Below are 57550 nucleotides of genomic sequence, written 5' to 3' on the forward strand. Positions count from 1 at the left end.
TGCACGGGGTCTCCTTCGAGATCGCCGAGGGAGAGGCACTCGCGCTCGTGGGCGAATCGGGATCGGGCAAGTCCACCACCGCGCACGCCCTGCTCGGCCTGCTGCCCGAGGGCGGGAGGGTCGACGGCGGCACGGTGCGCCTCGGCGAGCTCGACATCTCGGGCTGGACGGATCGCGCACTGCGCGGCATCCGGGGTCCGGAGATCGGACTCGTGCCGCAGGACCCGGTGACCTCGCTCGATCCGGTGCGCCCGATCGGCGCCCAGGTCGAAGAGGTGCTGAAGCTGCACGGCCACCGCGATCGTCGCTCGCGGCGCGCGCGGGTGATCGAGCTCCTCGACCGGGTCGGTATCGATGATCCGGACCTCCGAGCTCGGCAGTACCCGCACGAGCTCTCGGGCGGTATGCGCCAGCGTGTGCTGATCGCCTCGGCCATCGCGCTGCGGCCACGGCTGCTGATCGCCGACGAGCCCACGAGTGCTTTGGACGCGACCGTGCAGCGCAAGGTGCTCGATCTGCTCGACGAGCTGCGTCGAGAGGAAGGCACGAGCATCCTGCTGGTCACCCACGACCTCGGCGTCGCGGCCGATCGCGCCCAACGGCTCGTCGTGCTGAAGGACGGCCGCATCGTCGAGCAGGGAGCGAGCGCCCAGGTGCTCGCGGCACCCTCGGACGGATACACGAAGCAGCTCCTCGCCGATGCCCCGGCGTTCACGACGGGGTTCCGCCGCCCCGAGGTTCCGCCCTTCCTGCGGGATGCCGCAGCGGTCGCGGCCGAGAACCCGTTCGCGATCACCGCGAGCGGTCTCGTCAAGGAGTTCAGGGTCGCGGGGCGTGAGCGATTCCGGGCCGTCGACGACGTGTCGTTCCGGGTGCGCCGGGGCACGACGCACGCGCTGGTCGGCGAGTCCGGATCGGGCAAGACGACCACCGCGCGCCTCATCACGCGCTTCCATGAGCCGGATGCCGGGGCCATCGAGATCGACGGTGAAGACGTGACCGGTCTGTCGGGCCAGCGTTTGCGCGCGCTGCGCCGGCGCATCCAGCTCGTGTACCAGAACCCCTTCGCATCGCTGGATCCGCGGCAGCAGGTCGTCGACATCATCGCCGAGCCGCTGCAGAACTTCGGGGTGGGCTCCCGCTCCGACCGCAGGGATCGAGCGCTCGCCCTGATCGACAGGGTGTCGCTGCCGAGCGACCTCGCGCAGCGCACACCGCGTGAGCTCTCGGGTGGGCAGCGACAGCGGGTCGCGATCGCCAGGGCCCTCGCGATCGACCCCGAGATCGTCGTGCTCGACGAGGCGGTGTCGGCCCTCGACGTCACGGTGCAGGCGCGCATCCTCGAACTGCTCACCTCGCTGCAGGCCGAACTCGGTCTCACCTACCTCTTCATCTCGCACGACCTCGCCGTGGTGCGCAGGATCAGTCACACCGTCTCGGTGATGCGCCGCGGGCGGATCGTCGAGGAAGGCGTCACCGAGGACCTCTTCCACGACCCCCAGCACGACTACACCCGGGAGCTGCTCGCGGCCGTCCCCGGACGAACGGAGCAGCCCGCATGACCGCACCCACGATCGCCTTCTTCACCCGGCTGCTCGACGACGCGTCGCCCGCCGAGCGCTACGCGCTGGCCACCGAGCAGATCCGGCACGCCGAACGGCACGGCGTCGGTCGCGCCTGGGTCGCACAGCACCACTTCCGCGCCGCGGAGGGCGGCCTGCCCTCGCCGCTCGTCTATCTCGCCAACGTGGCCGCGCAGACCTCGCGCATCCGTCTCGGCACCGGGGTCGTCACGCTGCCGCTCGAAGATGCGGTGCGTGTCGCGGAAGATGCGGTGGTCGCCGACCTGCTCTCGGGCGGACGCATCGACCTGGGGCTCGGCAGCGGCGGAACCCCCTCGTCCTTCGTGCCGTTCGGTGAGGACGTGCGCGAGAAGGCGCCGACCTACGACCGCAAGCTGCGACTGCTGCTCGACGCGCTCGCGGGGCGGGACATCGGCGCCGACAACACCCTCTATCCGGATGCCGGCACTCTCGGCGACCGCATCTGGCAGGCGACCTTCTCGGCCCCCGGCGGCCATCGCGCCGGCATCCACGGGCATGGCCTCCTGCTCTCGCGCACTCAGCCGCGGTCGACGGACGCGCTGCACGCCCCGCTCTCGGCGCTGCAGGATCCGATCATCGACGCGTACCTCGAGGCTCTCCCCGACGGCGTCGCCCCGCGTGTCACCGCCTCGCGCACCGTGTTCGTCGCGGATGACCGCGCGGAGGCCCTGCGCTTCGCTGAGGTCGGGCTGCGTCGTGCCGCCGAGGGGTTCCGCCGACAGGGCCAGACGATCCCCGGCGACACCCTCGATGAGCTGATCGTGGCCCTCGACACCCACCTCGGCACCCCGGAGGAGGTCGCCGAGTCCCTCGCCGCAGACGCCACCCTCGACAGGGCGACCGAGGTCGCGTTCCAGGTGCACTCGGTCGACGCCCCGCACGAGCACGTGCTGCGCTCGATCGAGCTCTTCGCAGAGCACGTCGCCCCCGCTCTCGGCTACACCCTCACCGACACCATCAAGGAGAAGGCATGACCACCGACATCGTCGATCAGATCGTAGGGGTGACGCCGGAGCTCGATGCGCTGCGGCGCCGTCGCCCCGTCACCAGGGAGCAGCTGCAGGCGAGCTTCGACGCGCTCTTCGCGCCGGTGTCGACGGAGGAGGTGTCGCAGGCCGAGCGCGAGCTGATCGCCGCGTTCGCGACGCGCCTCGCCGGCGACGCGGATGCGACGGCCGAGTTCTACGCAGACCGGGCCCTGGCTGTGGACCCGCAGCGCGCCACCGTCGTGATCGCCGAGGCCACGAACGCTGCGGTGACCGGGCCCTTCGGCTCGTACACCGAAGCGGGACTGCAGGGCGAGAACACCGAGGGCGAGCGCTACGCGCCGTCGCCCGAGATCGCAGAGGCGCTCGGCGGGCGGGTCGCCGCCGCCCTCGCGCACACGCACCTGCTCGTGTTCCGGCCGCGCGAATCCGCGGCCGTCGACATCCAGCGGCTGGTGGATGCGGGATGGTCGGCCGACGGCATCGTCACCCTCTCGCAGCTCGTCTCGTTCCTCGCGTTCCAGCAGCGCGTCATCACGGGCCTGAGGGTTCTCTCCGCCGCCGGCATCGCCGCGGCATCCGACTCCGAGGAGGAGGCAGCATGACCGAGCTTCTGCGCGATGACGCACCGCACCCCGAGGCGTTCACGCGAGCCGAGGTGGGGTGGACCCCGCATCTGCCGCCGCTCGCGGAGGAGGAGCTCACCGAGCGCCACTACGACGGTCTGGCCGACGCCTCTCGGGCGAAGAACGACTACTTCCGGCTGCTGGCGCGCGACCCCGAGGTGCTCAAGGCGCGCACGCTCGTCGACAAGGACATCTTCTACAACGCCAAGGAGGGTCTTCCCCGGGCCGAGCGCGAGCTCTCGGCGACCGCGGCTTCGCGTCGCAACGGCTGCGTGTTCTGCGCCTCGGTGCACTCGCGCTTCGCGGCGCACCACAGCAAGCGGGTCGACGACGTCGATCTCCTGCTGGATCAGGGAGTCGACGCCGACCTCGGGGAGCGGTGGAACGCGGTTGTCGCGGCCTCCGTCGCCCTGACCGACACGCCCAGCACCTTCGGCGCCGACGAGACCGCCCGGCTGCGGGCGGCGGGACTCGATGACCTCGAGATCGCCGACGTGATCCACGGCGCCGCGTTCTTCAATTGGGCGAACCGTCTGATGCTGTCGATCGGGAGGCCGGTCGCGCCCGCCTGATCGGTCGAGAGATCAGCACCGGCCCACCTCTGACGTGTCACCGTCGGGGGTGGGCTGGTGTCCCTTTGCGAGAGTATCGGCATACTTCTTGCTGTCTCCATATGACGACGTATCGCTTGCTAACGTCGACGCATGGCAGTCGCGGGCGGAGCATTCTACGAAGTCGATACCGACGTGCTGCGTGCGATGGCGTCGAAGGCGCGTCGCATCGTCGGCGAGCTGGGCTCGTCCGATGCCGCGAAGCCTGCTGACGCCGGTCACGAGTGGGTCGTCGCAGCCGCGACGCGTTTCAGCAGCGCATGGTCCGACGGGCTCTGTGTCCGTGTGGCCGACACCGAAGACTTCGCAGACAGGTTGAGCACGACCGCTCGGATCTTCGACGAAGGCACCGATGCGGCGAAGGTCGAAGTCGACGCGATGATCTGGGACGACTGATGGAGCTGGGGCAGACCCAGTCGGCGGCGGACCTCGTCCCGGGCTCGGTGTCCGAGGTCAGGGCGACCGCGGAAGCGTGGAAGGCTCGTGGCGCTGAAGCGACCCGTGTACGCGATGACCTCGCCACGCTGGATGACGACGGCACGTGGAGAGGCGCTGCCTACGACGCCTACCTCGACCGGTTCGAGCGGCAGCTGCTGCAGTGGAAGCATGCGGGCGAGTCGCTCCGCGCGGGTGCGAGCGCACTGTTCACGTGGGCCGACGCGTTGCAGTGGGCGCAGGACGAAGCCGACCGTGCGATCACTCTCTGGAACGAGGCAGAGCAACAGGCTGCTGCGGCGCTGGCCGCCCACCGTGCACACGTGCGGGAGTTGCGCGTCGGGCAAGGGCTCCGGCACCCCGAGGCCGACGTGCCCTTCGTCGATCCGTCAGGTCCTGCACACGATGAAGCGCGGGAGGTCCTGTTCAACGCCCGGGCGACTCTCGAGGTCTATGCGCGCGACTGCGCGATCCGGTTGGACGATGCCGCGGATGCGGCGCGGATTCCGCTGACCGACGCGGAGGCCGCGACACGAACACAGCACGCGCCGACCGAGGTGATCGTCAACCTCGCTGTCGTCCAGCCGTTCCGAGCCGCGATGGACATGCTCGCGATCTCGGCGCAGACGCTCTGGGAACACCCCGACATCATCCTCGAACTCCTGGGCGGCGCTGCAACCTTCCTCGGCGGCGCGGCGCTGGCAGCCGGAGGCGGCGCCATCACCGTCACCGGAGCCGGTGCGCTGGCAGGTTCGCCCGCACTGGTCGTCGCCGGAGTCGGAGTGGCCGGTGCAGGCGCGACGATGATGGGCGACGCCGCCTGCCGATGGCTCACCGAGAGCCACGGGGCTGGTGACCGCGTTCACGGCCTCAACCGCGGAGATCGGCGCGATTACGAGGGAAAGTTCGCTGCCGGTGAGAATCCCCCGCCTTGGGTCGACAAAGAGAAGATCGGGCTCGAGCAATATGAGAGGCGGGAGCAGTCTGATGTGATCCGTTCGAAGGTGAAAGTCGACTATGAGGGTTCGCCGCAGAATGGACGGTCGTACGACGGCCTGGTGAAGAATGATGATGGCCCCAACACGTATACGGGCATTGAAGTGAAATCCGGGAACGCCATCGACGGCTACAACAGACCGGGCAGCACCCAACGACAGTTCGATGAAGCCGTCGACGGAGGGACACCGGCCCGCGGAAAGCTGGACGGGGAAGAGATCCTTGTCACACGAGTGGAAATAGAGATTGTGCCGTGACCAATCGCAGAACTCACGCCCAACAGTTCACCAGTGGCCAGATGGGGTGGATCACGGAGAATCGACGCCCCGCGTCCGAACACCTGCGACTTATGCTCCGCCTCCTGGGTACCGAGAACGAGCACACGTACGTCATCTGGCGAGGCGCGGACTCACGCAGCATCGTTGGGTTTCGTGAGCGGGCGACGGACTCTTTCATGCAGGCCGCAGGCTCCGCGGACGCTATGACCGTCGAGGTGCGGCTTCCCGGCCCCGACGGTGAGTCGCACCTGTACACGGTCGGACGGCCCGAGCCCGCAGACGGCAGGACCACCCTCATCCCCATCAGCGACGACCGAGCGGTGCGCGTGTTCTCGAACGAGATCTTCACCGCCGACGAAGCCGCGGTGATCTTCTACACGTATTACCTCACCGATGCCGTCTCGCAGCCGTACGTGCTTCGCGAGCTGGATCTCTCGAACGAACTCTCGGAGGAACGATGAAGGTCGCTGTTCGTCACGACGCCGTGGCACAGACCGTCGCCGAGCTCGCGCTCACCGTGAAAGCCATCGAGCACGAACTCGACGCCTTCGATTCCGAGGCGACGCTACTGAAATCGACCTGGGACGGGGAAGCGCAACGGGCCTATGACCGTGCCCAGCGGGAGTGGTCGAACGCGCTCGAGAGCATGAGAGCGTTGCTGGCCGAAGCCACGCGCCGACTGATCGCCGCGAACTCCCTCTCCATGGCGACGGCGTCCACGGCTGCCCGCGTCTGGTCCTGAGCGGCCTACGGGATCAGCACGATCTTGCCCGAGGCGGCTCCGGACTCCATGAGCTCATGAGCGCGTGCCGCCTCGCTCAGCGGCAGTTCGGGGCCGAGCTCGATCGTGAAGTCGCCCGCCGCCAGCAGGTCGACGGTCGCGCCGAGGGCCTCCGCGCGCCACGAGAGCTCCTGCTCAGTGAGCGGCACGGGTGAACCGCCCGAGAACGCCCGGATGCCGAACGACGCGGCATCGGGGCCGCGGACGATCGTCGCGATGCGGTCGCGGTCGGCGACGAGCTCGAGCGACACCTCGATGGCCTCATCGGTCCCCGCGCAGTCGAGCGCGACCGTCACCCCGACCGGTGCGGCCTCGCGTACGCGCTCCAGCAGCCCGTCTCCGTATGCGACCGGGATCGCACCGAGGTCACGCAGCTGATCGTGTCTGGCCGGGCTGGCGGTCGCGATGACGGTGGCGCCCCAGGCGACGGCGAACTGCACGGCTGCCTGGCCGACCGAGCCCGAACCGCCGTGCACGAGCAGCACGTCGCCGTCCGTGACTCCGAGCGAGCGGAGCGCCTGATAGGCGGTGCCGGCGGGGATGCCGATGCCGGCACCCTCCGCTGCGGTGACGGAATCGGGCAGCGCGACGAGCTTATCGGCCGGTACGGCGAGCATGCTCGAGTAGGTGCCGACCGTGTCGCGGATCGCGACGCGGTCGCCCACCGCGAATCCGTCGACGTCGTCGCCGAGCGATTCGATGACCCCGGCGCCGTCGAACCCGACGGCACGCGGCTCGGTGATCGGCGGTGAGGGGCGCTTCGCGCTGCGGAGCTTGGCGTCGATCGGGTTGGCACCCGCCGCCTCGATGCGCACTACGGCCTCGCCGCTGAGCGCGATCGGATCGGGGATCTCGATCAGGTGCAGCACATCAGGAGAACCGAACTCTGTGTAGACGATCGCGCGAGCCATGGATTCAGGCTACCCCCGAGACGACAGCACCTTCATGATCCGCTGCGGAGAGACGGGCTGCGCGGTGCCGAGACGCTGCGCGAACACGCTCACCCGGTACTCCTCGAGCAGCCAGCGGGTCTCGACCAGGGCCGGCGGCGCGTCGGCGGGCAGCGGGATCGCGCCCCCGGCATCCTCGAAGGCCTTCGCCATGCGCTCGAACTCGCTCATGCGGGTGCGGTCCTTGCCGGGCTCGTTCGCGAGCGTCTTCAGCCGCTCGAGCATCCCGTCCAGGTATCGCGGGAAGTGCGTGAGGCGCTCGACGCCCGCCGCCGAGATGAACCCGGGGTGCAGGAGTCCCGAGAGCTGCGTGCGGATGTCGTTCAGCGGCCCGAGCAGTGCGAGGGAGTTCTGCGAACGGATGCCGCGCTCGACATCGCGGGTCTTCGTGAGGATGCGAGCGACGAGCGACACGCAGGCGAAGAGGTCGTCGACGAGCGACGCCGACACCGCGTCGCGCACGCGCACGAACTCGGCCTCGGTGCGCACGAGGCCGCCCGGCGCCAGCCGATCGATCGTGCTCTGGACGACCGCGGCCCGGCAGTCCTCGATGAGCGCGGCGGCCGACTGGTAGGGCGACGCGGCGAGTGCGAGCTTCTCCTGGCTGGTGAGGTGCTGCTGCACGTACGACGAGGGCGAGGGCACACCGAGCAGCACGAGGCGCAGCACGCCCGCCCGCGTCGCGGTGGCGGCGGCATCCGCCGTGGACTCGACGCGCACCGAGACGGTCTTCCCCTGGTCGACGATCGCCGGGTACCCGCGCACCACTCCGCCGGCCACGCGGGTGTCGAGCACCTCGGGCAGTTCGCCGAACGTCCAGGCGGTGAGGCCGTCCTTCTCGATCGAGGTGGCGGCGGCAGCGGGCTGCGGTCCCTTCGAGGGGCCGGGGCGGCGGGGCGGGGTCGCGATCGACCGGGCCACGCTGCTGCGCGCACGGTCGGCGAGCTCGGCCTGCAGCGCACCGAGGTCGCGGTTCGATCCCGCGACGCGCCCGCGCTCGTCGACGGCGCGGAAGTTCATCCGCAGGTGCGCGGGCACGCGATCGTCTTCGAAGTCGGCAGCCGAGACGAGCTGATTCGCGAGCGGCTGGATGAGGCGTGCCAGCGCCTCTTTGAGCGTGCGATGAGGAAGGCCGCCGTGCGACTCGGGGCCGTCTCCGGCGAGCTCGGCACCGAACTTGTCGGCCCAATCGGCCGCAGGCACCACGTGCCGTCGGATCGCCTTGGGCAGTGCGCGGAGCAGGCCGGTGACGAGTTCGGCGCGCAGCCCCGGCACCTGCCAGTCGAAGCCCCTGTCCTCGATCTGTGCGAGCAGAGGCAACGGGATCACGACGCTCACGCCGTCGTCGGCCGCCCCCGGCTCGAAACGGTACGCGAGCCCGAGCACCTGGTCGCCCTGCGTCCACCGGGTGGGGAACTCGCTCTGATCGGCCCTGCTCTCGTCGTCGAGCAGGTCGGCTTCGCGCATCACGAGCAGCTTCGGGGTCGCGGCCAGCGCGTCGCGCCACCATTTCTCGAACGAGCGCACGTCGAAGACGTCGGTCGGGATCCGCTCGTCGTAGAAGCGGAACACCGCTTCGTCGCCGGCCAGGATGTCGCGACGCCTCTCACGTTCCTCGAGCTTCTCGAGGCGCTTGCGCAGTTCGGCGTTGCTGCGCCAGAAAGCGCTGACCCGCTTGTCGATGCGCGTCGGATCCCATTCGCCCTCGACGAGGGCGTGTCGCACGAACATCTCACGCGACGCCGCCCGGTCGATGCGCGCGAACTGCACACGGCGACGGGGGATGATCTCGACCCCGAACAGCGTCACCTTCTCGTACGCGACCGCCGCGCCGGCATCCTTCGACCAGTGCGGCTCGGTGACCTGGCGCTTCGCGAGATCGCCCGCGAGCGCCTCCGCCCAGGCGGGGTCGATGGCGGCGACCGTGCGGGCGTAGGTGCGTGAGGTCTCGACGATCTCGGCGGCCATGACCGCCTGCGGGGCCTTCTTGCGCAGGGCGGATCCGGGGAAGATCGAGAAGCGGATGCCGCGGGCGCCACGGTATTCCGCCATCTTCTTCTTCTTCGGATCGAGGCCCTTGCCGGTGTTGCGCTCGTCGAGGATGCCGATCTGCGACAGGAGTCCGGCGAGCAGAGCCCGATGGATCGCATCCGGATCCGCGGTCCCGCCGCGCGAGGAGTCCTTCTCCCGCACGAGCGACCGCAGCTGACGGTGCACGTCGAACCATTCACGCACCCGGACGTAGTTGAGATGCTCCGAACGGCACAGGCGACGGAAGGCGCTCGAACCGAGCTCGCGCTGCTGCTCCCGGAGGTGGTTCCACAGGTTCAGGATCGACAGGAAGTCGCTCGTCGGGTCGGTGAAGCGCGCATGCATGCGGTCGGCTTCGTCGCGCACGCTCTGCGGCGCCTCCTGCGACGGCCGCTCGCGCACGTCCTGGATCGACATTCCGGCGACGATCGCGAGCACGTCACGGGTGACGTCGGCGCCGCCGGGGCGTCCGGCCTCGATCAGCATGCGGGCGAAGCGGGGGTCGATCGGGATTCGGGAGATGTCTCGACCGATGCGGGTGAGTCGAGGTGCGTCTCCGCCGCCGGTGACGGCGCCCAGCTCGGTGAGCAGGTCGACGGCGGCCTTGACTCCCCGGGAGTCGGGCGGGGTGAGGAACGGGAAGGCGGTGATGTCGCCGAAGCCGAGCGACAGCATCTGCAGGATCACCGAGGCGAGCGAGGTGCGCAGGATCTCGGGTTCGGTGAACTCCGCGCGCTTGTCGAAGTCCTCCTCGCTGTACAGGCGGATCGCGATGCCGTCGCTCGTGCGTCCGGCGCGGCCCGAACGCTGGTTCGCGGAGGCCTGCGAGATCGCCTCGATCGGCAGCCGCTGCACCTTCGAACGGTTGCTGTATCGCGAGATGCGCGCGGTGCCGGTGTCGATCACGTAGCGGATGCCGGGAACGGTGAGGCTGGTCTCGGCGACGTTCGTGGCGAGCACGACCCGACGCCGCACACCGGCGACGCGGCTCTTCTCGAACACCCGGTGCTGCTCCGCCGCCGACAGCCGGCCGTACAGCGGCAGCACCTCGGTGGGGGAGCGGTCCTTCGCGTACGCGCCGCGCACGGCATCCGCGGCATCCCTGATCTCGGCTTCGCCCGGCAGGAACACCAGCACGTCGCCCGGCTCCTCGCGGTCGAGTTCACGGAGGGCCGCGACGATGGCGGTCACCTCGTCGGACTCCTCGGTCTCCTCCGTCTGCTCGCGGTAGCGGATCTCGACGGGGAAGGTGCGGCCGGACACCTCGATCACCGGCGCGGGCACACCCTCGGGCGTCGCGAAGTGTCGGGCGAAGCTCTCGGGATCGATCGTCGCCGACGTGATGATCACCTTGAGGTCAGGTCGTTCGGGAAGGATCCGCACGAGGTATCCCAGCAGGAAGTCGACGTTGAGCGAGCGCTCGTGCGCCTCATCGATGATGATCGTGTCGTAGCGGCGCAGCAGCCGGTCGCGGTGGATCTCATTGAGCAGGATGCCGTCGGTCATCAGCGCGATGCGCGTGTCGTCGGACACCTTGTCGGTGAAGCGCACCTTGTATCCGACGAGGCCGCCGAGCTCGACCTGCAGCTCCTCGGCGACGCGCTCGGCGATCGTGCGGGCGGCGAGTCGTCGGGGCTGCGTGTGCGCGATGCGCTCGCGCCCGAGATCGAGGCAGATCTTCGGCAGCTGCGTCGTCTTCCCCGAGCCCGTCGCTCCCGCCACGATGACGACCTGGTTGTCGCGGATGGCGTCGGCGATCTCCTCCCGCGCAGCGCTGACCGGCAGCTCGGGAGGATAGAAGATCACGGGGAAGGCATAGAACTCCCATCGTACGATTCATCCGTGAGCACTGTGTCGAAGCCTCCTCCCGCATCGCGGTGGTTCCACGAGTTCGGACGGGCTCCGCGCATCCTCGGACTCGACGTCGCCCGAGGGCTGGCGATCCTCGGCATGGCCGGAGCGCACATCGGCGAGACCGAGGCGTTCGATCCCTTCGACCTGTCGACCTGGACCGACCTGGTGCACGGGCGATCGTCGATCCTGTTCGCCGTGCTCGCCGGCATCTCGATCGCCCTGATGACCGGCCGCAGCGTGCTGCCCGATCCCGAGCGGATGCCGAGCCTCCGCCTGCAGCTGATCGGTCGCGGAGCGGTCATCTTCCTGATCGGTCTGGCGCTGGAGATGCTGAACACGCCGATCGCGGTGATCCTCACGCTCTACGGACTGCTCTACGTCGCCGTCATCCCGTTCCTCCGGTGGCAGCCGTGGAAGCTGCTGATCGCCGCAGGCATCCTGGCACTCGCGGCACCGGCGCTGCTCGCGTTGCTCGCCGCACTCACCCTGAACCCCACCGGCGCGGGCGTCAGCCTCGTCCTCTACGGCTCGTATCCGATCACCGCGTGGCTCGCGTTCGTCTTCGCCGGCATGGCGCTCGGGCGCCTGCGTGTCGAGAAGCTCGAGACCGCGGCGATCACGCTGGGCGCGGGCGTCGGACTCATGGTCGGCGGCTACGGACTGGGCCTCGTCGGAGGAGTCACCCGCCTCGGCTCCGGCTCCGGCTCGGCGATCTTCGGCGGCGAGCCCGCCGCGGGGTGGAGCACCTACTCCGACGCGCTGGCCGCAGCGGATCCGGGAGGGGCCGTCGTCCGGGCGATCTTCGCCGTCGAACCGCACTCCGGCGGAACGGCCGAGATCCTCGGCTCGGGCGGGTTCGCGCTGTCGGTCATCGCGCTGTGCGTGCTGCTCAGCGGGCCGTTGCGTGCGGTGCTCCTTCCGCTCGCGGCGTTGGGGTCGATGCCCCTGTCGGCCTACAGCGTGCACGTCGTCTCGGTCGCGCTCGTGGCGGGACCAGGAGGCTTCTTCTCGAGCAATGCCTTCTGGTTGGCGACGGCCGTCGCGCTGCTTCTCGCGACCACGCTGTGGTCGATCCTGTTCGGGAGGGGCCCGCTCGAGAGGCTGGTCGGCTGGGTCGCCTCGAGGATGGCGGCGGTTCCTCCTGGTCGACCTGTCATCACAGGTCGTAGGGTGGATTCATGACGATTCCTGCACTCGAACTGAACGACGGCCATTCCATCCCGCAGCTCGGCTACGGGGTGTTCAAGGTTCCGGCCGACGAGACCGAGCGCGCCGTGAGCGAGGCGCTCGAGATCGGCTACCGCCACATCGACACGGCCGCCATCTACGGCAACGAAGAGGGCGTCGGGGCGGCGATCGCCTCTTCCGGCATCCCGCGCGACGAGCTGTTCATCACGACCAAGCTCTGGAACGACCGCCACCACGACGACGAGCCGCGTGCGGCGATCGGCGAGAGCCTCGAGAAGCTCGGGCTGGATGCCGTCGACCTCTACCTCGTGCACTGGCCCACTCCGGCGAAGGACGACTACGTGCACGCCTTCGCTCGGCTCATCGAGCTGCGCGAGGCAGGACTGACACGCAGCATCGGCGTCTCGAACTTCCTCGTTCCGCACCTCGAGCGCGTGGTGGCCGAGACCGGCGTGACGCCGGCGGTCAACCAGATCGAGCTGCACCCGGCCTACCAGCAGCGCGACGTCGTCGACTGGGCGACCGAGCACGGCATCCGCATCGAGTCGTGGGGCCCGCTCGGCCAGGGCAAGTACGACCTGTTCGGCACGCCGGCGGTGGCCGAGGCGGCGGCGGCGCACGGCGTCACCCCCGCGCAGGCGGTGCTGCGCTGGCACCTGCAGCGCGGATTCATCGTCTTCCCGAAGTCGGTGCGCGCCGAGCGCCTGCGCGAGAACCTCGACGTGTTCGGGTTCGAGCTCACCGACGCCGAGGTCGCGGCGATCGACGCCCTCGACCCGCTCGACGGCTCTGGTCGGGTCGGATCGCACCCCGACGACGTGAACTGACACGCTCCGTGTCGACAGATGACGCCCCGTGTCGCTTCCCGCGACACGGGGCGTCGTCGTGAGTAGCGTCGTCCGCATGACAGCTCCCTACCGCGTCGTCGCCGTCTCCGGATCTCTGCACGAGCCCAGCAAGACCACGGCGCTCATCCGTGCGATCGCCGGGGCGATCGCCGAGCGGGCCGAGGTCGAGATCGAGGTCATCGAGCTCACCGACATCGGCCCGTCGCTCGCAGGAGCGCTGCGTCGCGACCAGCTTCCGGCGCGCGTCGAGGAGAAGCTGGTGGCGATCGAGGCGGCAGACCTGCTGATCGTGGGCAGCCCCGTCTACCGCGCATCCTTCACCGGCCTCTTCAAGCACCTGTTCGACTTCGTGGGTCAGTACGAGCTCGTCGGCAAGCCGGTGCTGCTCGCGGCGACCGGCGGCGGGGAACGCCACGCGCTCATCATCGAGCACCAGCTGCGGCCGCTGTTCGCGTTCTTCCAGGCGCTGACGCTGCCCCTGGGTGTCTACGCCAGCGACACCGACTTCGACGGCTACGTGATCGCCTCCGACGTGCTCCACGCGCGCATCGCCCTCGCGGCCGAGCGTGCGCTGCCGCTCGTCGGCTATGCGGCATCCCGGCCGGCGGAGCTGCTCGTCTCCTGACCGTCTCGTCAGACGCCGATCGGCGTAGCGTGGACGTATGACGAACCGGCTCGCCGACACGCTCAGCCCGTACCTCCGCGCCCACGCCGACAATCCTGTCGACTGGTATCCCTGGGGCCCGGAGGCCTTCGCCGAGGCGCAGCGCCGCGATGTGCCGCTGCTGATCTCGATCGGGTATTCGACCTGCCACTGGTGTCATGTGATGGCCAGGGAGTCGTTTGCCGACCCCGACACGGCCGCGCTGATCAATCGCGACTTCGTCGCGGTGAAGGTCGACCGCGAGGAGCATCCCGACGTCGACGGCGCCTACATGGCGGCTGCCTCGGCGTTCACGCAGAATCTCGGTTGGCCCCTCACCGTCTTCACGACGCCGCGGGGCCGCACGTTCTACGCCGGAACCTACTGGCCGCCCGAGGCGCGACAGCCGATGCCCGCGTTCCGTGACGTGCTCGCCGCGGTGCAGGAGGCGTGGACCCAGCGCCGTGCCCAGGCCGAGGAGTCTGCGGATGCCGTCACGGACGCCCTCGCCCGCGCAGGCGCCTCGACCCCCTCCGATCTTCCGGACGCCGATGCTCTCGCCGGCGCGGCGCGGACGATCGCGGCTCGGGAGGATCGCCGCTTCGGCGGTTACGGCGATGCGCCGAAGTTCCCGGTCGCGACGACCCTGAGGATGCTGCAGACACCGCTCGTGCGCAGAGAGGCCCCGGATGCCGCCGAGTCGGCCGACCGGGCGCTCGCCGCGATGGCCGCCTCCGATCTGCGCGATGCCGATGGGGGTTCTTCCGCTACGCGACCCGACGCGACTGGAGCGTGCCGCACTACGAGCGGATGCTGACCGACAACGCGCAGCTGCTCGACGTGGCGCTCGACGCGGGTGACGACGCGACCGCACGCGGCATCGCCGACTTCCTCCTGGGCACGCTGCGCAGGGCGGGCGGCGGGTTCGGCGCGGCTCAGGACTCGGAGTCGTGGATCGACGGCGAACGCAGCGAGGGCGGCTACTACCTGCGACCGCCCTCCGAGAGGACCGGTCTCGAGCTCCCTGCCGTCGACGGCAAGGTCATCACGGGATGGAACGGTCTGGCCATCACCGGTCTCGCCCGCGCGGGAGCTTCTCTGGCGGAAGGGTCCTGGGTGCGGGCCGCGGCCGAGGCTGCCGAGTACGTGCTGCGAGTCAACAGGGATGCGACCGGGGCTCTCGTGCGGGCCTCGCTCGACGGGGTCGCCTCGGGTGCGGTCGCCACCGCGGCCGATGTCGCTCTCCTGGCCGACGGGCTGTTCGCGCTCGCCGCGGCCACGGGCGAGGCGGCGTGGGCGGTGGAGGCACGCACACTGCTCGACGCGGCGATCGAGGGCTTCGAGGGCGACCCGCTGCTCGCCGAGCACGGCATCGCCGCAGCGCCCGATCAGACCGACGGCGATCTGCCGTCGGATGCGGCGGCCGTGGCTGCGGCATCCCTCACCGCCTGGCGTCTCGGCGCGGGGATCGGTATCGCGAGGCAGCCGCGGAACGCGTGCGCGAGCATGCCGCGCCCGCCATCGCACAGCCGTTCGCGCACGGCAGCCTGCTGCGCGTGGCAGCGGGTCTCGTCGATGCGCCGAGGCAGCTCGTCGTCGTCACCGAGACGCCCGAGGGCGCACTCGCCTCGGCAGCCCGCAGGGCCGACGCGGACGTCGTCGCGATCGTCACCCCGGAGCAGGCCCAGGCATTCGCGGATGCCGGCTTCGAGCTGTTCGACGGCAAGGGCGACGCGATGGAGCAGGCGTTCGACTGCCGCTCGTTCGTGTGCCGGCTCCCGGTGAGCGACCCCGCAGACCTCCCCTCGCGCGGTGAGCTCAGCTGCGATCCTGGAGGGCGGGCGGAGCCGCGTAGGCTGAGCAGTCTGCTCATCGCACGCAGGAGGCACGCGCATGACCGAGGTTCCCACCACGACGACCACGACCAAAGGTCTGCACCCCGGGCTGACCCGTCGGCAGATCTCGATGATGGGACTCGGCGGGGCGATCGGCGCCGGGCTGTTCGTCGGGTCGGGACAGGCGATCAGCATCGCCGGTCCTGCCGTGCTCATCTCGTACCTCGTCGCCGGCGGCATCGTCGTGCTGATCATGGCGATGCTCGCCGAGATGGTCGCCGCCCGCCCGAGCTCAGGAGCCTTCAGCTCATACGCGCAGAAGGCGATGGGTCGCAGCGCCGGCAGCGCGGTCGGGTGGCTCTACTGGATCCAGCTCGTCGTCGTGATCGCCGCCGAGGCCACCGGCGCCGCCGGGATCATCGCGGCCTGGATCCCCGGCATCCCGGCCTGGGTGTGGGTGCTCGTCTTCGTCGTCGCCCTGACCGCGGTCAACCTCTTCGGGGTGCGCAATTACGGCACGTTCGAGTTCTGGTTCGCGGCGATCAAGGTCGCGGCGATCATCGTGTTCCTCGTGGTCGGCGTGTGCGCGATCCTGGGCTTCATCCCCGGCGTGCCCGCGACCGGCATCGGCAATCTCGTCGACAACGGCGGCTTCGCTCCGAACGGCCTCACGGGCATCGCGGCGGCGCTCCTCATCGTGGTCTTCGCGTTCGGCGGCACCGAGGTCGTCGCGATCGCGGCGGCGGAGTCCGACGACCCCGCACGCAACATCCGCCGGATCGTGCGCGAGGTCCTCGTGCGCATCCTGATCTTCTACGTCGGCTCGATCTTCGTGATCGTGTCGGTGCTCCCGTGGAACGATCCCGCCGTCAAGGACGGTCCCTTCTCCGCAGTGCTCGACACTCTGCAGCTGCCGGGCGTCGGCCTCGTGATGGACCTCATCGTGGTGATCGCGCTGCTGTCGGCGATGAACGCGAACATCTACGGCGCGTCGCGAATGGCCTACTCGCTCGGTGAGCGCGGGCTCGCACCGCTCGCGGCGACGCGCACGACGTCGACGGGCGTGCCGGTCGTGGCCGTGCTCGCCTCCGTCGCGTTCGGCTTCATCACGGTCGGGCTGAACTGGGCGTTCCCCGATGTGGTGCTGCCGGCGCTGCTCAACGTGGTCGGATCGACGCTGCTCATCATCTGGACGGCGACGGCGGTCTCGCAGATCATCCTCCGCCGCCGTGCCGATCGTGAGGGCGCGGCGATGCCGATGCGCATGTGGGGCTTCCCCTGGCTGTCGTGGCTGTGCCTGGCGCTGCTCGCCGGAGTGATCGCGCTCACCATGATCGACGAGGCTGCGCGTGTGCAGCTGCTTCTCACGATCGGCCTCACTGCGGTGCTGCTGGTCGTCGCCCGCCTGACACGCGGTGTCTCTCGCCCGGGGTGGCCGGCGAGCGCGACGGAGTGGTCGAGGGCTGACCGCGCGCACGTGCTGCCGCTGGTCGGGTCAGATCCAGCCGGGCAGCCAGTTGTGCAGGAGCCAGAACTGGTAGGGCACGCTCATGCCGGTCCACACCGGGTAGAAGAACGCGGAGACCAGCACCACGACGGCGAGGAAGACGATCACGGTGCGCTCGCCCGACTGCCGGCGGTGCAGCGGATCCTCCCGGCGTCCCGCGATCTGACGGAGAACGACCGCGAGTGCGAGCACGAGGAACGGCGCCATCGCGACCGTGTAGAACTGGAAGATCGTCCGCTCAGGGAACAGCAGCCAGGGCACGTACGTCGCCGCGAGCCCGACCAGGGGGAACGTGAGGGCTGGACCGACGGGGCGACGTTCGGCCCACCCGCGCACGAGGCGGTAGAGCAGGTAGAGAGCCGCGGCGACACCGGCGTACCAGATCAGCGGGTTGGGGATCGTCGAGATCACCGCGATGCAGTGATCGACGCCGCAGGGCCCGGGGTCGCTGCCCACCCAGACGGCTGTGGGGCGCAGCAGCAGAGGCCACTCCCACGCGGGGCTCGCGTACGGGTGGCCCTTGCTGAGACCGACGTGGAAGTTCAGGATCGCCTCGTGGTAGTTCCACAGCGCGATCAGCGGATTCGGATCGCTCTGCCGGGCATAGCCGCCGGCGGTGACGAGCCACCCCGTCCAGCTGGCGAGGTAGGTGGCGAGCGCCGGCAGCACGAGCAGCACGAAGGAGACCGGTCCCTGACGGAAGGCCGCCGCGGTGGGCCAGAGCACGACGCCCGCGCGGCGTCGTGCCAGGGCATCCGTCACCACGACGTACAGGCCGAAGGCCGCGAGCGCGTAGAGCCCCGACCACTTCACGGCGCAGGCGGCGCCGAGCGCGACACCTGCGGCGATCAGCCACGGACGCCGCCAGAGCACAGGACCCCACATCGGCGCGGGGGAGTCGGGGTCGGTATCGGGGTCTGCGCGTTCCAGCACGGGGATCACCCGGTCGCGGTCGATCAGGATGAAGAGCGCGCCGAGCATGAGGAAGAACGTCAGAGGGCCGTCGAGCAGGGCCGTGCGACTCATCACGATGCTGAGGCCATCGATCGCCAGCAGGGTGCCGGCGACCGTCGCCACCACGATCGAGCCGGTCAGGCGGCGGGCGACCAGATAGACGAGCAGCACGGTGGCGGCGCCCAGCAGTGCCGTCGCGATGCGCCAGCCCACCGTGTTGTCGGGTCCTCCGATGGCCATCCCCAGGGCGATCAGCCATTTGCCCAGGGGCGGATGCACGACGAACGACCCGGCATCCGACAGCGGCAGCTGCTGCAGTGTGATGAACGCCTCGTTCGCATCCTTGCCCCAGGTGCCTTCGTATCCGAGAGTCCACAGCGACCAGGCGTCCTTGACGTAGTAGGTCTCGTCGAAGGCGAGCTGGTGCGGATGGCCGAGGTTGACCAGGCGCAGCACGGCGGCCAGGGCCGTCACCACGAGCGGCGCGAACCAGCGCACCATGCGCCCCCAGTCGGGGTCCTGCAGCACACGGTCGCGCAGTCGCTCGTAGCGCGTCAGTCGCTGCTCGGGCGGAGGCAGCAGAGGCAGGGGCGCGGTCACCGCACCAGCCTAGACACTCCGCCGCTGGGCGCCGCCTAAGCTGGGCGGGTGATCATCCTCGCCGCAACACCGATCGGAAACCTCGGGGATGTCTCGCGTCGCCTCGTCGAGGTGCTGGAGAACGCCGAGGTCGTCGTCGCGGAGGACACGCGCACCACGCAGCGGCTCATGCAGGCTCTGCAGATCTCGAACCGCCCCCGGCTGATCGCACTCCATGATCACAACGAGAAGCAGAGAGCGGCGGAACTCGCCGCACTCGCGGTCGAGACGGATGTCGTCGTCGTGAGCGACGCGGGGATGCCGGCCATCAGCGACCCCGGGTACGGGCTCGTCGCCGAGGCGGTCGCTCAGGGAGTGACGGTGACGGCGATCCCGGGGCCGAGCGCAGTGCTGATGGCGCTCTCCATCTCGGGACTGCCGACCGACCGCTTCACGTTCGAGGGGTTCCTGCCGCGCAAGCCTGGGGATCGGCGCTCGACGCTGCGGGCGCTCGCCGCAGAGCCACGCACCATGGTCTTCTTCGAATCTCCCGCCCGCCTGGCGTCGTCGCTCGCCGATATGGGCGCAGCCTTCGGCGACGACCGCCGCATCGCCGTCTGCCGCGAGCTGACCAAGTTCTACGAAGAGGTGCGCCGCGGCACCTCCGCCGAGCTCGTCGAGTGGGCGACGGCGGGCGTCAAGGGCGAGATCGTCGTGGTGGTCGAGGGTGCAGCGCCTCGTGAGGCGTCGGCGGAAGACGCTCTCGCGCAGGTGCAGCGACTCGTGGCATCCGGCGTGCGTCTCAAGGAGGCCTGCGCCGAGGTCGCCGCGGCGACGGGCCTGTCGTCGCGCGACCTGTATCAGGCAGCGCTCGCCGCGCGCAGCTGATGGAAGGCACCTCGGACGCGGGCGTCGCCGCTGCCTACGACGAGCGGGCCGCGGAGTACGTGAAACTCGCCGGTGCGATCGAGCAGATGGATGCCCGGGATGCTTCGGTCATCGAGGCCTGGCGTGACACGGCCTCCGGCCTGCTGCTGGATGCTGGCTGCGGGCCCGGGCACTGGACCCAGCTCCTGAGTCTCGGCGAACGCGTGGCGCAGGGGATCGACCTGTCGGAGGAGTTCATCGCGACGGCGAGGAAACGGCATCCGGGCATCTCCTTCGACGTCGGCTCGTTCCGCGACCTGCCGTTCGCGGCGGGGTCGGTCGGAGGCATCCTCGCCTGGTACTCACTGATCCACACCTCGCCGGCTGACATCCCCGGGATCCTCGAAGAGTTCGCCCGCGTGCTGGCTCCCGGAGGCGGCATCCTGATCGGCTTCTTCGACGGCGAGCCGCGCGAGCCGTTCGCGCATGCCGTCGCGCCGGCATACTTCTGGTCTGCCGAGGCGCTCGCCGGGCTTCTCGCCGACGCGGGCTTCGAGGTCGTGACGAGTGACACCCGGGGCCGCGAACACGGCGAGATCAGCGCCCGCCCTCACGGCTCACTCGAAGCACGCAGGCGGTGACTCGCTCGCCGGGTAGCCTGGTGCACACGCAAGCGGAGGAGGACCGAGCGTGAGCAAGAGGGCGACCGTCTACGACGTCGCAGACCGCGCCGGAGTGTCGATCGCGACGGTCTCCCGCGTGCTGCGGCAGCCGGATGCCGTGCGCCCCGCCACGCGGGAGCGCGTGCTCGACTCCGTCTCGGCGCTCGGCTACGTGCCCAGCGGCAGCGCGCGCGGTCTGGCCGAGCGCCGCACCGGCGTGCTCGGGCTGTACTTCCCCGGTTTCGATGCCTCGGAGGACGCGCCCGTCCTCGACGTGCTGGCCGATGACCAGGGCGAGGCGCCGCCGTTCACGGTCGAGCAGGCGTCCGCCGACGCGGGCGCACCGCATCCGACCATGCTGTTCCTCGACGAGGTGCTGCGGGGAGCGGAGCTCGAAGCCTGGAAGCAGGGTTTCGTGCTCATGATCGGCGTCGGCCGTGACGATCCGACGCGCGAGACCGTGCGGGACATCGCCGGACGCGTCGACGGGCTGATGGTGCTGGCGCAGAGCGTGCCCGACGACGTGCTCGCCCGGCTCGCTCAGCGGATCCCCGTGGTGGTGCTCTCGGGGCCGGCGCGCGGCGACAGCTACGACCACGTGACCGTCAGCAACGCCGAGGCGATGTCGGAGCTGACCAGACTGGTGCTCGCCCAAGCCGATCAGGGGACGCTCGCTTTTCTCGCCGGCCCCGAGGACTCGCCCGACGGCGCCCAGCGCTGGGAGGGTTTCGCCGCGGCGGTCGCCGAGGCGGGCATCGCGACGGATGCCGTGACGGTGCTGCGCGGCGACTTCACCCGCGCATCCGGGCGGCGGGCGGCCGAACAGCTGATCGCCGACGGCGTCCCCGCCGCACTCATCGCCGCGAACGACCAGATGGCCCTCGGGGCGATCGACGCATTCCGATCGGCCGGCATCCGCGTGCCCCACGATGTCCGGGTCACGGGCTTCGACGGCATCGAGGCGGCGGCGCTGTCGCGTCCCGCCCTCACCACTATCCGCCAGCCGATGATCGATCTCGGGCGGGCCGCCGTGCAGCTGCTCTCGCGACGTCTCGAGAACCCGGACGGCGAGCCGATGACGGTGCGCCTGCCCGTGCAGATCCTCGTCCGCGAGAGCTCCCAGCGCCCCGAGTGAACGGCTGGCGGCGTTCAGGTGCGGTCGTGCAGGGTGATGCGGTAGCCATCGGGGTCGGCGAAAGTGAACGTGCGACCGAACGGGCCGTCGATCGGCTCGGACACGATCGCGCGGCCGTCGGCGAGGAGGGCGTCATGGATCGCCTGGACATCCGTGGCGTGCAGCCAGACCGCCGTGCCGATCCCGGGCTGGTCGACGGAGTTGAGGTCGGTTCCCGGGGCGAGGTCGCGCAGCGCGAAGGCGATCGGCGTCGTCTCGAAGACCACGGCGTGAGGCGGACCCGCCGGCGATCTGACGAGTCCGAGATAGCGCTCGTAGAACGCCTGTGAGGCGTCGAGGTCGCGCACCTGCAGGGAGATGAAGTCGGGTCCGGTGACGGGCATGATCGTGCTCTTTCCTTGTCGTGTCAGTTATCTGACATGTCCGAATCTATGTCAGAATACTGACATGAGTCAAGACCGAGCCGGCATCGACCTCGACACCTCGCTGGGCTACCTGCTGAAGGAGGCGTCGAGCGCTCTCCGCATCGCGATGGAGCAGGTGCTGAAGCCCCTCGGCATGACGATCACCCACTACTCGTGTCTCGAACTCCTCGCTCAGCGACCTGGGCTCTCGAACTCGGAACTCGCCCGAGGTGCGTTCGTCACGCGTCAGTCGATGAACGTGCTCCTCCAGTCTCTCGAGCGTGACGGATTCGTCTCGCGGGCCGACGAGGCTCCGGTCGGCAAGGCGCTGCCGACCAGCCTGACGCCGAAGGGGCGGAAGAGCCTCGCCGCGGCGACGGCCGCCGTCCGCTCGGTCGAGGTCAGGATGCTGACCGGGATGACCCCGGCAGAGCAGTCCGCCGCGCTCCGCGCTCTGCGCAGCATGATCGACTCGCTGCGCCGCGCCCCCCACTGAGACGGGATCTGACACCGCTCCCACGCCGGTCGTCGCAGGGGAGTGGGGGCTCTCGGAGTCATGCGAGGGGGTTGCAGCGGTCAAATGTATGCGCTTACAATTGCTGATGCGGCTTCGGCCGCGGGGTGCCCCGAACCGTGGGACCCCCTTCATGACACAGACGACATGAGGTGGCAGTGTGGCGAAGACGCACATGCTCCGGCGCTGGCGGAGAGCCGCGATCGTGGGACTGGCGGCAGCGGCCGTCGTGCTCAGCGGTTGCAGCATCCAGATCAGTTCGCAGCCCGATCCATCGATCGGCGACGACACGATGCTCATCAACGCGGACAAGGGGAACCCGTTCTTCACGCGGAACTTCAACCCGTATCTCACCAACACGCGCACCGCGTCGCGGTGGATCTATGAGCCCCTGATCCTGGTGAACCCGCTCGACGGAACCGAGAACCCGTGGCTCGCGAGCGAATGGTCGCAGCCCGATGCCCGGACGGTCGTGATGACGATCCGCGATGACGTCGAGTGGAGCGACGGCGAGAAGCTGACGCCCGACGACGTGGCGTTCACGTTCCAGCTGCTGAAGGACAACCCCTCCCTCGACATCAAGGGCGCCTGGCAGCACCTCGAGACCGTCGAGGTCGACGGCGACGACGTCATCATGCACCTGCAGACCGATGACGCGCCCTCGCTGCCGATCCTCGGCCAGACCATGATCGTGCCGGAGCACCTCTGGTCGGACGTGAAGGACCCGGGCACGTACCGCAATGAGAACCCGGTCGGCACCGGCCCGTTCGTGCTGGGCAACTACAACGACCAGCAGTACTCGATGGACAAGAACCCCGACTACTGGCAGGCCGGCAAGATCGAGATCGAGCACATCATCCTGCCGTCGACGAACTCGCAGCTCGACACCGTCACCCGCGGCTACGACTGGGCGTACTCGTTCATCTCCGACGTCGAGGGCACGTGGGGTGCGGCCAGTGAGAACAACGACTGGTGGTTCCCGCCGGGAGGCGTGATCGCGCTGATGCCGAACCTCGAGGTCGCGCCGTTCGACGACGTGAACGTGCGCCGCGGCATCGCCCTCTCGCTCGACCGCGAGGAGATCGCCGAGACCGCCTCCGAGGGGTACATGGAGCCCGCAGGGCAGACCGGCCTCGTGCTCCCGAACCAGGAGGAGTTCCTCGACCCCGGCATCCCCGATCAGGGCATGATCACCCAGGACACGGATGCCGCACTCGCCGCGTTCGCCGAGGCGGGATACACGCTCGACGGCGACCGGCTCGTGGGGGCCGACGGAAAGCAGCTCGAGTTCGCGTTGACCACGGCCAACGGCTTCTCCGACTGGACCCGCGCGGCGCAGACCGTGCAGAGCCAACTCGCCGACGTCGGCGTCAAGGTGACGCTCAAGCTCCCGCAGCCGGCCGGATACCAGAGCGCCATCAGCAACGGCGACTTCGAGATGGCGATCGGCGGTATGGGCAACGGCGACGTCTACCAGGCGTACAACAACCTGCTCTCGAGCGAGTTCTACGTGCCCTCCGGGTCCGGCGAACCCACCGCCAACAACTTCGAGCGGTACCGCTCGGACGAAGCCGACGCGCTGCTCAAGGAGTACCGCGAGACCGTCGACCCCGCGCGCCAGACAGAGATCGTGAAGGAGCTGCAGGCCATCGTCTACGAGGAGATGCCGGTCATCGGCCTCTACTACGGCGGCATCTGGGGCCTGTTCAACGACTCCAAGTTCACCGGCTGGCCCTCAGAGGATGACCCGTACATGATTCCGCAGAACTACGACTCGGCGCCGCTGGGCATCTTCACCCGGCTCGAGCGCGTGAAGGAGGATGACCGATGAAGTACGTCTTCCAGAAGATCGGCCTGTTCGTGCTCACGCTGTGGGCCGCCATCACGCTGAACTTCTTCCTTCCGCGCCTCATGCCCGGCTCGCCGGCCGACGCCGCGATCGCGAAGCTGTCGCAGAACGGTCCGGTGTCGGATGCGACGCGGGCCGCGATCGAGGCCCAGCTCGGCGTGCCGACCGGGTCCATCTGGGACCAGTACGTGGCCTACCTCGGCCAGGTGGCACGACTCGACTTCGGCGTCTCGTACACGTTCTATCCGCAGACCGTGTCGAGCATGGTCTCGACCGCGCTGCCGTACACGATCGGCCTCGTCGGCATCGTCACGATCCTCGCGTTCGTGATCGGCACCCTGATCGGCACCGCCGCCGCCTGGCGCCGCGGCACGTGGCTGGACTCGCTGCCGACGCTGACCGGCTCCTTCCTCAGCACCTTCCCCTACTTCTGGACAGCGCTGCTGCTGCTGTTCTTCTTCGGGTACGTGCTGCACTGGTTCCCCACCACCGGCGCGTATTCGGCGACGACCACGCCGGGCTTCACCTGGGACTTCTTCATCGATCTCGTGCAGCATGCGATCCTCCCGGCGGTCACGATCCTGTTGACCTCTCTCGGCGGATGGATCATCGGCATGCGCAACGCGATGATCAACACCCTGGGTGACGACTACGTGACGTTCGCCGAGGCGAACGGCCTGCACGGTCGCACCATCGCCCTCCGCTATGCCGCACGAAACGCGATCCTGCCGAACCTCACCGGCTTCGGGCTCACGCTCGGCGGCGTGGTCGGCGGATCGATCCTCGTGGAGCAGGTGTTCGGCTATCCCGGCATCGGATACCTCCTCTTCAACGCCGTGATCGGGCAGGACTACCCGCTCATGCAGGCGCTCTTCCTGATGATCACCGTCAGTGTGCTCGTCGCCAACTTCCTCGTCGACATCCTGTACGGCGTGCTGGATCCAAGGACCCGCCGATGACCTCCACCATGAATGTCAAGGTTCCCTCCGACCGGATCGCGGCTCCCAGCCCGTGGCGCTCGTTCGCCCGGATGGTGGGCACCCTCTGGTCCAACGGCAAGGCCCGTCTGGGCCTCATCATCCTCGGTCTGTTCGTGCTGGTGGCGGTGTTCGCTCCGCTGCTCGCCCCGTACGGACCGAAGGAGAACACCTTCGAGCGCAACGCCGACGCGTCGGCCGCGCACTGGCTCGGCACCACCGCCGCCGGCGAAGACGTCCTGAGTCAGCTGATCTACGGCTCGCAGATCAGCCTCCTGGTCGGCATGGCCGCCGGCATCCTCTCGACGATCGTCGCAGTGCTGATCGGGCTCAGCTGGGGCTACATGCGCGGTTTCCTGGGCGAGGTGGTCGGCTTCATCGTCAACCTCTTCCTGGTGATCCCCGGTCTGCCGCTGATGATCGTGATCGCCGCGTACCTGCAGAACGGCGGCATCCTGATGATCATCGCGGTGATCGTCGTCACCGGCTGGGCCTGGGGTGCGCGCGTGCTGCGCAGCCAGACGCAGTCGCTGCGAGGCAACGACTTCGTCACCTCGGCGCAGTTCTCGGGTGACAGCAGGGCGCGCATCGTGTTCCGCGAGATCCTGCCGAACATGACCTCGATCATCGCGGGCACGCTCTTCGGAGCGGCGACCGCGGCGATCCTCGCAGAGGCGGGCCTCGAGTTCCTCGGGCTCGGCGACTCGAGCATCGTCAGCTGGGGCACCATGCTCTACTGGGCGCAGAACTCCAACTCGCTGCTCACCGGGCAGTGGCTGCTGCTGTTCGCCCCTGGTCTCTGCATCGCCCTGCTCGCCCTGAGCCTGACACTGATCAACTTCGGCGTGGATGGGATCTCCAATCCGCGCCTGCGAGAGGGAAGGGCCGATGAGCGCCATGGAAGCGAACATCTCCACGGATGACGTGCTGCTCGATGTCCAGGGCCTGTCGGTCGAGTACGCCTCGCCCGGCACCACGCCGGTCACCGCTGTCGAGGACGTCTCGTTCACGCTGCGTCGCGGCGAGTTCGTCGGTCTCGTGGGCGAGTCCGGCTCGGGCAAGTCGACGCTCGGCTTCGCGCTGACACGGCTCCAGAAGCCGCCGGCTCGCATCAGCGGCGGGCGCATCCTGTTCGACGGGCGCGACATCCGCGAGCTCGACGCCGAGGAGCTGCGCCGTCAGCGCCAGGGCGGGTTCGCGATGGTGCTGCAGTCGGGCATGAACGCGCTGAACCCGGTGCGCACGATCGGCAACCACTTCCGCGACATCTTCGCCGCGCACGGACACGTGGCCCGCGACGATCGGGATGCGAGGGCGCGCGAGCTGATCGGCAAGGTCGGTCTCGACCCCGCAGTGCTGGCCAGATACCCGAGCGAGCTCTCGGGCGGCATGCGGCAGCGCACCTCGATCGCGCTGGCACTGTCGCTCGAGCCGCAGCTGATGGTGTTCGATGAGCCGACCACGGCGCTCGACGTGCTCGTGCAGCACGCCGTCATGGACACCATCAAGGATCTCCAGCGCACCGAGCATTTCACCGCGATCCTCATCAGCCACGACCTGGGCATCGTGCTCGAGGCGACCGATCGGGTGATGGTCATGCATGAGGGTCGGATCGTCGAAGACGCGCCGAGCCTCGACATCCTGCAGCGTCCTCAGGACGAGTACACGCGGATGCTGCTGAGCCACTACGCCGATCCTCGGGCCGAGTCGATCTCGATCCCCGGGTTCGTCGACCTCGGCACGCGCCGTCGCGAGGGGCGCTCACGCACCGACCTGACCGAGACCCTGCCCACCGTGTCGCAGCGCGACACGCGCCGGGCGGACGCCGCGATCGTGGTCGAGGGCGTGTCGAAGCGGTATCCGGCTCCGCGTCGGGGCGAGCAGCCCGTCACCGCGGTCGACGATGTGTCGTTCCGACTCGAACCCGGCGAGGCCCTGGCACTCGTCGGCGCCTCCGGCTCGGGCAAGTCGACGATCGCGAAGCTGATCACCGGTGTCGAGAAGCCGACCGAGGGCACGGTGCGCTTCGGCGATGTCGACGTCGCGGCCCTGCGCCGTGCGGGCCTGCGCGACCTGCGCAAGGACGTGCAGATGGTGTTCCAGGATCCGTATGCCGCGCTCAACCCGCTGCACACGGTGGAGTACGCGCTGAGCCGACCGATCCGCAACTACACGCCGTTGCGCGGTGACGAGGCGAGAGCCCGCGTGCTCGAGCTCCTCGAGACCGTGGGCCTGACACCTGTCGAGCAGTTCGCGGCCAAGCTGCCGCATCAGCTCTCAGGCGGTCAGCGTCAGCGCGTGGTCATCGCCCGGGCGCTCGCGAGCGATCCGCAGGTGCTGATCGCCGACGAGCCGGTGTCGATGCTCGACGTGTCGCTGCGTGCCGGAGTGCTCGCGCTGCTCGAAGACCTGCGCGAGAGGTGGGGCATCAGCATGCTCTACATCACGCATGACCTGCTCAGCGCGCGGCTCGTCACCGAGAACATCCTCGTGCTCAACGGCGGTCGCGTCGTCGAGCGCGGTGAGACCTCTCAGGTCCTCCAGCATCCGGAGGACCCGTACACGGTGCAGCTGCTCGACGCCGTGCCCAACCCATCCCGAATCTCGAAATAGAGAGGAGCACTCGTGCTCACATTCCCTGACGGCTTTCTCTGGGGCGCTGCGACCGCAGCCCATCAGGTGGAGGGGAACAACACGACCAGCAACTGGTGGGCCATGGAGCATGCTCCGGGCTCGACGATGGTGGAGCCCTCGGGCGATGCCGCCGACCACTTCCACCGGTACCCGGAGGACATGCGGCTGCTGGCGGATGCCGGTCTGAACTCGTACCGCTTCTCGATGGAGTGGGCGCGCATCGAGCCCGAGCGCGGCTTCGTGTCTCGGGCGATGCTGGATCACTACCGCCGCATGATCGACACGGCCCGGGAGAACGGTCTGGACCCGACGGTGACGCTGATGCACTTCACGGTGCCGCAGTGGTTCCAGAAGGACGGCTTCTGGCGTGCGGACGACGCGGTCGACCTGTTCTCCCGCTACGTCGAGACCGTGCTGCCGATCCTCGAGGGCGTGACCTACGTCTGCACGATCAACGAGCCGAACATCGCGGCGATGCTCGCCGGGGGAGAGGACGCCTCGAACCTCGTCGCCTTCGGACTGCCGAACCCCGACCTCGCCGTCGCGGACACGCTGCTCGACGCGCACCACCGGGCCTCCGAGATCCTGCATTCCGTCTCGGGCGTGCAGGCCGGATGGACGATCGCGACGCAGGCCTTCCACTCCACCGGTGAGCCGGGGGCGGACGAGATGCTGGCCGAGTACGGCGACCCCCGCGACCACTGGTACCTCGACCAGTCGGCTGGTGACGACTTCGTCGGCGTGCAGGCCTACACCCGCACCTTCATCGGCCCCGAGGGTCCGCGTCCGGTCGCCGACGACGTCGAGACCACGCTCACCGGCTGGGAGTTCTTCCCCGAGGCACTCGAGATGGGCGTGCGCAGCGCGTGGGAGCGCAGCGGCGGCGTGCCGGTGCTCGTCACGGAGAACGGCATCGCGACCGGCGACGACACGCGGCGCATCGCCTATACCCAGGGCGCTCTCGAGGGACTCCACCGTGCCATCTCCGACGGCATCGAGGTCAAGGCCTACCAGCACTGGAGCGCACTCGACAACTACGAGTGGGCGAGCGGATTCCGCCCGACCTTCGGCCTGATCGGCTTCGATCACGAGACGTTCGAGCGTTCGCCGAAGCCCTCGCTCGCCTGGCTCGGAGAGGTCGCACGTCGCAACGGGCTCTGAGCCGCACGACCCCGGGGCCCAGCCCCGGGGTTACGCTCTGATCATGACCCACGCAGTCCGCGCGAGGCGCGGAGACAGGCTTCGATCGGCGGCCGCCGGCTTGAGCGCGGCCGCCGTCGCGGTCGGCCTGGCAGAGCTGGTCGCAGCGATCGTCGAGCCGAGCGCGAGCCCCTTCGCCGTGATCGGCAGCGGTCTCATCGATCTCGCCCCCAGCTGGGCGAAGGATGCGGCGATCGCACTGTTCGGCACCGGCGACAAGGTGGCGCTGATCACCGGGATAGCGGTGGTGCTCGTCGGGGTCGCCGCGCTCGCCGGCATCCTGGAATCCCGCCGCGCGGGCGTGGGATCCGCGATCCTCGCCGCTCTCGGCGTGCTGGCGCTGGTGGCCGCGATGATCCGTCCGGGCGCGGGCCCCTTCGCCTGGCTCCCCGGTCTCGTCGCCGGCGCGACCGCGGTCGTCGCGCTGCGGCTGCTCATGCGCAAGGTGCATCCGATCCCCTATCTCCGCGCCGAGCATGAGGAACGCCGCCAGTTCCTGCTGTGGACCGCCGGCGTAGCCGCGACCGGCGTCGTGGCGCTCGTCATCGGCGGCGCAGCCCGCGGCGCGACGAGGTCGATCGAGGCGATCCGCTCGACGTTGCGGCTGCCGAAGGCTGCCGCTCCCGCGCCGGTGGTGCTGGCCGGTGCAGAGCTCGACATCCCCGGCCTGGCTCCTGTCGTGACCCCCAACGCCGACTTCTACCGCATCGACACCGCACTGATCGTGCCGCGCATCGACCCGGCCGACTGGTCGCTGCGCATCCACGGGATGGTCGATCGCGAGATCGTGATCACGTGGGACGAGCTGGTCGCGCTGCCGATGCAGGAGTCGCACGTCACCCTCGCCTGCGTGTCGAACCAGGTCGGCGGGGACCTGATCGGCAACGCCCTCTGGCTCGGGCATCCGGTGCGCGATCTGCTCGCGAGAGCGGGAGTCGATCCCGACGCCGACATGGTGCTGTCGACCTCATCCGACGGGTTCACGGCCTCGACGCCGATCGAGGCGCTCACCGACGAGCGCGATGCCCTGCTCGCGGTCGGCATGAACGGCGATGCGCTGCCTCTCGAACACGGCTTCCCGGTGCGCATGGTGGTGCCGGGCCTCTACGGCTATGTGTCGGCGACCAAATGGGTGACGGACCTCGAGGTCACCCGGTTCGACCGCACGACCGCCTACTGGACCGACCGCGGATGGTCGGAGCGCGGACCGGTGAAGCTGCAGTCGCGCATCGACGTGCCCCGGCGGGGGACCAGGATCGAGGCCGGCGACGCCGTCATCGCGGGCATGGCGTGGCAGCAGCACGTGGGCGTCGAGGGTGTGGAGGTGCGGATCGACGACGGTGAGTGGCGTCGCGCCGAGCTCGGCGCCGCGATCTCCGACGACACCTGGGTGCAGTGGCGTCTCGACTGGGCGGCCGAGAGTGGAGCGCACACGATCGAGTGTCGCGCGATCAGCGCCGACGGGGAGACGCAGACCTCGGATCCGGCCGATGTCGTGCCCGACGGCGCCCAGGGGTGGCACCGCATCGAGGTGTCTGTCGCCTGAGCGTAACGACCCCCTGCATCCCACCTAGAATTGTCCCCATGCCCGCAGGCGAATCGTTCTACATCACCACGCCCATCTACTACCCCTCCGATGTGCCCCACATCGGTCACGGGTACACCTCGGTGGCGGTCGACGCGCTCGCGCGCTGGCACCGGCAGGGCGGCGATGACACCTGGATGCTGACGGGCACCGACGAGCACGGCCAGAAGATGCTCCGTGCCGCGGCCGCGAACAACGTCACTCCGCAGGAGTGGGTCGACAAGCTCGTCACCGAGGCGTGGTTCCCCCTGCTCGAGACGCTCGATGTCGCGAACGACGACTTCATCCGCACGACGCAGGAGCGCCACGAGACCAACGTGCAGACGTTCTTCCAGCGTCTCTACGACCGTGGCTACATCTATGCGGGCGAGTACGAGGCGCTGTACTGCGTGGGCTGTGAGGAGTTCAAACCCGAGTCCGAGATCGTCGACGGCACCGGTCCGTTCGAGGGCCTCAAGGTCTGCGCCATCCACTCGAAGCCGCTCGAGCTGCTGCAGGAGAAGAACTACTTCTTCAAGCTGAGCGAGTTCCAGGACCGTCTGCTCGAGCTCTACAAGACCCAGCCCGACTTCGTGCGCCCCGATTCGGCGCGCAACGAGGTCGTCTCCTTCGTCAGTCAGGGTCTCAAGGACCTCTCGATCTCGCGCTCGACGTTCGACTGGGGCATCCCGCTGCCGTGGGACGAGTCGCACGTCATCTACGTGTGGGTCGATGCGCTGCTCAACTACGCCACCGCCGTCGGCTACGGCTCAGATCAGGAGACCTTCGACCGCCGCTGGCCCGCCTATCACGTGGTCGGAAAAGACATCCTGCGCTTCCACGCGGTGATCTGGCCGGCTCTGCTGATGGCCGCAGGGCTCGATGTGCCCAAGGGCGTGTTCGCGCACGGCTGGCTGCTCGTCGGCGGCGAGAAGATGTCGAAGTCGAAGCTCACCGGCATCGCGCCGACCGAGATCACCGACGTCTTCGGATCCGACGCCTACCGCTACTACTTCCTCTCGGCGATCGCGTTCGGCCAGGACGGCTCGTTCTCGTGGGAGGACCTCTCGGCCCGCTACCAGGCGGAGCTCGCCAACGGCTTCGGCAACCTCGCCTCGCGCACCACGGCGATGATCGAGAAGTACTTCGAGGGCATCGTGCCGCCGCCCGCCGACTACACCGAGAAGGATCTCGAGATCCAGAGGATCGTCGCGGATGCCGCCTCGAATGCAGATGCCGCGATCGAGCAGTTCCGCATCGACGAGGCCATCTCGTCGATCTGGACGATCGTCGACGCTCTCAACGGCTACATCACGGAGAACGAGCCGTGGGCACTGGCACGCGACGAGGCTCAGCGCGGCCGTCTCGGCACCGTTCTCTACACGTGCGCCGAGGGACTTCGCGCGCTCGCCGTGCTGCTCTCGCCCGTGATGCCGCAGTCGACGGAGAAGCTCTGGGTCGCCCTCGGCGCCGCAGAGAGCCTCGGACGTCTGCAGGACCAGCCGATCCGCGAGGCCGGAGCCTGGGGCGTGCTGCGTCCCGGCACCAGCGTCAACGGTCTCACCCCGCTGTTCCCGCGCGTGGAGTCCACCGCCTGAGCATGACGTACGTGCAGCAGCGAGACGGCGACGGACGCAAGGATCTCCGGTACCCCGCGGCTCCGGAGCCCCTTGCCGTGCCCGTCTACGACAATCACGCGCATCTCGAGATCCTCGACGGCGATGAGCCGCTCTCGTTGACCGAGCAGCTCGATCGTGCGGCGGCTGTGGGCATCGCCGGGGTGGTGCAGGCATCGGGTGACATCGAGTCGTCCCGGTGGGCGGTCGAGGCCGCCGAGTCGGACCCGCGCGTGCTCGCGGCTGTCGCGATCCACCCGAATGATGCGCCCGCCTACGCCGAGGAGGGTCGTCTCGATGAGGCCATCGCGGTGATCGACGAGCTCGCGGCGCACCCGCGAACGCGGGCGATCGGCGAGACGGGTCTCGACTTCTTCCGCACCGAGCCCGAGCGCCGAGCGCCGCAGTTCGAGTCGTTCGAGGCGCACATCGCGCTGGCGAAGAAGCACGGCATCGCGATGCAGATCCACGACCGTGACGCGCATGACGTGGTGCTCGAGACGCTGAGTCGCGTCGGGGCGCCCGAGCGGACGGTCTTCCACTGCTTCTCCGGCGACGATGCGATGGCAAGGACCTGCGCGGATGCGGGTTACCACCTGTCCTTCGCCGGCAACGTCACGTTCAAGACCGCGCAGAACCTGCGCGACGCGCTGAAGGTGACGCCCCTGGACCGCATCCTCGTCGAGACCGATGCGCCGTTCCTCACCCCGACGCCGCTGCGCGGTCGTCCGAACGCCCCCTATCTCGTGCCGATCACGGTGCGGTTCATGGCGGCGGAGCTCGGCATCGAGGTCGACGAGCTGTCGACCCGACTCGCCGCGAACACCCTGCGGGTCTACGGCTCGTTCACCGACTGATCCGCCGGTGCGGCACTGACGATCTGCGAGATCGGCTTCCAGACCAGGACAAGGGTCAGCGCGGCGCCCACGAAGGCGAACCACCACGGAGCCGTGAGACCCCAGACCTGGGCGATCACCCCGCCGAGGGCCTGGCCGATGACCATTCCGCCGAACACGCCGACCATGTTGACCGAGGCCACGCGGCCCTGCAGCTCGGCGGGGACCAGACGCTGACGGACGGTCGTCGAGATCGTGCCCCACACGAACGCGTAGGCGCCGAACACGAACATGATCACGAGCGCCACCCAGCCCGCGGTGGTGAGTGCGAACGCGAGGTGCATCAGCACCTCGAGCGAGAGGACGACGCGCATCAGCGTCGCGAACGACACGTGGCGTTCGAGCCAGCCGAAGCAGAGGGTGGCGAGGATTCCTCCGGCCGCCGAGGCGGTCGTCAGGGCGCCGTAGCCGACCGCGCCCATGTTGAGATACTCCGTGGCATAGAGCACGAGCACGCCCCACGGGGCCGCCCAGGTGACGTTGAAGACGAGGATGATCAGCACCAGCATCCGCACCGGCGGGTTCTGCCACAGCCAGCGGAGTCCTTCGCCGATGTCGGTGTGCACGTGAGACTTCACGCCGTCTCCCGTTGACCGGGGCGGCACGGGGGTGCGGGCCATGCGCGAGATCAGCACGACCGCGAGGAGGACGCAGAGGATCTCGAGCAGGAACGGCCACGCCGCGCCGGCGGCGAAGAGGAACGCGCCGAGCGGCGGCCCGGCGAACTGGTTCGCGACGAGATACCCGGCCTGCAGTCGGGCGTTGCCGATGCCGAGGTCGGCCGGCTTCACGAGCATCGGCAGCAGCGTGCTGCCGGCGGTGTCGACGAAGACCTCCGCCGTGCCGTAGAGGAAGGCCACGGCGAGCACGATCCAGATGTTCGCGGTGCCGGTGAGCAGGAACGCGCAGAGCCCCGCGAGCACCACGGCCCGTGCCGCGTTGGCGAACATCACGAGGCGCCGACGGTCGAACCGGTCGGCGATGGCTCCGGCGTGCAGCCCGAACAGCAGCCACGGGAGGAACTGCAGGATCGCCCCGGACGCGACGAGGATGGGCGACGACGTCATCGACGCGATGAGCAGGGGAGCGGCCGCGAGGGCGACGCCGTCTCCGACGTTGCTCGTCCACGATGACGCGAGCAGCCAGCGGAAATCCCTGCCCATGCGCCGTGGTGCGATCAGTTCACCGAGGGAGGGCATCACAGCAGACTACTGGGCGGCTCGGACACCGGCGGGGGTGGGGGACAATGGAGCAATGACAGTCACCCTGCTCGGCGCCACCGAGATCCGCCGCCTCGCCGCTGAGCTCGACGTCACCCCGACCAAGAAGCTCGGACAGAACTTCGTCGTCGACGCGAACACCGTGCGCAAGATCGTGCACGCCGCCCGCGTCCAGCCGGGGGAGCGGGTCGTCGAGGTGGGCCCGGGGCTCGGCTCCCTCACCCTCGCGATCCTCGAGGCCGGCGCATCCGTCACCGCTGTCGAGATCGATCACCGGCTCGCCGCCCGGCTCGCCCAGACCGCCGAGGAGCACGGCGTTCCCGCCGACATGCTCACGGTCGTCGATGCCGACGCGCTGCGCATCACGGAGCTGCCGGGCGAGCCGACCGTGCTCGTCGCGAACCTGCCCTACAACGTCTCGGTCCCCGTGCTGCTGCACTTCCTCGAGAACTTCTCCTACCTGAAGCGCGGCGTCGTGATGGTGCAGGCCGAGGTCGCCGAGCGTCTCGCCGCGAAGCCCGGGTCGAAGATCTACGGTTCGCCGAGCGTCAAGGCCGCCTGGTACGGCGAATGGAAGCTCTCGGGCACGGTCTCCCGTCAGGTCTTCTGGCCGGTCCCGAACGTCGACAGCCTGCTCGTCGGGTTCGACCGGTCGGAGGGCGAGCGCGGCCCCGAGGACGAGCGCCGTCGCACGTTCCAGATCGTGGATGCCGCCTTCAACCAGCGACGCAAGATGCTGCGTCAGGCGCTGTCCGGACTCTTCGGCAGCTCCGCCGCGGCATCCGAAGTGCTGATCGCGGCCGGAGTCGCGCCGACCGCTCGTGGCGAGGACCTCACGGTCGATGACTATCACCGTATTGCGCGGCACGTCGCTCAGATCGAAGACGCCGTCGTCACCGACTAACCTGGCACCGTGACCGACTCTCCTCGCTTCCGTCCGAACATCCCCGAGCTGCACCGGCCGTACGCCGCCGACGAGAGCCGCTACCAGCAGTTCGAGTACCGCCAGGTGGGCACCTCCGGCCTGTTCCTGCCGCCGATCTCGCTCGGGCTGTGGTGGAACTTCGGCGACAACATCCCGCTCGACAACCAGCGCGCGCTGCTGCGTCACGCCTTCGACCGCGGCATCACGCACTTCGATCTCGCGAACAACTACGGCCCGCCCTACGGCTCGGCCGAGAAGAACTTCGGCCGCATCTTCGCCGAGGACTTCCGCCCCTACCGCGACGAGCTGATCATCTCGTCGAAGGCGGGCTGGGACATGTGGCCGGGTCCGTACGGCGACTTCGGCAGCCGCAAGTACATCCTCGCGAGCGCCGAGCAGTCGCTGACCCGCATGGGCCTCGACCACGTCGACATCTTCTACTCGCACCGCGCCGATCCCGTGACGCCGGTCGCCGAGACGATCGGGGCGCTCGACACGCTCGTGCGCCAGGGCAAGGCTCTCTACGTCGGCATCTCGTCGTACAGCGCCGAGCGCACGGCCGAGGCGGTCGCCGTCGCCACCGACCTCGGCACCCCGCTCGTCATCCACCAGCCCGCCTACTCGATCCTCAACCGCTGGGTCGAAGACGGTCTCACCGACACCCTCGAGCAGTCCGGCGTCGGTGCGATCGCGTTCACACCTCTCGCGCAGGGGCTCCTCACCGACAAGTACCTCGGCGACGGCACGGCCGCCCGTGCGCAGAAGCGCGGTTCGCTGCCGGATGCGCCGCTGTCGGATGCCGCCGTTCAGACCCTCCGCTCGCTCAACGCCATCGCCGAGCAGCGCGGGCAGTCCCTGGCGCAGATGGCGATCCAATGGACGCTGCGCAACCCGGTCGTCGCCTCCGCGCTGGTCGGGGCATCGCGTCCCGAGCAGCTCGACGAGAACATCGCCGCCGTCAACGGTCCGGCATTCACCGACGACGAGCTCGGCCGCATCGACGAGGCCGCCGGTGCCATCGACGTCGACCTGTGGGCGACGTCGACGGAGCTGTGACGGGAACACCAACATGAGCTTCGCCGCCCCCGTCGACTCCGTGCACGTGCGCGCGCCCGGCAAGATCAACGTCTATCTCGGTGTGGGCGGCCGCCACGACGACGGGTATCACGCGCTGGCCACCGTGTTCCAGGCGGTCTCGCTCTATGAGGACGTGATCGCCCGGCACGCCGACGACTTCTCGATCACCGTCTCGGGCGTCGACGACCCAGACACCGTGCCGCTGGACGATCGCAACCTCGCGATGCGCGCCGCCAAGCTGCTCGCGACCGCGGCCGAGTACGACGGCGGGGTGGCGCTGGAGATCCGCAAGAGCGTGCCTGTCGCCGGAGGCATGGGCGGCGGGTCGGCGGATGCCGCGGCCGCTCTCGTCGCGTGCGACGCACTGTGGGGCACCGGGTTCTCGACCGCCCGCCTGCATGAGCTGGCCGCCCGCCTCGGCGCGGACGTCCCGTTCGCGTTGCACGGCGGCACCGCTGTCGGAACCGGCCGAGGAGATCAGCTGAATCCCGCGCTGGCGAGGGGGCGGTTCGACTGGGTGCTCGTCCCGAGCGATGACGGGCTGTCCACGCCCGTCGTGTATGCGCGACTCGATGCGCTGCGAGACGCTGAGGGCTCTCTCGCCGACGATCCGCCGCTGTCGCTCGAGGTGCCGGCTCCCGTGCTGCAGGCGCTGCGTTCCGGCGATCCCGAGCTGCTGTCCGAGAGCATCTACAACGACCTGCAGGAGGCCGCCCTGTACGAGCGGCCCGAGCTGGAGACCACGATCCTGCGCGGCATCCACGCCGGCGCTCTGCAGGGCATCGTGTCGGGTTCGGGACCCACCGTCGCTCTCCTCTGCGCGAGCCCCGCGGGTGCGCAGGAGGTCCAGTCGCTGCTGCGTGAGCACGGACTCGAGTCGCTGCACGTGCACGGCCGGTGCCCGGCGCGCGCATCCTCGCCTGACCCGGCCCGCCCGCATCCTCGCCTCGGCGAGGTGCGCTCCGCGCGCCTGGCATACATAATGAAGAGACGATGTGACCGTGCACATACAAGGAGGTCTGTGATGTCGACTGCCTCCGAGCGTGCCCGGATGCCGAGCATCCGCGACGTCGCGAGACTCGCGGGGGTGTCGCACCAGACCGTGTCGCGGGTGCTGAACGACCACCCCAGCATCCGTCCCGAGACGAAGGCGAAAGTCCTCGACGCCATCGCCGTGCTGGACTACCGCCCCAACCTCGCGGCGCGGGCGCTCGTGACGAGCAAGTCCAACATGCTCGGCATCCTCTCGGCCACGGTGGGGGAGTTCGGACCGACGTCGTCGATCGTCGGCATCGAGGACGCCGCTCGCGAGGAGGGGTACTCGGTCTCGACCCTGAACCTCTCGGCCACGACCCCCGAGGCGATCGGCAACGCCCTGCGGCAGCTGGCGCGCGAGCAGGTCGACGGCATCGTGGTGCTCGCCCCGCAGGTCCGGGCGTTCCATGTGCTGAAGGGCATGGCGGTCGAGATGCCGTTCGTCTCGCTGCAGACGGCCTCCGGCTCCGACGGTGTGACCCTGTCGGCCGACCAGGTCGCGGGCGCGCGCACCGCCACCGAGCATCTGATCGGGCTCGGGCACAGCGATATCATCCACATCGCCGGGCCGCAGGACTGGATCGAGGCCGAGTCGCGCATGCGCGGATACCTCGATGCTCTGCGGGAGGCCGATCTGCCCACCTTCCCGCCGATCCGCGGAGACTGGACGGCCGACTTCGGCTATTTCGCGGGGCAGGAGCTCGCCCGACGGCGTGACTTCACGGCCGTGTTCGTCGCGAACGACCAGATGGCGATCGGGCTGCTGCACGGGTTCAGGGATGCCGGCATCCGCGTGCCCGAGGACGTGAGCGTCGTCGGGTTCGACGACATCCCGGTCGCGGCGCATGTCGCACCGACGCTGAGCACGGTGCATCAGGACTTCCCCGAGCTGGGTCGCCGCGCCGTGCGCATCCTGCTCGCGCAGATCCGTGGTGAGCAGGTGCCGCAGTTCGGGCCCCTGCAGACGACCCTTCGAACGCGGGAATCGTCCGCGCCTCGATAAGGCCACATTTTCGCGAGTGGTCTTGACACCGTCTCAGCGAGCGTAGACTATGTAATCCAATGTGAACGGTCACATCGAAGGTGGCCGCCCGTCGCGAGGAAGATCTTGTGAGCACCACAGCAACGTTGCCGGTCGTGTCAGGCCCCATCCTGGAGATGCGCAGCATCACCAAGGAGTTCCCGGGTGTCAAGGCGCTGTCCGACGTGTCCATCACCGTCCGGGCCGGAGAGATCCATGCGATCTGCGGCGAGAACGGCGCCGGGAAGTCGACCCTGATGAAGGTCCTCTCCGGCGTGTACCCCTACGGCACGTACGAGGGGGAGATCCTGCTCTACGGCGAGGAGCAGCGCTACCGCGACATCGCGGCGAGCGAGCAGGCCGGGATCGCGATCATCCACCAGGAGCTCGCTCTGATCCCTGAGCTCTCGATCACCGAGAACATCTTCCTCGGCAACGAGATCCGCCACTTCGGCGCGATCGACTGGCGCGCCCAGCGTCAGCGCACGGTCGAGCTGCTGGCCCGCGTCGGCCTGCGCGAAGACCCCGACGTCGCCATCAAGACGCTCGGTGTCGGAAAGCAGCAGCTGATCGAGATCGCGAAGGCCCTCAACAAGGACGTCAAGCTCCTCATCCTCGACGAGCCCACCGCGGCACTGAACGAGAACGACTCGCAGCACCTCCTCGACCTGATCCTGGGTCTGAAGGCCAAGGGCATCGCGTCGATCATGATCAGCCACAAGCTCAACGAGATCGAGCAGATCGCCGACGAGATCACGATCATCCGCGACGGTCGCACGGTCGAGACGCTCGACATCTCGCGCGGCGAGATCAACGAGGACCGCATCATCCGCGGCATGGTCGGCCGCTCGCTCGAGAGCCGCTACCCCGACCGCACCCCCGAGATCGGCGACGTGTTCTTCGAGGTCAAGGACTGGTGGGTGCAGCACCCGACCGTGTCTGAGCGGATGGTCGTCAAGGGGTCGAACCTCAACGTGCGTCGTGGCGAGGTCGTCGGCATCGCCGGTCTGATGGGCGCGGGCCGCACCGAGTTCATGATGAGCATCTTCGGTCGCTCCTACGGCACGTTCCTCGGCGGACAGATCGTCAAGGACGGCGAGGAGATCACCATCCCCGACGTCTCCTCGGCGATCAAGCACGGACTCGCGTACGTCAGCGAGGACCGCAAGGTGCTGGGCCTCAACCTGCTCGACACCATCAAGCGGTCTGTCGTGGCGGCGAAGCTGTCGAAGATCTCGAAGCGCGGCGTCGTCGACGAGCGCGAGGAGTACTCGGTCGCCGAGCGCTACCGCAAGGCGCTGCGCATCAAGACGCCCAGCGTCGAAGAGGGCGTCGGCAAGCTCTCGGGAGGAAACCAGCAGAAGGTCGTGCTGGCCCGGTGGATGTTCACCGACCCCGACCTGCTGATCCTCGATGAGCCCACGCGCGGCATCGACGTCGGCGCGAAGTACGAGATCTACGCGATCATCAACGAGCTCGCCTCCCAGGGCAAGGGCGTCATCGTCATCTCCAGCGAGCTGCCCGAGCTGCTCGGCATCTCGGACCGCATCTACACAGTCTTCGAAGGTCGGGTCACCGACTGCATCCCGGCCGACCAGGCGACACCCGAGGCTCTCATGCGCAGCATGACCTCCGCGACTCAGAAAGCATCCGCATGACCACCGACCTCACGACAACGAAGCGCGGCTTCCACTTCGGCGACATCCGCAAGATGTTCGGAAGCAACGGCACCTCGTCACTGCGCCAGTTCGGCATCCTGGGCAGCCTCATCGTCATCATCGTCCTCTTCGAGGTGCTGACGCTGCTGCGCAACGGACCGAACGGCGCGACGCTGACGTCGGGCAACCTGATCAACGTCATCAACCAGTACTCGTTCATCCTGATCCTCGCGATCGGCATGGTGATGGTCATCATCATGGGGCACATCGACCTGTCGGTCGGCTCCGTGGCGGCCTTCACCGGCATCATCGTCGCGAAGTCGATGGCCGACTGGAACCTCCCTTGGCCGCTGGCGATCCTGCTCGGCCTCGGCGTCGGTGCTCTGGTGGGCGCCTGGCAGGGGTTCTGGGTCGCCTACGTCGGGGTGCCCGCGTTCATCGTGACGCTCGCCGGCATGCTCTTCTTCCGTGGCGCGCAGCAGTGGATCGGTGACGCTCAGACGATCCCGGTGCCCAAGGGCTTCCAGGTGATCGGCACCGGCTACCTTCCTGAGGTCGGGCTTCCGCTGGACTTCAACGTGCCGACCATGATCCTCGCGCTGGTCGCGGTGGCGTGGCTGGTCTTCTGGGAGATCCGCACCCGTCGCCAGCAGCACAAGATGGGCTCCGACAGCGCGCCTCTGTGGGTCAGCGTCGTCAAGGTCGTGCTGCTCTCGGTCGTCGTGCTCGCCGCTGCGTGGATGTTCGCGACGGGTCGCCCGGGCACGAGCTTCCCGGTTCCGGGTCTGATCCTGCTCGCCCTCGTGATCATCTACTCGTTCATCACGCGGAACACCGTCTTCGGTCGCCACATCTACGCCGTGGGTGGCAACCGCCAGGCCGCACGCCTCTCCGGCGTGAAGGACCGCTGGGTCGACTTCTTCGTCATGATGAACATGTCGATGATGGCCGCACTCGCCGGCATGATCTTCGTCGCCCGTTCACAGGCATCCGGACCGAACGACGGCACCGGCTGGGAGCTCGACGCGATCGCGTCGGTGTTCATCGGTGGTGCTGCGGTCGCCGGTGGTATCGGTACCGTGATCGGCTCGATCATCGGTGGTCTGGTCATGGCGTTCCTCAACAACGGTCTCGCTCTGCTCGGCCAGGGTGCCGACGTCGTCTCGATGATCAAGGGCCTCGTGCTCCTGCTCGCGGTCGGCATCGACGTCTGGAACAAGCAGCAGGGCCGTCCGTCGCTCATCGGTCTCCTGACCCGCCGGTCGGGCCGCAGGAGCGACCCGGAGGCCACCGCGACCTTCGAGCCCAACAGGACTTACCAAGCCCCTCCCGTCGACAAGACGAGGGCCGAGTAAGCGGACTCTCCGCGCAGTGCTCGCACGCAGAATCCGTCACATCACACAGAAAGAGATCACATGAAGAAGATCATCGTCACAGCGACAGCGCTCGTCGCGACGGCTGCCTTCGCACTCACGGGCTGCTCCGGTGAGCGCGGCGGCGGAACCGACACGGGATCCGGCGAAGAGGCCGAAGCAGGCTTCGCCGCCGACTCCTCGATCGGTGTCGCCCTTCCCGACAAGACCAGTGAGAACTGGGTCCTCGCGGGTCAGCTCTTCACGGACGGCCTGGAAGAGGCCGGCTTCAAGGCAGACGTGCAGTACGCTCCGGCGAGCAACACGGTCGCCGAGCAGCAGAACCAGATCCAGGCCATGGTCACCAACGGCGCCAAGGTCATCATCATCGGCGCGAAGGATGGCAAGCAGCTCGCCACCCAGGTGCAGGCGGCCAAGGATGCCGGCGCATACGTGATCGCGTACGACCGTCTCATCGAGAACACCGAGGCAGTCGACTACTACGTCGCGTTCGACAACTTCAAGGTCGGCCAGCTGCAGGGCCAGGCCCTGCTCGACGGTCTCGCCGAGCGTGCGGGCCACGAGGCTCCGTACAACATCGAGCTCTTCTCCGGCTCGCCGGATGACGCCAACTCGAAGGTCTTCTTCGACGGCGCCATGGACGTGCTCCAGCCGGAGATCGACAACGGCAACCTGGTGGTCGTGTCGAAGCAGACCGAGATCGCGCAGACCGCGACCGAGGGATGGCTTCCGGAGAACGCGCAGAACCGTATGGACACGCTGCTCACCTCGTCGTACAGCGGTGACACCGTGGTCGACGGCGTGCTGTCGCCGAACGACACCCTTGCTCGCGCCATCATCACCTCGGTGCAGCAGGCCGGCAAGCCGGTTCCGGTCGTCACGGGTCAGGACTCCGAGGTCGAGTCGGTGAAGTCGATCATGGAGGGCATCCAGTACTCCACGATCAACAAGGACACCGCACTGCTCGTCGAGCAGTCGATCAAGATGGTCGGCCAGCTGCAGAAGGGCGAGACCGTCGATGTCAACGACGAGGAGTCGTACGACAACGGCGCCAAGGTCGTTCCGGCGTACCTGCTCGACCCGATCATCGTCACCAAGGAGAACGCTGCTGAGGCGTACGCCAACGTGCCGAGCCTCCTCGAGATCGTGAAGTCGTACCAGTAAGCGACATCGCACTCACCGCAGACGAGCCGTCCGGACCTTCGGGTCCGGGCGGCTCTCTGCCATGTCGGGTCGACTTTCCACACCGCGCGCGGGCGAGTCGCTGGCGGGAAGCGGACGTCCTGTCGGAGCACGTCCGCACACGGCGCTAGCCCCAGACGGGGTCGTCGGGATCGGGAGAGTCTGTGCCGTCGGCATCTGTCATGATGCGCGCTTCAGCGATCCACGACGTCAGAGGGCCATCGCGGAGGAGATGAGGCCGCGGTGTGTCGAGCAAAACGGAGGCGGTGACCTTGTCCAGCGGCTCATCGCTCGCGAAAATGACGACGTTGCCGAGTGGCCCTTCCGCGTCTTCCGGCTCTGCGTCGAGCACGACAGCGACGTGATCGAACACGGTGCTCAGGGTCGCGGCCTGTCGTCGTGAGTATTCGAACGGATGCCCGTCGAGCAGGTTCACGGCGACCACGCCCGCTGCTGCGGAACGCGCGGCGACCCGGCGATAGAACTCCTGGCTGGCCACACGATGCCGGATGACGGCGGCATCCCAGAGATCGACGACGGTGAAGCACGCCTCCACCCAATCGGTGTCGATCGCGGTGCGATAACTTGCTGCGTCGTCAAGTCCGGGGACGGAGATGACTGCACCGGCGATGTCTTCTCATTCGGAAAAGCGGCGTCCGCGACCGTTCGAGCGTCGCCGAGGATGACTCGTATGTCAGACCCGGGAGGCAACGGCAGCGCGTCGATGACGGCGGCGTAGAGCGCGGGTTCGAACTCCACCACCAGCTGAGGTGATCCGGCGCGCGTCGCCTGGACGTAGCGTGCCAGCGTGAGTGCTCCGGCCCCCAGATGCACGGCGAACAGCGGCGCACCAGGCTCGGCGGCGGCATCCATTGCGCGGGCGATGTGTTGGGTGTAGCTGTACTCGAGGTCGGTCGGCTCGGTCATCGAGACGACGGACTGCGCAATTCCATCCACGCTGAGCTCGAAGCGACCGGGTCGCCTTCTCGACTGCACCAGCTTTGCCTTGCGGTCGGCTAGTGAGAGCGAGAACACCCGGCGACTCCATGGCACCTGTCTAGTTTAAGCCGGAGGGGATCGGTCGGCGGCTGCCTCTGGAGGAGCAGAGCGCCGTAGGCGAAGTCGCTCTCGGAAGGCCGAGCCTCCTTGAGATCGTCGGGTCGTACGAGAAAGCGATCAGCCATCGGGCAGAAGAGGGCCGCTCGGACCTTCGGGGCCGGCGGCTCTTTCTTGTTGTCGTGCTGCTGTGGTGCGTTCTTCAGCAGCCGACGCCGGCCGGGTTCTCGTGGCAGGTGTGGGCGACGAGCGCGGTGCGGGCCTCGAGGATGCGGATCTCCTGCGTGGCGCCGCTGGTCGTGAGCTGCCCGGGAATGTCGATCCATCCGCCGCCGAGGTCCACCTGCGCGGTGAATCGGATGTCCACGCGGGCCGGGTACACGCCGGGTTCGCGGTAGACGTGGCTGGTCGGGGTCGGCGTGAACTGCGCCTGACCGAGCGCCTCCCACGTCTGACCCGGCGTGGTCACGGTCGCCGAGCTCCCGTCGCCGTAGGTGTAGATGTAGCTGGCCGGCGCGAAGCGCACACGCAGCGGGGCGCCGAACAGCTCGCCGTCTTGGATCTGCGTGGATGCTGCGGCCGTGAAGTTCGTCGGCATCCCGGCGATCCCGACGTTGCCGGGTTCGGCGGTCGCACGGATTGATGCCGGTGCGAATCGCGCCAGGTCAGAGATGGTGATCGTCGGCGCGCCCGGCGTCGACGGAGCGGAGGCCGGGGAGCGGGCCGGTTCGGGCGCGGCGCACAGCGCATGGTGCCCGAGTCGTCCATGCATGCCGCGAGGTCGATCGCCTCCTGGCTCGGTCCCGACGGTGTGCTCGGGCCGGATGGGTCGCTCGGGCCTCCGTTGCTTCGTCGTGTGTCCGTGCTCGGATTGGTGCCCTGCTGCTGCGTGCCGGAGATCGTGAGGGATGAGCCGTCGACCAGTCCGCACATACCAGCCGCGGCCCACTGGCCGTTGCAGTCCGACGCTGTGGCCGGCTGACTCAGCGGCAGGAGGACAAGTCCCAAGCTGAGCAGCGTGACGGCTAGCATGCGTCACCATCGATCAGACTCGAGCTCGAGATCAGCAACGCTCCGTCTGAGACTACGAAAGAGACGTTCAGAGGCAACCGTGTCGGACGACCTTGCGGAGTGAGATTCCCGCCGCTCGTATCGACTATCTGAGTGCCGCTGACATCCAGACACACCTTGGCCGTGACCTCGACCCCGTCAGATGCCAGCCTCGCTGCCGTACCGTCGAAACCCGCGACTTCACCCTCGCCAATAATTTCGAGGCCTCGTTCTTGGAAGTACCGCGTCGCTTCGAGGTCGCTTTCGAGAGCAGGGCCCGTCAAATAACTTCGTGGGTTCGTGTCCGTGTTGTTCGTGACTCGTGACTTGTTCAGCGCATCGTTGTACGCCCGGTACACCTTCTCCGCTGCAGCGAACGCCTCCTCCTCGTTGGCGAAGGCCGCGGTGGGCGTAGGGGCGGGCTCGGGTTCAGTGGTGCATCCCGCGAGAGCGCCAACCCCCAACGCCACTACGGCGACAGCAACTATGCGCGCGCCCAACCGTGGAACTGCCGCACCACGGCCTCTGCCGTGACGAATCGCAAGAACGGACAAGGGGCGCAATGGAGGAGGAGTCACCGCGCCACCGTAGTGAAATCGGCCAGGCTCGCGTCGTGTTTCTCCACAGGTCCGCGCCAGCGCGAACGTCTCCGCTCAGAACGGCGCACGCACGGCATCCGATTCGGTGAAGATCACCGTGTTCGGTGCAGGGGGAGTGTCGATATATGTCCGCCCGATGGGACTCGTCCACTCCATGACCCCGCCGGGCTTCTGCTCGACGTGCCATGGCGTGTGATGTTTCAGAACGTGATGTCGGCGACAGAACGATGCCAGATTCGATTCGCAGGTCGCGCCACCCGTCGAGGCAGCATGGTTGTGGTCGAGGTCGCATTTCCGCGCCGCCACTCCGCACGCCGGGAATCGACATCGGCGGTCTCTTGCCCGTAGGTGCCTGCGTAGGTGGCGGCTCGGTCGGTATCGGTCGACGGCGAGGACGCGACCGGTGATCGGATGCGTCAGCACCCGTTCCCATCCCTTCGTCTGCCCGGCCAATCGGCGCGCGGTATCGACGTCGATCGGAATCACGCCGTCGAGCTCGGCGGGCGGTGCCGCATCGGCATCAGACGCCGCGTCCGCATCGTCGTACATCAGGGTCGTCACCGGGACCGTGACCTCGATGCGCGCGCTGATGGCCGCCAGCAGTCCGTCTTCGCTGTCGTGCCCGGTCGGCTGGCCGCTGAGCACGAGGTCGGCGAGCAGGTCGGCGCGGATCTCGTCGACCGTCCGATCATCCGCCTCGAACTCATCGCCGTCGCGAGCCGCCCGCCGCTTCGCGCGAAGGTTCTCGACGCGCAGTGCGTGCGCCATCTGCGAGAGACGATCGAACATGCCGTGGACGAGCGCGGCAGGCGCGTGCGTGTGCAGCGTTGCCATCCCGTCTTCGCCATCCGTCGCCCAGACTCGCCGCGGAGATCTGGCGCGACGATGTCGCTCCGACACGGTCGTCGGGGCGAACCGCTCAGCGACTCGCCGTGCCAGCGCGCGCAGTCGGTTCGGCGATTCCACCTCCGCCAGCGGAAGGATCACCGCGGAATATGCCTCGCGGTGATCGGGCGACTCGAGGCCCGAACCTGCGTCGACGATGACACGGGAGTGCGCGGCGCTGATCCGCCCCGCTCCCTGTGCGGCCCAGACGGCGGGGAACCGATCGACCAGCAGCTCCGCCGCCGCCATCCGGCGCTCGATGGTGCGATCGCTGACATGCTGCACGGCTCCGATCTCGGCCGCGATGGTCCTGATCGAATGGTCTCCCCGGTCCGGGTGAGCCCCTGCTTCGCGATGTCGACCGCGAGCCGACCGGCGATCGCCAGCAGCCCGTCGCGCGCGGCGCTCATGCTGCTCACTGTCGCCTCTGCGACTTGCAACGCGGTGACGAGATCGGCGAGATTCGCGATCTGCGTGTCCGTCGCGTCGAGCAGTGCTGTCATGTCTCCGAGTAGATCACGGACCACCGACATTCGAACAAATCTTCGAGACATTCCCGAACCGACATGATCCCGGAAGAGTGATGACTCATGCGACACTGACGTCATGCTCCTTCACGCCGTCGACGTCGGCGACGGCCCTCGTACGGTGGTTCTGCTCCACGGGATGATGGGCTCGGCCGACAGCTGGTGGCGTGTGATGCCGGTGCTCGCTGCTCAGGGCTTCCGTGTGCTGGCAATCGATCTCCCCGGTCACGGTCTGTCACCGCGAGACCCGCGTCTGACGATCGAGCAGGCTGCATCGTCGGTGGTCGAGACCGTCCGAAGTCTCGCCCCGGGGCGGCCGCTCGCGGCCGTCGGGCACTCCTACGGGGCGAGCGTGCTCGCACAGGCGGCCCCGTTGCTCCGACCTGAACCGGGCATCTATGTCGATGCCGCACTCGTCCTCCCCGGCGGCAGCGACCGTGACGATCTCATCGAGCGGTACGTTCGCGATCGCGAAGCGCGACAGTCGCCGGAGAACCTCCGTGCCTCGCGTCCGTTCTACTCGGAGAGGGATGCCGAGATCGAGGCACTCGCCGCCCGCCGCTTCGACGCGACGACCATGGCATCCGTCTCCTGCGGCCGCGATCACATGTGGCTTCCCGACCCGGGGTCGATCATCGTCCGCGCCGACCCGAGCGACTGGGTGACCGCCGCCGACGTCTCCCGGTTCGAGGCGAACGGCATCGACGTGCGCAGCATCCCCGGAGCCGCGCACACTGTCTGGTACAGCCACTTCGAGGAGTTCACGGCGTCGCTCCCGGAGCTGTTCGGCCGGCGCGCTCGTGCGCAGCGTGCCGGATGACGAGGCAGCCGTGACAGGAGGCTGACCGGGCCACCCAGACCGCGCGACTACCCTGGGGAGTGACATGGCACATCTTCTCGGGGCAGAAGCCCTTCATCTCGAATATCCGACGAGGGTCGTCTTCGACTCCGTGACCCTCGGCATCGAAGAAGGTGACCGCATCGGCATCGTCGGCCGCAACGGCGACGGCAAGTCGAGCCTCCTCGGAATGCTCGCCGGCATCAAGGGGCCGAACTCGGGCCGCGTCACGGTGCGAGGCGGCACGACCATCGGCGTCCTCGACCAGGCCGACACCCTCAGCGACGACCTGACCATCAGCGCGGCGGTCGTCGGTGACACCCCGGAGTACGAGTGGGCCGGCGACCCGCGCATCCGCGACGTGATCGAGGGACTGCTGAAGGACCTGCCCTGGGATGCGGAGATCGGCTCCCTCAGCGGAGGCCAGCGCCGACGCGTGTCACTCGCCAAGCTGCTGACGGGGGACTGGGATGTCATCGCCCTCGACGAGCCCACCAACCACCTCGACGTCGAGGCCATCACCTGGCTCGCCGGACACCTCAAGAAGCGGTGGAGCCCGAACTCCGGAGCGCTCATGGTCGTGACTCACGACCGGTGGTTCCTCGACGAGATCTGCACCGAGACCTGGGAGGTGCACGACCGCATCGTCGAGCCCTTCGAGGGCGGCTATGCGGCGTACATCCTGCAGCGGGTCGAGCGCGACCGCATGGCGGCGGCGACAGAGGCCAAGCGTCAGAACCTCGCCAAGAAGGAGCTCGCGTGGCTCCGTCGAGGCGCACCCGCGCGAACCGCGAAGCCGAAGTTCCGCATCGATGCGGCCAACGAGCTCATCGCCGACGTGCCGGAGATCCGCGACAAGGTCTCCCTGCAGTCGCTCGCCGTCTCTCGTCTCGGCAAGGACGTCGTCGACCTGCTCGACGTCGGAGTGACCTATCCGACCGCCGACGGCGGCACCCGCGAAGTCCTCCGCGACGTCGAGTGGCGCATCGCGCCGGGGAGCGCACCGGCATCCTCGGTGTGAACGGCGCCGGCAAATCGACGCTGCTCGGGCTGATCTCGGGCACCGTCGAGCCCACCGTCGGCCGTGTGAAGCGCGGCACGACCGTGAAGGTGAAGACGCTCACGCAGCGCCTCGACGAACTCGAGGACGTCCGACGCGAGCCGGTGCGTGTCGTGATCTCGCGACTGCGCACCTCGTACACGATGGGATCCGGCTCGAAGGCGCAGGAGCTCACGCCGGGCCAGCTCCTCGAGCGGCTCGGCTTCGATTCGGCGCAGCTCTCCACCCCCGTGAAGGATCTCTCCGGAGGTCAGCAGCGCCGCCTGCAACTGCTTCTCGTGCTCCTCGACCAGCCCAACGTGCTGATCCTCGACGAGCCCACCAACGACCTGGACACCGACATGCTCGCGGCCATCGAGGATCTGCTCGATTCGTGGTCGGGAACCCTGCTGGTGGTCAGCCACGACCGGTACTTCCTCGAGCGCGTCACCGACCAGCAGTTCGCGATCCTCGACGGCCACCTGCGGCACCTGCCCGGCGGCGTCGACGAGTACCTGCGCCTGCGCCAGTTGCAGACCTCGGCACCGGGCAGGTCGCAGACGGCCGTCAACACCGAGAAGAAGGCCCCCAGCCTCGACGGCGCCGCACTGCGCGCCGCCCAGAAAGAGGTCTCGTCGCTCGAGCGCCGCATCCAGAAGCTCACGCAGCAGGTCGACAAGGCGAAGACCGCTCTGGCGGATCACGACCAGTCGGACTTCGCCGGCCTCGGCGACAAGATGAAGGCGATCAGCGACCAGCAGGCCGAGATCGAGGAACTCGAACTCCGCTGGTTCGAGCTGACCGAAGAGCTCGACTGACGAGAGGTCTGGCCCTTCCACCCTCGCGGGAATACGGTGGCAGTCGAATGCGCTGTGCTCTGGGCGGGGTTCGATGCCAGCCGGGATCGCACAGCTTGATCCTGCGGTACCCGGGAGGTTCAGATGGAAGGACTCGAGGTCACCGTCCTGATCGGACTCACGATCCTCGTGGGCACGTTGATCGCGCCGCGCGTTCGACTCGCGCTGCCGCTCGTCCTCGTGATCTTCGGACTCCTGCTCGGCTTCGTCCCGCAGCTCCGCGAGATCCAGCTGCCCCCTGAGACGGTCCTGCTGCTGTTCCTCCCGGTGATGCTGTTCTGGGAGAGCCTCACGACCTCGCTGCGATCGATCCGCCGTGACTTCCGCTACATCCTCCCGATGAGCACGGTGCTCGTCGTGGCATCCGCATTCGCCGTCGCGGGCATCGGTCTGCTGTTCGGGATGCCGTGGGAGACCGCGCTGATCCTCGGCGCCGCAGTGGCCCCGCCGGATGCGACGGCCGTGGCAGCCCTCGGCAGGCTGCTGCCCCGGCGCATGTTCATGAAGCTCAAGGCCGAGAGCCTCACGAACGACGGAACCGCGCTCGTGCTCTACGCGATCGCCGTCTCGCTGGCTCTCGGCGGCAACATCACGCCCTTGTCGGTGACGATGTCGGTGCTCACCTCCTATGTCGGAGGAATAGCGGCCGGTGTCGTGATCGCAGGCCTCGGGTACCTGCTGCTGCGTCGCACCTCTTCGACGATCGTCATCAACGTCGCGCTGCTGCTCATCCCGTTCAGCGCGTTCCTCCTCGCGGAGATCGTGCACGCCTCCGGCGTGCTGGCCGTCGTCGTGGCCGGTCTCATCGTCGCCTATGTCTCGCCCCGGGTGACGACAGCCTCGTCGCGGCGGCAGGCCGACGCCGCATGGCCGTTCGGTGTCTTCCTGCTCAACGGAGCGCTGTTCGTGCTGATCGGGCTCGAGGTGCAGTTCGTCGCGCATGAGATCTCCGCGGCAGCGATCGGCCGGCTCGTGCTCATCACCCTCGCGGTGTGGGGGACGCTGCTCGTCGTCAGATATCTCTTCCAGCTGCTGAACGCGCCCTTCCAGCGACGCAATCCGGCGCTTCCGTCCCGTGGTGCCAAGGCGCGATCGATGGCGGTGTCGACGGTCGCAGGCATGCGGGGTGCCGTCTCGCTCGCGATCGCGCTGTCGGTTCCGGCCGCCAGCGCGACCGAGGGCGAGATCGCCGGACGCGACGAGATCGTGTTCGTCACGGCGGGAGTGATCCTGCTCAGTCTGCTCGTGCAGGGGCCGCTGCTGCCGGCGATCGTTCGCTGGGCGCGTTTCCCGGTCGATCACATGGAGGCCGAGGAGTACGAGCTCGCCGAGCGGACGATCTCGGGCGCGGCACTGGCCGCCCTCGACGACCTCGCCGTCGAGCACGGCGTCGGTCAGGAGATCCGAGACAAGGTGCGTGCCGAGGGCTACCAGATGCTCGAGTTCTCGAACGCGCGTGCGCTGGCGCGCGAGCAGGCGATCGTCGATGCCGAGGCCCAGGCGCTCGACGTCATGCTCGACGAGCCCGATCCGCTGGGCGGCGGCCAGCAGATGAACGGGGAGCGGATGCCGGTGCCGCGGAGGCGTCGGTCGCGCTGCGACTGCCGGACGCGACTCGTGTCGGCGACGACGGTGAGCTCGCGGACGGCGAGGTCAGGACTCTGCAGATGATCGCCACCTCGGCCGACGTCGACGTCATGCAGCGGTCGCCGCTGCTGCGTCACGAGGAGCACACGCGCCTCAAGCTCGCGCTCATCGACCGCAAACGCGAGGTGCTGCTCGGACTGCGCAGAGACGGGACGGTCGACGACCTCGTGGTCCGTCGGATCTCGGCACGACTCGACCTCGAACAGGTCCGGCTGCAGGGCATCGAGGACTACGACTGAGAGCTGTGACGCTCTGTGACACTCGATTGTCGCGCAGCGCGTCGCCCTGCCTAACGTATTCGAGTCCCCCAAGAGAGGAACCCGAACACTCATGTCCATCACAGCATCCCGTCGGACCACATCCGTCATCGCCGCGCTCGCCGCGGTCCCGCTCTTCGTCGCACTCGCAGGCTGCGCGACCGCATCGTCCGACGCCGGTTCCGGCGGCTCCGAGGACGAGACCGTCAAGATCGGTGTCGTCGGCAAGGGAGACGCACAGTGGGCTCCTTTCGTCGAGGCAGCCGCTGACGAGGGCATCACGGTCGAGCTCGTCGACTTCGGCTCGTACGAGCAGCCGAACCCCGCTCTGACCGAGGGTGAGATCGACCTCAACCAGTTCCAGCACATCGTGTACCTCGCCGAGTACAACACGGCATCCGGCTCCGACCTGACGCCGGTCGGCTCGACGGCGATCTACCCGCTGGGCCTGTACTCGCAGAAGTACGACGATGTCGACGACATCCCCGAGGGGGAGACCGTCGCGGTTCCCGACGACGCATCGAACCAGGCTCGCGCGCTGCTCGTGCTGCAGTCGGCCGGACTCATCGAGCTCAAGAGCGGCGGCACGATCTTCTCCGACCTCTCCGACATCGACACGGGCAAGTCCAAGGTCGAGGTCACCGCGCTCGAGGCCGCGCTGATCCCGACGTCGCTGCCCGACGTCGCGGCGGCGATCATCAACAACGACTTCGTCGAGGATGCGGGTCTGACCTTCGAGGACGCGATCGCTCAGGACGACCCTGAAGACCCGAACGCGCTTCCGTACGTGAACATCTTCGCGGCCCGCGCCGAGGACGCCGACAACGAGACGTACCTCAAGCTCGTCGAGATCTTCCAGACCAATGAGGACGTCCAGGCCGGCCTGCTCGAGTCGTCGGGTGACACCGCCGTGCCGCTGCAGACCCCGGTCGAGGATCTCGTCGCCTCGCTCGAGAAGGTCCAGAAGGACACCGAGGCCAACAAGTAGGACGACCGGGGTGGCTGACACCCCGTCCGATGAGGGAGAATCGGGTGGCGCTTCGTGCGTCACCCGATTCTTCGTTCCCGAAGCAGACAGACCGGAGCACCGCATGCCGATCGTCACCCTGACGAATGTCTCGAAGACCTACCCCTCCCGCACGCGCGACGAGTCCGAGGTCGTGGCCGTGGACGACGTGACCCTGTCGATCGAGAAGGGCGACGTCTTCGGGATCATCGGATACTCGGGCGCCGGCAAGTCCACGCTCGTACGACTGATCAACGCGCTCGAGCCGGCGACGAGCGGGACCATCACCGTCGACGACGTCGACATCACAGCTCTCAAGGAGAGCGAGCTGCGCAAGGTCCGCGGCGGCATCGGGATGATCTTCCAGCAGTTCAACCTGTTCTCCTCGCGCAGCGTCAAGGCGAACATCGCCTACCCGCTCAAGCTGGCCGGATGGTCGAAGCCGGACATCGAGAAGCGGGTCGCCGAGCTGCTGAGCTTCGTAGGCCTGGCCGACAAGGCGAAGGCGTACCCCGAACAGCTCTCCGGTGGCCAGAAGCAGCGCGTCGGCATCGCCCGCGCCCTCGCCACCGGCCCGGCCATCCTCCTCGCCGACGAGGCCACCAGCGCACTCGACCCGCAGACCACGCATGAGGTGCTCGACCTGCTCAAGCGGGTCAACCAGGAGCAGGGCGTCACGATCGTCGTCATCACCCACGAGATGGACGTCATCCAGACGATCGCCACCAAGGTCGCGGTCATGGAGAACGGACGGGTGATCGAGCAGGGCGATGTCTTCGACGTGTTCTCCGCCCCGCAGAATCCGGCCTCGCAGCGCTTCGTCGGAACGGTCGTGAAGGGCATCCCGTCGCCGTCTGAGCTCGGCGTGCTGCGGGAGCGCCACCGGGGCCGCCTCGTCACGTTCTCGTTCCGCGACGGCGACTCGTCGCAGGCTCAGGTCTTCCTCGACCTTGCCGGCGCCGGACTCGACTTCGAGCTCGTGTACGGCGGGATCAACGACATCCGGGGGCGCGCCTTCGGCCACCTCACACTCGCGATCCGGGGTGAGAGCGCCGTGATCGACCGCACGCTCGAGCAGATCGGCCAGCGCGTCGAAGTCACCGAGATCGCAGAAGAGGAGGCACGCTGATGGATCGTCTGAACGAACTGTGGCCCGACCTCTGGAAGGCCGCCCTCGAGACCCTGTACATGACGTCGTTCGCACTTGTGCTGGGCGGCATCCTCGGTCTCGCGATCGGCGTCATCCTGTATGTCACCCGTCCGGGCGGGCTCGCCGAGAACCGGGCCGTGTCGGTCATCGCGAACCTCGGGGTGAACTTCTTCCGCCCGATCCCGTTCGTGCTCTTCGTCGCCGTGGCGCAGCCGTTCGCCCGCGCGGTGGTCGGCACCGGCATCGGCACCACGGCCGGCGCGTTCATGATCGGTCTGGCCGCGGCGTTCGCCATCGGCCGCATCGTCGAGCAGCACCTCGTGTCGGTGTCGCCCGGCGTGATCGAAGCCGCGCGCGCCATGGGCGCAGGTCCCGCGCGCATCCTGTTCACGGTCGCGATCCCCGAGTCGCTCGGACCGCTGATCCTCGGCTACACGTTCATCGTGGTGGCACTGATCGACATGACCGCGATGGCAGGCCTCATCGGCGGCGGCGGCCTCGGCGCGTTCGCCCAGATCTACGGCTTCCGGCAGTTCGAGCCGGTCGTCATGTGGACGGCGATCGTCCTCATCGTCGTCTTCGTCCACCTCGTGCAGATGCTCGGCACGTGGCTCGCGCGCAGGATCATGCGGCGCTGACGGGAGCCTCCTGCAGCGTGCGCGTCGTGGTGAAGACCCGCGGCGCGCCGCTCAGCGGATCGACGAAGTGCAGCTCGCGCGCGAGCAGCTGCATCGGCTTCTCGAAGTCGTCGGGCTTCTCGCCACGCAACTCGGGGTAGAACGGATCGTTCAGGATGCCGAGCCCCAGCGCGGAGAGATGCACGCGGAGCTGATGCATCTTGCCGCTGTGCGGGTGCAGGAGCGTGTGCACGACGCGCTCGTCGGCATCGATCACATCGATCTGCGTCTCGGCGTTCGGCTCCCGCTCGTCGTCGACCTGGACCTTCAGCTCATTGCGGAGCTTCACGATGTGGTTGCGGTAGACGAGCGGGAATCGTGAGGCATCCCAGTCGGCCGGACGAGCCGACACGGCCTCGTACACCTTCTGCACCTGCCGCGTCTCGAAGAGCAGCTGATACGGCCCTCTCGTGGCCGGTCGCGCCGAGAACATCAGCACTCCTGCCGTGGCCCTGTCCAAGCGGTGGATGGGGGCGAGCTCGTCGTTGTCGAGCAGGTTGCGCAGTCGGATCAGCGCCGAGTTCTGCAGGAACTTCCCGCCGGGGATGGTGGGCAGGAAATGCGGCTTGTCGATGACCACCAGATCGTCGTCCTGATGGAGGACCTCGATCTCCACGGGGAGACGGGTCTCGACGGGCGGGTCGCGGTAGTACCAGATGAACTCCTCGACCCCCAAGGGCGTGTCCCGTGCGAGAGGGGTGCCGTCGCGGGCGACGATCTCACCGCGATCGAAGCGGCTGAGCAGCCCCTCGGGATCGAGGTGGAAGAAGCGCTCGATCATGTACGCGCCGACGGTCGGCCATTCGCCGCTCATCGGCACGTGCAGACGCGTCGCGCCGACGCCGCCGCGCACCGGAAGAGGGGAGAGCATGCCCATCCGTCAGCCCCTCACGCGTCGAAGCTCAGGCTCAGCTTGCGCAGCAACGCAGCGAGCCGATCGCGGTCACCGCGGGACAGCGCCTGCAGCAGGTCGTCCTCGACGTCGACGAGGCGCGTGATCGCGGCATCCACCCGGATGCGTCCGTCGTCCGTGAGCGTCACGAGCACGCTGCGGCCGTCGGCCGGGTCGCCCTCCCGTCGCACGAAACGTCGGCCGACCAGACGGTCGATGCGATTGGTCATGGTGCCGCTCGACACCAGCGTCTGCTGCAGCAGCTGCTTGGGGGAGAGCTGGAAGGGCGCGCCCGCGCGGCGCAGAGCCGACAGCACGTCCCATTCCCAGGCCTCCAGGTCGCTGCGTCGGAACACATCTCTGCGAGCCCGGTCGAGCAGCCTGGTCAGGCGATCCATCCGCGACAGCACCTCGAGAGGCGAGAAGTCGAGGTCGGGGCGCTGGGTGTTCCAGGCGCCGACGATCCGATCAACCTCATCCGCCTCAGTCATCCGTCCATTATCGCCGGTAGCACGCAGGTGGACGTGGCAGACTTGATCCGCGGCGCCCTCGGGGGCCGCGGTCCGCCGTGGTGTAATGGCAGCACGACAGCCTTTGGAGCTGTTAGGTCTAGGTTCGAGTCCTGGCGGCGGAGCATGACTGGGAACAATCTCGCGATCATCGTCCTCGCCGCAGGCCAGGGCACCCGCATGCGCTCGCGTCTTCCGAAGGTGCTGCACCCGATCGGCGGGCGTCCGCTCGTCGGCCACGTGCTGACCACCGCGACGCGACTCGGCGCCGATCACATCGAGGTCGTCGTGCGGCATGAACGCGACCAGGTCGTCGCCGCACTCGAGAAGGACTACCCGACCGCGGTCTTCATCGATCAGGACGACGTCCCCGGCACCGGACGCGCAGTGCAGGTGGCTGTCGACGCGCTCCCTGCCGACTTCGACGGCGACGTGCTCGTGCTCTCGGGCGACTGCCCTCTCGCGGATGCGGACACGCTGGGCTCGTTCCTCGACGCGCACCGCGCCGCGCAGGCGGAGGCGACCCTCATGACCGCCGTGGTCGAGGACCCGACCGGCTACGGCCGCGTCATCCGCGACGCCGACGGCGGCGTCGATCGCGTCGTCGAGCAGAAGGATGCGACGACCGAAGAAGCTGCCGTCAGCGAGATCAACGCGGGCATGTACGTGTTCCGCGTCTCGACGCTCCGCAAGTACCTGCCGTCGGTGGGCGTCGACAACGCGCAGGGCGAGATGTATCTGACCGACGTGCCGGGGCTCCTCCGCCGCGATGGCAGCCGTGTGGCGGCATCCGTCGTCTCCGACGTCACCGTCACCTACGGCGTCAACGACCGCGCTCAGCTCGCGGAGGTCGGTCGTCTGCTCAACCGCCGCATCGTGCGGCGCTGGCAGCTCGAGGGCGTCACCGTGATCGATCCTGCGACGACGTGGATCGACGACGACGCGACCCTCGCGCCCGACGTCACGATCCTCCCGAACACGCACATCCTGCGGGCGACGACGATCGCCGAGGGCGCCATCATCGGACCGGACACCACCCTCGTCGACTGCGAGGTGGGAGAGGACGCGATCGTCCGCCGCACCGATGCGACGCTCGCGGTGATCGGTGCCGAGGCCACGGTCGGACCGTTCTCGTTCCTGCGGCCGGGCACCGTCCTGGGGGCCAGAGGCAAGATCGGCGCCTACGTCGAGACCAAGAACGCCGAGATCGGCGAAGGCAGCAAGGTGCCGCACCTGTCATACGTCGGAGACGCGACCATCGGGCGAGGCGTCAACCTCGGTGCGAGCACGATCACCGCGAACTACGACGACGTGAACAAGCACCGCACTGTGGTCGAGGACGAGGTGCACACCGGCTCGCACACGACCCTCGTCGCGCCCGTTAGGCTGGGAGCCGGCGCCAAGACAGGTGCTGGCGCTGTCGTCCGCAAGGACGTCCCCGCCGGCTCCCTTGCCATGAGCGTCGCCCCTCAGCGCAACATCGAGGGTTGGGTCGAGAAGAACAGGGCAGGCACGGGCGCGGCAGACGCCGCAGCCCGAACCCGAGTGGCGGAGTAGGCAGAACGATGGCGCGCAAGAAGAAGACGGTCGATCTGGACAGGGACAACGGCATCGCTCCGGGTCTCGTTGCCAAGACCAAGAAGCGACTCGTGGTCGCAGGTGGTCGATCGCACCCCGAGCTCACCGCGGCGGTGGCCGCGTCGCTCGGAACAGAGGTCGTGCCGACAGAGCACCGCACCTTCGCATCCGGTGAGATCTACGCCCGGTTCGAGGTGTCGATCCGAGGCTGCGACCTCTTCCTGATCCAGACCTTCGGTGAGCCGGTCAACGAGTGGCTCATGGAGACCCTCATCATGATCGACGCCGCGAAGCGCGCGTCCGCCAAGCGCATCACCGTCGTCGCCCCGTACTATCCGTATTCGCGTCAGGACAAGAAGGGTCGCGGCCGTGAGCCGATCAGCGCCCGCCTCGTCGCCGACCTGCTGAAGACCGCCGGCGCAGACCGCGTGATGAGCGTCGACCTGCACGCCGCACAGATCCAGGGTT

Annotated in this window: 48 protein-coding genes, 1 tRNA gene and 4 pseudogenes (2 of these 53 running past the window's edge); 43 read left to right on the forward strand and 10 right to left on the reverse strand. The window is 68.4% G+C overall.

Annotated features, from left to right (window positions below):
* The 8 genes from ACZZ93_RS16925 to ACZZ93_RS16960 form a co-directional block, all read left to right on the forward strand.
* Positions 1-1562, forward strand: partial view of a dipeptide ABC transporter ATP-binding protein gene (locus tag ACZZ93_RS16925; protein WP_463511607.1) — the 3' portion only. Its footprint begins 67 nt before the window's first position; only the last 1562 of its 1629 coding nucleotides appear in the window; the start codon falls outside the window, past its left edge; it ends in the stop codon at positions 1560-1562.
* Positions 1559-2578 carry a putative FMN-dependent luciferase-like monooxygenase gene (locus ACZZ93_RS16930; RefSeq protein ID WP_230100347.1) on the forward strand — a complete coding sequence of 340 codons (1020 nt, stop codon included), beginning with the start codon at positions 1559-1561 and terminating at the stop codon, positions 2576-2578. Before ACZZ93_RS16925 ends, ACZZ93_RS16930 begins: the two co-directional genes overlap by 4 nt.
* Entirely contained in the window at positions 2575-3195 is a 621-nt protein-coding gene (locus tag ACZZ93_RS16935; protein WP_053097143.1) for a CMD domain protein, read from the forward strand. The genes ACZZ93_RS16930 and ACZZ93_RS16935 overlap by 4 nt, the downstream gene beginning before the upstream one ends.
* The gene (locus ACZZ93_RS16940; RefSeq protein ID WP_463511608.1) at positions 3192-3788 is read left to right on the forward strand and encodes an alkylhydroperoxidase domain protein; all 597 of its coding nucleotides are present in this window, start codon (positions 3192-3194) and stop codon (positions 3786-3788) included. The genes ACZZ93_RS16935 and ACZZ93_RS16940 overlap by 4 nt, the downstream gene beginning before the upstream one ends.
* A gap of 132 nt (positions 3789-3920) precedes the next feature.
* Positions 3921-4223 (forward strand): hypothetical protein, encoded by a 303-nt coding sequence (locus ACZZ93_RS16945; protein WP_187250526.1) that lies wholly within the window; start codon positions 3921-3923, stop codon positions 4221-4223.
* Positions 4223-5515, forward strand: a complete 1293-nt coding sequence (locus ACZZ93_RS16950) for a putative T7SS-secreted protein (RefSeq protein ID WP_463511609.1) — start codon at positions 4223-4225, stop codon at positions 5513-5515. Before ACZZ93_RS16945 ends, ACZZ93_RS16950 begins: the two co-directional genes overlap by 1 nt.
* A 197-nt stretch (positions 5516-5712) precedes the next feature.
* Positions 5713-5997: a hypothetical protein gene (locus ACZZ93_RS16955; protein WP_230100345.1), complete on the forward strand. Its 285-nt coding sequence runs from the start codon at positions 5713-5715 to the stop codon at positions 5995-5997.
* Positions 5994-6278: a WXG100 family type VII secretion target gene (locus ACZZ93_RS16960; RefSeq protein ID WP_056279979.1), complete on the forward strand. Its 285-nt coding sequence runs from the start codon at positions 5994-5996 to the stop codon at positions 6276-6278. The genes ACZZ93_RS16955 and ACZZ93_RS16960 overlap by 4 nt, the downstream gene beginning before the upstream one ends.
* 5 nt (positions 6279-6283) lie before the next feature.
* Here the strand turns inward: ACZZ93_RS16960 and ACZZ93_RS16965 are convergent, their stop codons facing one another.
* Together ACZZ93_RS16965 and hrpA are read right to left on the reverse strand one after the other, a co-directional pair.
* The gene (locus ACZZ93_RS16965) at positions 6284-7228 is read right to left on the reverse strand and encodes a quinone oxidoreductase family protein (RefSeq protein WP_463511610.1); all 945 of its coding nucleotides are present in this window, start codon (positions 7226-7228) and stop codon (positions 6284-6286) included.
* 9 nt (positions 7229-7237) lie between these two features.
* The gene (gene hrpA, locus ACZZ93_RS16970; RefSeq protein ID WP_463511611.1) at positions 7238-11104 is read right to left on the reverse strand and encodes an ATP-dependent RNA helicase HrpA; all 3867 of its coding nucleotides are present in this window, start codon (positions 11102-11104) and stop codon (positions 7238-7240) included.
* A 36-nt stretch (positions 11105-11140) separates the two neighbouring features.
* Here hrpA and ACZZ93_RS16975 point away from each other — a divergent pair, with 36 nt between their 5' ends.
* The 6 genes and pseudogenes from ACZZ93_RS16975 to ACZZ93_RS17000 form a co-directional block, all read left to right on the forward strand.
* Complete coding sequence (locus tag ACZZ93_RS16975; protein WP_463511612.1) at positions 11141-12334, forward strand: heparan-alpha-glucosaminide N-acetyltransferase domain-containing protein; 1194 nt, start codon at positions 11141-11143, stop codon at positions 12332-12334.
* Positions 12331-13167: an aldo/keto reductase gene (locus tag ACZZ93_RS16980; RefSeq protein ID WP_187250521.1), complete on the forward strand. Its 837-nt coding sequence runs from the start codon at positions 12331-12333 to the stop codon at positions 13165-13167. The genes ACZZ93_RS16975 and ACZZ93_RS16980 overlap by 4 nt, the downstream gene beginning before the upstream one ends.
* 76 nt (positions 13168-13243) lie before the next feature.
* Complete coding sequence (msuE, locus tag ACZZ93_RS16985; protein WP_053099190.1) at positions 13244-13813, forward strand: FMN reductase; 570 nt, start codon at positions 13244-13246, stop codon at positions 13811-13813.
* A gap of 37 nt (positions 13814-13850) precedes the next feature.
* Entirely contained in the window at positions 13851-14648 is a 798-nt protein-coding gene (locus tag ACZZ93_RS16990) for a thioredoxin domain-containing protein (RefSeq protein ID WP_463511613.1), read from the forward strand.
* Positions 14642-15616 (forward strand): hypothetical protein, encoded by a 975-nt coding sequence (locus tag ACZZ93_RS16995; protein ID WP_463511614.1) that lies wholly within the window; start codon positions 14642-14644, stop codon positions 15614-15616. Before ACZZ93_RS16990 ends, ACZZ93_RS16995 begins: the two co-directional genes overlap by 7 nt.
* Positions 15617-15799: 183 nt before the next feature.
* Positions 15800-16957, forward strand: a pseudogene (locus ACZZ93_RS17000) (amino acid permease); the annotation flags it as partial.
* Positions 16958-17161: 204 nt separating this feature from the next.
* Here ACZZ93_RS17000 and ACZZ93_RS17005 read toward each other — a convergent pair.
* Positions 17162-18727 (reverse strand): dolichyl-phosphate-mannose--protein mannosyltransferase, encoded by a 1566-nt coding sequence (locus ACZZ93_RS17005; RefSeq protein ID WP_056279991.1) that lies wholly within the window; start codon positions 18725-18727, stop codon positions 17162-17164.
* A 48-nt stretch (positions 18728-18775) separates the two neighbouring features.
* Here ACZZ93_RS17005 and rsmI point away from each other — a divergent pair, with 48 nt between their 5' ends.
* From rsmI to ACZZ93_RS17020, 3 genes are read left to right on the forward strand one after another with little or no spacing between them, the layout of a single operon-like run.
* Complete coding sequence (gene rsmI / locus ACZZ93_RS17010; protein ID WP_056279993.1) at positions 18776-19594, forward strand: 16S rRNA (cytidine(1402)-2'-O)-methyltransferase; 819 nt, start codon at positions 18776-18778, stop codon at positions 19592-19594.
* Positions 19594-20214, forward strand: coding sequence for a class I SAM-dependent methyltransferase (locus ACZZ93_RS17015; RefSeq protein WP_463511615.1), 621 nt, complete (start codon positions 19594-19596; stop codon positions 20212-20214). The genes rsmI and ACZZ93_RS17015 overlap by 1 nt, the downstream gene beginning before the upstream one ends.
* A gap of 49 nt (positions 20215-20263) precedes the next feature.
* Positions 20264-21370, forward strand: coding sequence for a LacI family DNA-binding transcriptional regulator (locus ACZZ93_RS17020; RefSeq protein ID WP_463511616.1), 1107 nt, complete (start codon positions 20264-20266; stop codon positions 21368-21370).
* Between the two features lie 14 nt (positions 21371-21384).
* On the opposite strand, the gene ACZZ93_RS17025 is transcribed toward ACZZ93_RS17020, so the two are convergent.
* A complete protein-coding gene (locus tag ACZZ93_RS17025) occupies positions 21385-21753 on the reverse strand; it encodes a VOC family protein (RefSeq protein WP_463511617.1) in 369 nt (122 codons plus the stop codon).
* Positions 21754-21817: 64 nt separating this feature from the next.
* Between ACZZ93_RS17025 and ACZZ93_RS17030 the strand changes: the two genes are divergently transcribed.
* The 9 genes from ACZZ93_RS17030 to ACZZ93_RS17070 all read left to right on the forward strand — a co-directional run bounded on the left by ACZZ93_RS17030 (position 21818) and on the right by ACZZ93_RS17070 (position 32985).
* The gene (locus ACZZ93_RS17030) at positions 21818-22270 is read left to right on the forward strand and encodes a MarR family winged helix-turn-helix transcriptional regulator (protein WP_463511618.1); all 453 of its coding nucleotides are present in this window, start codon (positions 21818-21820) and stop codon (positions 22268-22270) included.
* A 178-nt stretch (positions 22271-22448) separates the two neighbouring features.
* Positions 22449-24119 carry an ABC transporter substrate-binding protein gene (locus ACZZ93_RS17035; protein ID WP_463511619.1) on the forward strand — a complete coding sequence of 557 codons (1671 nt, stop codon included), beginning with the start codon at positions 22449-22451 and terminating at the stop codon, positions 24117-24119.
* Positions 24116-25096 carry an ABC transporter permease gene (locus ACZZ93_RS17040; RefSeq protein ID WP_056280002.1) on the forward strand — a complete coding sequence of 327 codons (981 nt, stop codon included), beginning with the start codon at positions 24116-24118 and terminating at the stop codon, positions 25094-25096. Before ACZZ93_RS17035 ends, ACZZ93_RS17040 begins: the two co-directional genes overlap by 4 nt.
* Entirely contained in the window at positions 25093-26037 is a 945-nt protein-coding gene (locus ACZZ93_RS17045; protein WP_463511620.1) for an ABC transporter permease, read from the forward strand. Before ACZZ93_RS17040 ends, ACZZ93_RS17045 begins: the two co-directional genes overlap by 4 nt.
* Positions 26003-27727, forward strand: a complete 1725-nt coding sequence (locus tag ACZZ93_RS17050; RefSeq protein ID WP_463511621.1) for an ABC transporter ATP-binding protein — start codon at positions 26003-26005, stop codon at positions 27725-27727. Before ACZZ93_RS17045 ends, ACZZ93_RS17050 begins: the two co-directional genes overlap by 35 nt.
* Before the next feature lie 12 nt (positions 27728-27739).
* Positions 27740-28909: a glycoside hydrolase family 1 protein gene (locus tag ACZZ93_RS17055; protein ID WP_053097102.1), complete on the forward strand. Its 1170-nt coding sequence runs from the start codon at positions 27740-27742 to the stop codon at positions 28907-28909.
* Between the two features lie 43 nt (positions 28910-28952).
* The gene (locus ACZZ93_RS17060) at positions 28953-30494 is read left to right on the forward strand and encodes a molybdopterin-dependent oxidoreductase (protein WP_463511622.1); all 1542 of its coding nucleotides are present in this window, start codon (positions 28953-28955) and stop codon (positions 30492-30494) included.
* A gap of 38 nt (positions 30495-30532) precedes the next feature.
* The gene (gene metG, locus ACZZ93_RS17065) at positions 30533-32110 is read left to right on the forward strand and encodes a methionine--tRNA ligase (protein WP_187250516.1); all 1578 of its coding nucleotides are present in this window, start codon (positions 30533-30535) and stop codon (positions 32108-32110) included.
* Positions 32111-32112: 2 nt separating this feature from the next.
* A complete protein-coding gene (locus ACZZ93_RS17070) occupies positions 32113-32985 on the forward strand; it encodes a TatD family hydrolase (protein ID WP_463511623.1) in 873 nt (290 codons plus the stop codon).
* Here the strand turns inward: ACZZ93_RS17070 and ACZZ93_RS17075 are convergent.
* Positions 32964-34223, reverse strand: coding sequence for an MFS transporter (locus tag ACZZ93_RS17075; protein ID WP_072591556.1), 1260 nt, complete (start codon positions 34221-34223; stop codon positions 32964-32966). The two genes, ACZZ93_RS17070 and ACZZ93_RS17075, sit on opposite strands and share 22 nt — an antisense overlap.
* A 55-nt stretch (positions 34224-34278) precedes the next feature.
* Between ACZZ93_RS17075 and rsmA the strand changes: the two genes are divergently transcribed.
* The 7 genes and pseudogenes from rsmA (at position 34279) to ACZZ93_RS17110 (ending at position 42497) form a co-directional block, all read left to right on the forward strand.
* The gene (rsmA, locus tag ACZZ93_RS17080; protein WP_463511624.1) at positions 34279-35148 is read left to right on the forward strand and encodes a 16S rRNA (adenine(1518)-N(6)/adenine(1519)-N(6))-dimethyltransferase RsmA; all 870 of its coding nucleotides are present in this window, start codon (positions 34279-34281) and stop codon (positions 35146-35148) included.
* Between the two features lie 9 nt (positions 35149-35157).
* The gene (mgrA, locus tag ACZZ93_RS17085) at positions 35158-36225 is read left to right on the forward strand and encodes an L-glyceraldehyde 3-phosphate reductase (protein ID WP_295105049.1); all 1068 of its coding nucleotides are present in this window, start codon (positions 35158-35160) and stop codon (positions 36223-36225) included.
* 13 nt (positions 36226-36238) lie between these two features.
* A pseudogene (locus tag ACZZ93_RS17090) lies at positions 36239-37093 on the forward strand (4-(cytidine 5'-diphospho)-2-C-methyl-D-erythritol kinase); the annotation flags it as partial.
* Between the two features lie 177 nt (positions 37094-37270).
* The gene (locus tag ACZZ93_RS17095; protein ID WP_053097086.1) at positions 37271-38284 is read left to right on the forward strand and encodes a LacI family DNA-binding transcriptional regulator; all 1014 of its coding nucleotides are present in this window, start codon (positions 37271-37273) and stop codon (positions 38282-38284) included.
* A 155-nt stretch (positions 38285-38439) separates the two neighbouring features.
* Positions 38440-39960 (forward strand): multiple monosaccharide ABC transporter ATP-binding protein, encoded by a 1521-nt coding sequence (gene mmsA, locus ACZZ93_RS17100; RefSeq protein WP_463511765.1) that lies wholly within the window; start codon positions 38440-38442, stop codon positions 39958-39960.
* Positions 39957-41315, forward strand: a complete 1359-nt coding sequence (gene mmsB / locus ACZZ93_RS17105) for a multiple monosaccharide ABC transporter permease (protein WP_053097084.1) — start codon at positions 39957-39959, stop codon at positions 41313-41315. The genes mmsA and mmsB overlap by 4 nt, the downstream gene beginning before the upstream one ends.
* Positions 41316-41375: 60 nt before the next feature.
* A complete protein-coding gene (locus ACZZ93_RS17110) occupies positions 41376-42497 on the forward strand; it encodes a substrate-binding domain-containing protein (RefSeq protein WP_053097082.1) in 1122 nt (373 codons plus the stop codon).
* Positions 42498-42642: 145 nt separating this feature from the next.
* Here the strand turns inward: ACZZ93_RS17110 and ACZZ93_RS17115 are convergent, their stop codons facing one another.
* From ACZZ93_RS17115 to ACZZ93_RS17125, 3 genes and pseudogenes are all read right to left on the reverse strand, one after another.
* Positions 42643-43071 (reverse strand): hypothetical protein, encoded by a 429-nt coding sequence (locus ACZZ93_RS17115; RefSeq protein WP_463511625.1) that lies wholly within the window; start codon positions 43069-43071, stop codon positions 42643-42645.
* Positions 43072-43773: 702 nt separating this feature from the next.
* On the reverse strand, positions 43774-44343 hold the full coding sequence (locus tag ACZZ93_RS17120; protein WP_463511626.1) for a hypothetical protein: 570 nt from the start codon (positions 44341-44343) through the stop codon (positions 43774-43776).
* 931 nt (positions 44344-45274) lie between these two features.
* A pseudogene (locus ACZZ93_RS17125) lies at positions 45275-46447 on the reverse strand (HNH endonuclease signature motif containing protein); the annotation flags it as partial.
* A 264-nt stretch (positions 46448-46711) separates the two neighbouring features.
* Between ACZZ93_RS17125 and ACZZ93_RS17130 the strand changes: the two are divergent.
* The 7 genes and pseudogenes from ACZZ93_RS17130 (at position 46712) to ACZZ93_RS17160 (ending at position 54064) form a co-directional block, all read left to right on the forward strand.
* Positions 46712-47452 (forward strand): alpha/beta fold hydrolase, encoded by a 741-nt coding sequence (locus ACZZ93_RS17130; protein WP_463511627.1) that lies wholly within the window; start codon positions 46712-46714, stop codon positions 47450-47452.
* A gap of 64 nt (positions 47453-47516) precedes the next feature.
* Positions 47517-49327, forward strand: a pseudogene (locus ACZZ93_RS17135) (ABC-F family ATP-binding cassette domain-containing protein).
* Between the two features lie 123 nt (positions 49328-49450).
* Positions 49451-51037, forward strand: a complete 1587-nt coding sequence (locus ACZZ93_RS17140) for a Na+/H+ antiporter (protein WP_463511628.1) — start codon at positions 49451-49453, stop codon at positions 51035-51037.
* A complete protein-coding gene (locus ACZZ93_RS17145; RefSeq protein WP_463507762.1) occupies positions 51034-51252 on the forward strand; it encodes a hypothetical protein in 219 nt (72 codons plus the stop codon). Before ACZZ93_RS17140 ends, ACZZ93_RS17145 begins: the two co-directional genes overlap by 4 nt.
* A 91-nt stretch (positions 51253-51343) precedes the next feature.
* Positions 51344-52258 (forward strand): MetQ/NlpA family ABC transporter substrate-binding protein, encoded by a 915-nt coding sequence (locus ACZZ93_RS17150; RefSeq protein WP_053097067.1) that lies wholly within the window; start codon positions 51344-51346, stop codon positions 52256-52258.
* Between the two features lie 103 nt (positions 52259-52361).
* Positions 52362-53405 carry a methionine ABC transporter ATP-binding protein gene (locus ACZZ93_RS17155; protein WP_053097066.1) on the forward strand — a complete coding sequence of 348 codons (1044 nt, stop codon included), beginning with the start codon at positions 52362-52364 and terminating at the stop codon, positions 53403-53405.
* Complete coding sequence (locus ACZZ93_RS17160) at positions 53405-54064, forward strand: methionine ABC transporter permease (RefSeq protein WP_053097064.1); 660 nt, start codon at positions 53405-53407, stop codon at positions 54062-54064. Before ACZZ93_RS17155 ends, ACZZ93_RS17160 begins: the two co-directional genes overlap by 1 nt.
* Here the strand turns inward: ACZZ93_RS17160 and ACZZ93_RS17165 are convergent.
* Positions 54051-54974, reverse strand: coding sequence for a pseudouridine synthase (locus ACZZ93_RS17165; protein ID WP_463511629.1), 924 nt, complete (start codon positions 54972-54974; stop codon positions 54051-54053). The two genes, ACZZ93_RS17160 and ACZZ93_RS17165, sit on opposite strands and share 14 nt — an antisense overlap.
* A 17-nt stretch (positions 54975-54991) precedes the next feature.
* On the reverse strand, positions 54992-55486 hold the full coding sequence (locus tag ACZZ93_RS17170) for a MarR family winged helix-turn-helix transcriptional regulator (RefSeq protein ID WP_053097060.1): 495 nt from the start codon (positions 55484-55486) through the stop codon (positions 54992-54994).
* 71 nt (positions 55487-55557) lie between these two features.
* Between ACZZ93_RS17170 and ACZZ93_RS17175 the strand changes: the two genes are divergently transcribed.
* The 3 genes from ACZZ93_RS17175 to ACZZ93_RS17185 all read left to right on the forward strand — a co-directional run.
* Positions 55558-55629 (forward strand) — tRNA-Gln (locus ACZZ93_RS17175).
* Position 55630: 1 nt separating this feature from the next.
* On the forward strand, positions 55631-57061 hold the full coding sequence (glmU, locus tag ACZZ93_RS17180) for a bifunctional UDP-N-acetylglucosamine diphosphorylase/glucosamine-1-phosphate N-acetyltransferase GlmU (protein WP_072591547.1): 1431 nt from the start codon (positions 55631-55633) through the stop codon (positions 57059-57061).
* Between the two features lie 8 nt (positions 57062-57069).
* Positions 57070-57550, forward strand: the beginning of a protein-coding gene (locus ACZZ93_RS17185) for a ribose-phosphate diphosphokinase (protein WP_053097056.1). It continues 554 nt past the right edge of the window; only the first 481 of its 1035 coding nucleotides appear in the window; its start codon is at positions 57070-57072; the stop codon falls past the right edge of the window.

Source organism: Microbacterium sp. AC026 (assembly GCF_979258475.1).

Bases quoted from the DNA above. Each gene is read 5' to 3' on its own strand.
- ACZZ93_RS17165 (WP_463511629.1), bottom strand. From the start codon at position 54,974: ATGCTCTCCCCTCTTCCGGTGCGCGGCGGCGTCGGCGCGACGCGTCTG.
- ACZZ93_RS17155 (WP_053097066.1), top strand. From the start codon at position 52,362: ATGCCGATCGTCACCCTGACGAATGTCTCGAAGACCTACCCCTCCCGC.
- ACZZ93_RS17050 (WP_463511621.1), top strand. From the start codon at position 26,003: ATGAGCGCCATGGAAGCGAACATCTCCACGGATGACGTGCTGCTCGAT.
- ACZZ93_RS16945 (WP_187250526.1), top strand. From the start codon at position 3,921: ATGGCAGTCGCGGGCGGAGCATTCTACGAAGTCGATACCGACGTGCTG.
- ACZZ93_RS17170 (WP_053097060.1), bottom strand. From the start codon at position 55,486: ATGACTGAGGCGGATGAGGTTGATCGGATCGTCGGCGCCTGGAACACC.
- metG (WP_187250516.1), top strand. From the start codon at position 30,533: ATGCCCGCAGGCGAATCGTTCTACATCACCACGCCCATCTACTACCCC.
- mmsB (WP_053097084.1), top strand. From the start codon at position 39,957: ATGACCACCGACCTCACGACAACGAAGCGCGGCTTCCACTTCGGCGAC.
- ACZZ93_RS16935 (WP_053097143.1), top strand. From the start codon at position 2,575: ATGACCACCGACATCGTCGATCAGATCGTAGGGGTGACGCCGGAGCTC.
- ACZZ93_RS17150 (WP_053097067.1), top strand. From the start codon at position 51,344: ATGTCCATCACAGCATCCCGTCGGACCACATCCGTCATCGCCGCGCTC.
- ACZZ93_RS16955 (WP_230100345.1), top strand. From the start codon at position 5,713: ATGCAGGCCGCAGGCTCCGCGGACGCTATGACCGTCGAGGTGCGGCTT.
- ACZZ93_RS16940 (WP_463511608.1), top strand. From the start codon at position 3,192: ATGACCGAGCTTCTGCGCGATGACGCACCGCACCCCGAGGCGTTCACG.
- ACZZ93_RS17015 (WP_463511615.1), top strand. From the start codon at position 19,594: ATGGAAGGCACCTCGGACGCGGGCGTCGCCGCTGCCTACGACGAGCGG.
- ACZZ93_RS17060 (WP_463511622.1), top strand. From the start codon at position 28,953: ATGACCCACGCAGTCCGCGCGAGGCGCGGAGACAGGCTTCGATCGGCG.
- rsmA (WP_463511624.1), top strand. From the start codon at position 34,279: ATGACAGTCACCCTGCTCGGCGCCACCGAGATCCGCCGCCTCGCCGCT.
- ACZZ93_RS16990 (WP_463511613.1), top strand. From the start codon at position 13,851: ATGACGAACCGGCTCGCCGACACGCTCAGCCCGTACCTCCGCGCCCAC.
- ACZZ93_RS17070 (WP_463511623.1), top strand. From the start codon at position 32,113: ATGACGTACGTGCAGCAGCGAGACGGCGACGGACGCAAGGATCTCCGG.
- ACZZ93_RS17095 (WP_053097086.1), top strand. From the start codon at position 37,271: ATGTCGACTGCCTCCGAGCGTGCCCGGATGCCGAGCATCCGCGACGTC.
- ACZZ93_RS16980 (WP_187250521.1), top strand. From the start codon at position 12,331: ATGACGATTCCTGCACTCGAACTGAACGACGGCCATTCCATCCCGCAG.
- ACZZ93_RS17075 (WP_072591556.1), bottom strand. From the start codon at position 34,223: ATGCCCTCCCTCGGTGAACTGATCGCACCACGGCGCATGGGCAGGGAT.
- ACZZ93_RS16930 (WP_230100347.1), top strand. From the start codon at position 1,559: ATGACCGCACCCACGATCGCCTTCTTCACCCGGCTGCTCGACGACGCG.
- ACZZ93_RS17160 (WP_053097064.1), top strand. From the start codon at position 53,405: ATGGATCGTCTGAACGAACTGTGGCCCGACCTCTGGAAGGCCGCCCTC.
- ACZZ93_RS16960 (WP_056279979.1), top strand. From the start codon at position 5,994: ATGAAGGTCGCTGTTCGTCACGACGCCGTGGCACAGACCGTCGCCGAG.
- ACZZ93_RS17025 (WP_463511617.1), bottom strand. From the start codon at position 21,753: ATGCCCGTCACCGGACCCGACTTCATCTCCCTGCAGGTGCGCGACCTC.
- mmsA (WP_463511765.1), top strand. From the start codon at position 38,440: ATGCGCAGCATCACCAAGGAGTTCCCGGGTGTCAAGGCGCTGTCCGAC.
- ACZZ93_RS17040 (WP_056280002.1), top strand. From the start codon at position 24,116: ATGAAGTACGTCTTCCAGAAGATCGGCCTGTTCGTGCTCACGCTGTGG.
- ACZZ93_RS17130 (WP_463511627.1), top strand. From the start codon at position 46,712: ATGCTCCTTCACGCCGTCGACGTCGGCGACGGCCCTCGTACGGTGGTT.
- ACZZ93_RS17140 (WP_463511628.1), top strand. From the start codon at position 49,451: ATGGAAGGACTCGAGGTCACCGTCCTGATCGGACTCACGATCCTCGTG.
- msuE (WP_053099190.1), top strand. From the start codon at position 13,244: ATGACAGCTCCCTACCGCGTCGTCGCCGTCTCCGGATCTCTGCACGAG.
- ACZZ93_RS17145 (WP_463507762.1), top strand. From the start codon at position 51,034: ATGATCGCCACCTCGGCCGACGTCGACGTCATGCAGCGGTCGCCGCTG.
- glmU (WP_072591547.1), top strand. From the start codon at position 55,631: ATGACTGGGAACAATCTCGCGATCATCGTCCTCGCCGCAGGCCAGGGC.
- ACZZ93_RS16965 (WP_463511610.1), bottom strand. From the start codon at position 7,228: ATGGCTCGCGCGATCGTCTACACAGAGTTCGGTTCTCCTGATGTGCTG.
- ACZZ93_RS17045 (WP_463511620.1), top strand. From the start codon at position 25,093: ATGACCTCCACCATGAATGTCAAGGTTCCCTCCGACCGGATCGCGGCT.
- ACZZ93_RS17110 (WP_053097082.1), top strand. From the start codon at position 41,376: ATGAAGAAGATCATCGTCACAGCGACAGCGCTCGTCGCGACGGCTGCC.
- ACZZ93_RS16950 (WP_463511609.1), top strand. From the start codon at position 4,223: ATGGAGCTGGGGCAGACCCAGTCGGCGGCGGACCTCGTCCCGGGCTCG.
- ACZZ93_RS17120 (WP_463511626.1), bottom strand. From the start codon at position 44,343: ATGCATGGACGACTCGGGCACCATGCGCTGTGCGCCGCGCCCGAACCG.
- ACZZ93_RS17030 (WP_463511618.1), top strand. From the start codon at position 21,818: ATGAGTCAAGACCGAGCCGGCATCGACCTCGACACCTCGCTGGGCTAC.
- ACZZ93_RS16995 (WP_463511614.1), top strand. From the start codon at position 14,642: ATGCTGACCGACAACGCGCAGCTGCTCGACGTGGCGCTCGACGCGGGT.